Consider the following 44,166-nt stretch of genomic DNA (forward strand, 5'->3'; position numbering starts at 1 on the left):
AGGTGGAGCTCGAAGCTGGATAGATCTTGGACCTATTGATTTCCAGCCTGTTGAAATTGTGAAAATTGGATTTATATTATCCTTTGCGAAATACCTAGAATCGAGACAAAATCAATTAAACTCAATCAAAGACTTAATACCTATAGCAATTTATGGAGGTATTCCTATCTTGTTGCTATTGAAGCAGCCCGATCTTGGGAGTTCCTTAGTATTTATTGTTATCATATTAGGAATGTCATTTGCCTCTGGATTGAGTTATAAAATTCTTGGAATGGGTTTTTTGACGGGTGTTGTTTCATTACCCATTGCCTATAAATTGATGGCACCTCACCAAAGAATCAGAATCGATGCTTTTTTAAAGCCATCTGATATGAGTTTGCCTGGAAATTATCATGTGATGCAGTCTAAAATTGCCATTGGTTCTGGACAAGCCATTGGTAAGGGCTTGTATCAAGGTACACAAAATAATTTTGACTTTCTGCCAGTACAAGAGACGGATTTTATATTCGCAGTGTTGGGCGAAGAGTTCGGTTTTGTTGGAGGTACTGTCGTAATTATCCTTTATTTTATATTTTTATATCGTATGATGAAAATTGCTATGGCGTCTAAAGATATCTATGGGTCTCTAGTTGTAGTTGGAATTACATCGATGTTTGCATTCCAGATATTTGAGAACATTGGAATGACCATGGGTACAATGCCAGTTACAGGGTTGACACTTCCTTTTATTAGTTATGGTGGAAGTTCATTGATTACAAGTATGCTTGCCGTCGGAATTGTATTGAATATAGGAATGAGAAGACAAAAAATTAAATTTTAGCAGGGAGGTTTTACAGTGAATATAGCCCTAATTGCCCATGATAGAAAAAAAGATATTATCATTAATTTTGCAATCGCGTATAAGCATATTCTTGAGGAGCATCGCATTGTTGCAACGGGTACAACTGGTAAGCTGATTCAAGAAGCCACAGGTTTGTCAATCCATAGAGTTCAGTCTGGACCTTTAGGCGGCGATCAGCAGATCGGTGCTGAAATTGCTAACAATAACATGGATCTAGTTATTTTTCTTAGGGACCCCTTAACTGCACAACCCCATGAACCTGATATATTAGCACTCTTAAGACTGTGTGATGTATATAAGATTCCAGTGGCAACCAATATTGCTACGGCTGAAATATTAATACGTGCCATGGAAAAAGGTGAATTTCATTGGCGGGAGATTATTAATAAATAAAAAAATGGAGGAATGATTCCTCCATTTTTTTATTTATTATAGATTTGCTTTTATACTCTTATTTCTAACAAAGTGTCTCCAGTTCTTCATTAACCATGGCATAATGTAATGATCTAAGCCAAAAGCACGGCCTGCTCCACCTAGACATGCGATGGAAGTTACAATGTACCAGTAGTCATATAGACCTGTAGATAGCAGGAAGTTAATATTCATTCCTATAGAAACGATTGCAGCAATAAATGTAAATGTACCTGTTAAGAATGCAATACCAAGACCAAATTCAGTTAAAACAATCATAGTTTGGAAGAACATAGCGTTTGGAACAATAATCGTTTCACAAATCCATGCATACCAAGCCGGTGTATTCTGTCCAATAAGATTCATACCCTGAGCAACAGCACCGGCTGCACCTTCAGCAACCTGTGAAGCACTTGTTGTAACTTCTGCAGCAGCTGTAGAAGCAGCAGCTGTAGCGTCTGCAGCAGTAGCAGCAGCCTTTTGCGCGTAGATAGAAACTTTAGACAACCAGCCATCATTATATTTGTGAATACCTTGCATTAACCACATATATCCTAAATACATACGCATAATAACCATCCAGAAAGTAAATGTTTCAGTGGTTAGATGCTTTTTAATCATGTTATCATCTTTACGTTTATGAACAAATTGATGCTTTAAATAGCGAATAACCTGCTCAAAGCCAGCAACTTCAAATTGATAGTGAATATTTACCAAATGCTTAATAAACATAGCCATTAAGCCAGATGTTTTCATGCCCATGGTTTCAGCAACTGCATATTTACGTCCAATTGAAACCATAGTACCGTGTAGCTTAGGTTTACACGTTTCAAGGGGTTTGTTATGAATAAGGTTGGCTATATTCTTTCCTGCACTTTTACCGGTTTGAATAGCAGATTCTACAAGTAAAGGTAGTGGCTTGCCATCTTCTTCAGTAAAGAAAGAATTATCTCCAATAAGGAATACGTTTGGATAAGCAGTTGATTGAGTATACTCATTTACCGCGATTCTTCCACGGCCTCTTTCTGCAGGAGGAAGTCCAATCTTTTCAACAAAGCTGCTTACCTTAACGCCGCCAGTCCAAATAAGTGTATTAGTAGGAACAATGCGACCATCCTTAATTTCTAATCGATCAGATGTAACTTTCGTAACAGGCGAATTCGTCATAACTTCAACGCCATTTATTTTAAGATAGTTCATAGCCTTATCAATTAAGTCTTGAGGGTAAACCGCAAGAATCTTATCCATAGCTTCTACAACCACAAGGCGTACTTCATTTTTTGAAATGTTGTACTCTTTACATAAAACATCGCGCCATTGAATAAGTTCTCCTACCATTTCAATACCAGTAAATCCGCCACCACCTACAACAAGTGTTAGGTATTCTTTGCGTCTCTCGATATTTTGTTCCTTTGAAGCCAATTGGAACATGGTACGAATATGCTTGTTAATCTTTTTTGCATCTTCAAGAGACCAAAGGGTGAAAGAATTTTCCTGCATGCCTTCGATTCCAAAGAAAGCTGGCTCGCTGCCACAACCAACTACAAGATAATCGTAAGTATAAGTATTATTTTCAGAAGTTAAGGTCTGACCATCAAAATCGATGGACGTAATTTCATCTTGAATGATATTTACTTTAGTGTACTTAAATATCTCATCAAGATAAATTTTTACACTTTCTTCATCAACTCGGTTACCCGCAACTTCATGAAGCTCGGTCAATAATGTGTGTCGGTTATTTTTGTCAATAATTGAAATTGAAACATCATCGTTTTTCAATTTCTTATGCAGTGTAAGTGCCGCATCAACACCTGCGTATCCAGCACCTAATACTACAACACGTTTCATAATGAACCCCCCTTTAATAATAATGTTTGTTTCACAAACATGGTTAAATATTATTTTAACATTGCTGCTAATCGTATTATATCAAAAATGTAAACGGTTGTATAATAAAAAATTAATAGTGAGAAAAATTAAATTATTCATTGCTTAAAATTATTCATCTGAAATTACAAGTATTGAATAAATATAATGATATTATAGATAAATAATTCTCATGAAAAAATTGACAAGCTTTAAATTTAATTATAAAATATTATCTGTAAGCGTTTTCTAAACTATTTATTTGAAGGGGGCAATACCGTGAAAAAAGTTTTATCAATCGTTTTAGTTACAGTTTTAGCATTAGCTTTAGGCGTTGGATGCGCAAAGCCAGCACCACAGCCTGAGCCAGCAGCAGCTCCAGCACCTGCAGAGCAACCAGCAGCACCAGCTGAAGATACGATTAAAGATGGTACCTATACAGCTGCTGATGCAGAGTTTGACCAATATGGCTGGAAGCCTGAAATCAGTATTACATACACAGATGGTAAGATTTCAGAAGTAGTTTTCGAAGAAGTTAATAAAGATGGTGCAAAGAAGAGAGATGACGCAGGTTACAATGAGCCATTTAAAGCTAAATCTGGTGTAACTGTGGGAGAAGTAGCTGATCAATTGGCAGCAGCTTTGGTTGAGAAGCAAGATCCAAATGCAGTAGATGCTGTTGCAGGTGCAACTACATCATCAGACAAGTTTAAAGAGTTAGCAGTTAAAGCAATCGAATCAGCAAAATAGAAACTGGTAAGTCCCAATACATTTGTATTGGGACTTATAATTATAAACCAATTTTGTAATATTTAAATGTTTAGATGGAGGATCAAGATGAAAAACAAAATCCTTAAGTATTCCATACTAGCGGCTATCATAATTCTTACCATTGTACAAGTAGGTTGTACGAAAGAATTACAGATGGTAAGTGATTCTACCTATATGTTGGGTACGTATTTGCAATTAAGTGTTTGGACCACCAATAAGCAAGAAGGAATGGATACGATTAAATCTTCATTTGAAAGAATTAAAGAAATAGAGGACAAGATGAGTGCTAACTTGGATGAAAGTGAAATAGGCCAGATTAATTTAAATGCTGGAAAGACATATGTAGAAGTTAGTGAAGAAACGGTTGATATAATTGAAAGAGCCATTCACTATGCAGAACTGACTAACGGAGCTTTTGATCCTGCTATCGGAAAATTAGTAAAACTTTGGGGAATAGGTACTGAAAATGAACGTATACCTACTCAAGATGAAATTCAAAATGCCTTGCAGCTTGTAGATTATCAAAAAATTGAGTTTCAAGGAGATAATAAAGTTAAGCTCAGTGAAGCGGATATGCGAATAGACCTTGGTGGAATCGCCAAAGGGTACGCCGCCGATGAAGTTACAAAAATAATGAAGAATAAAGGCATAAAACATGCTATAATAAATCTTGGGGGAAATGTAGTAACCCTAGGAAAAAAGGCAGATGGAACATCATGGAAAGTAGGAATTCAAGATCCATTTGAACCTACTGGTACCCATATGGGAGTTATAGAGGTTTATGATCAAACCGTAGTAACATCAGGAAATTACGAAAGATATTTTATGGCAGATGATAAAAGATATCATCATATTATTGATCCAAAAACAGGCTATCCAGCTGAGAATGGTATTATAAGTGCTACGATTATTACAAATAGCTCGACCGATGCTGATGGACTATCAACCAGTATCTATGTACTTGGTGTTGAAAAAGGTATGCAGCTCATAGAAAGCTTAGAAAATGTAGAATGTATCATTATTACTGAAGATAAAAAGGTATATACATCTACCGGATTGACGGAGAGATTTCAGATAATAGATAGTTCATTCCAAATTGAAAATTAAGCCATAGGATGAAGAAGGTGATAAATTGAGTTATTGGAGCAAATATCCCGATATAGAAAAAGAAATGACAAAAGTTGAAGAACTTCTAGATCAGGCAGTGAGATCGAGAAGGAAAATAGCAGAAGATGCATCACTGGATTTGTTAAAAGCAGGTGGAAAGAGAATACGTCCAGCGTTAACAATTATATCTGCCCAGTATGGTAACTATGATAGTGATAAGGCTGTGTCTATGGCGGCCGCACTAGAATTATTCCATATGGCAACTTTGATTCATGATGATATTATTGATAATGCAAAATCAAGAAGAGGTATTGAAACAGCTCAATCAAAGTATGGCAAGGACGTTGCAGTATATACTGGAGATTATCTATTTAGCAAAGCTTTCTTATTGGCTGCAAAAGTTAACAATGGAGAAAAAATTATTCATCTTTCTAAATTCATTAAGGCCATTTGCGAAGGTGAGATAGAGCAGTATGCTTCTAAATATGATCATTCTACTTCTGTAGCTACCTACTTGAAGCGTATTAAGTACAAGACTGCCCTTTTGTTTGCCCTTTGTTGCCAAATCGGTGCTGAGACGGCAGATTGTGATGTGAAAACTGCTAGAAATTTACGTAGATTTGGAATGTCGTTAGGAACTGCATTTCAAATAAAAGATGATTTACTGGATGTGACTTCTGAAGATGCGATTATTGGAAAACCCGCAGGTAATGATATCTTAGAAGGGATATACACTTTACCGTTGCTGTATACAATCAAAAATAATAAACAACATGAAGATATTTTAAAACTATTAAATAAAGATAGTTTTACAAAAAAAGATGTGGCAGAAATTATTTATTTTATTCATAAATCTAATGGTATTGAAGATACGAGGAAAATGGAAGAGCGATATTATCAAAAGGCTTTAGATAGTCTGTCAAGACTATCCAGTCATCGGAATACACAGATTCTAGAAGATCTTGTTACAAACATGAGAGATCGAATTAAATAAAAGACAAAGCATTTCTGTGCTTTGTCTTTTTCTATATATGGGGTAGTTTTAAAGGGGTACACCTCCGCATGACATCTTTAAGAAATGAAACTGTTGAAAGCTGCGTTAAATCTCAGCGCGGCAAATGTTCAACTGGTTTAAGTAGTAGAGCTTTTGAGAATCATATGGGAAAAAGTAATCTTTGATATAGCTTGCAAAACCTTTTAAAAAGAATGAAGGAATAAATGGCTAAATTTATTCATAGATTGTTATCATAAATAGTCGTTATTGGCAGATAAGATTTGCTTGACAAATATTAAACACAATTATATTCTATACGTAAGCGATATTATAAAAACACAACATTTAAAATAATTTGAATAATCTGTTTTAATCAAATCCCATAATGAATATAACTAGGAAGTAGGTCACAATGCTTAAAAATATTGATGCCTACTATTTTTATGTATATGAATAAGGGGGAATATTCATATGACATACGAGGGCAAGCTGTATTATGGTTTGTTTGACATCTATCAAACGATGTTGAATATATTTTGGTTTAAGGGGGAGTGTATGAATGTCTCAAGATGAAAGGAAAGGGTTTCTTGAAAGAGAAACGACGAGACGAGAGTTTTTGAAGCTAGCAGGTAAAGGTATGGCTGGGGCCGCCGTATCTGTCTCTTTTTTGAGTATGCTAGGCTTCACCCATGAGTCAGAGGCAGTGGCTGCATTTGCACTGTCGCAGGGTGTACTGATTGCTGATCGAAATCGGTGCACGGGTTGTCAACGATGTGAGCTTAATTGTACATCTTTGAATGATGGAAAAGTTCAACCGTTTATCTCAAGAGTTAAAGTAAGCAGAAATTACAATTACGGTGTGGATGGACCTAAGCTTTCCTACTGGAAAGAAGATGGACAATACGGAAACCTATTGATGACGCCTGAAACCTGCAAGCAGTGCAAGGATCCAGCTTGTGCAAATGCATGCCCAATGGGAGCCATTATTGCGGATCCAAAGACAGGCGCCCGCATTGTAGTGAAAGAAGATTGTGTAGGTTGTGGTAGTTGTACAAAAGCATGTCCATGGCATCTGCCGACTGTTGATCCTGAAACAAAGAAATCATCCAAGTGTGTACTGTGTGGCATGTGTGCGTCAAATTGTCCAACAAGCGCTTTAAACATCATTCCATGGGAAGATGTAAAAGTGGCGATGATTCGTCGTGGCTACATGTTGGGGTAGATTTTGCAAATTTCAAATTGGAAAAATATAGTTTGGGGGGACAGTAAATGACTAAAGTAGGCGGATGGACAGGTAAGATTTTAAGGGTAAATCTTACAAATGGAAAAATATCAACTGAAGATACAATAAAATATAAAGATTTTATAGGTGGTATGGGGATTGGCTATAAAGTGATGTTTGATGAAGTGCCAGCTGGAACAAAGGCTTTTGATGAAAACAATAAAATTATTTTCGGAGCAGGACCTTTAACTGGATCAGGAGCACCATGTAGTTCTAGAACGAATATTACTTCTTTGCTCCCAAGCAATCCATACAATGCAGTATCTGACAGCCATATGGGTGGAAATTTTGCTGCAATGATGAAATATGCCGGATGGGATGCAATCATTGTTGAAGGTGCTTCTTCCAAACCAGTATGGCTGCGCATAGAAGATGACCAGGTATCGCTGGAGGATGCTTCTGCTGTATGGGGGCAGGGAATATTTAAATCAACTGCTGAAATAGCAAGCATTATCGGAAATGAGGCCTCCATTGCTGCCATTGGGCAAGCCGGTGAAAATATGGTAAATCTTTCTGTGATCATGAATGGTACTTCCCATTCTGCTGGCGGCCACGGGGGCGTATTAGGATCCAAAAAATTAAAGGCCATTGCTATAAAAGGTACTGGTGCAGTACATATAGCTGCTCATAAATATGAGTTGTTGAAATTAAATGAATACATGATGAAAGAGATCATTGGTGCCAACAATCAACACGTAGTACCAAGAACTCCGCAGCCTTGGGCAGAATATCACAACAGCGGCAGTCGATGGCTATCAAGAAAAGGTCTATACTGGGGTGGAGCAGAGACGCCGATCGAAACAGGAGAAAATCCTCCAGGTGATATGAAAAAAGTAGGCTTCAGAACGATGAAAGCAGTAATGGACTTGGGTCCTGTAGCTGAAAAATATACAATTAGGATGGGTGGATGTCAATCTTGTCCGATTAGATGTCATTCACAGTTAAAAGTTCCACATCTTGAAAAATATGGATTGTCACCTTACGTTTCCAATACCTGTGTTGGTTTCAGTGGACCAAATGGCGTTATGATCAAAGGAGTAACTGACCAATTTGAAGAAGGCGATAAGTCAATGATGGGCAAGATTGTTGGGGCGCAACTGACAGATGATTATGGCGTATGGTGTAACTATGGATTGATAGGAAAAGACTTTAAATATGCTTATAATACAGGTATATTAAAGAAAGTATTGCCTAAGGAAGAGTATGAGAGCATTCCATGGGATAAGTTAGAGGCAGGAGATCCAGCATTTTTGTTAGATTTCTATAGAAGAATTGCCTTTAAAGAGGGTGAATTAAGTCATCTTGGAGACGGTACATATTGGATTGCACAACGCTGGAACTATGGAGATGATTTCTGGCATGGTAACGACTATGGTGTATGGTCACCACTAGGATTCCCAAAACACCATGCCAATGAGTCTGGTAGTCAAGTAGGGGCCCTAATATCCTGCATGTTCAACCGAGATGCCCAGTGTCACTCCCATATGAACTTTATTGGGTCTGGATTGCCAATTGCCATTCAAAAAGAAATAGCTGCAGAGGTTTGGGGATCGCCTGATGCTATTGATGAGCCTGCAAATTATACACCTATGAATGAATACAAAGCCAAGTTTGCAAAATGGAGTATCATTCGCAACTGCCTTCATGACTCTTTAACGCTATGTAACTGGATGTGGCCTATGACAGTTTCCCCTGTGATGGCTAGAAACTATAGAGGAGATACAGCTTTAGAGGCCAAATTCCTAAGCTTGATTACAGGAGAACAAATCAGTGAAGAGGATTTAGACTTAGCTGGAGAAAGAATCTTCACATTGCATAGAGCTCTGACAGTAAAACAAATGGGTACGATTGACATGAGAACAAAACATGATGTAATGAATGACTGGGTATATGATGTAGATCCTGACAAGAAGGCATTTACTCCAGGAACTATCAAAATGGATAGAAATGATATGCAGATTGCGCTTACCATGTTCTATAAAGAAATGGGCTGGGATGAAAAAACAGGAGCACCTACAAAAGAAACATTGATTCGATTAGGCTTACAAGATGTTGCCAATGAGCTTGAAAGCTTGAAGCTTTTACCTTAGTAAATGGGATATAGGATAAGGGGATATTATCCCCTTATCCACATATTTATAGAGAATACAAGGGGGAAAGCCAACGTGGAAAAAGACAAAAAAGATAAGCTAATGGTTACTGCTGATTTTGTCAGAAAGGCATCTATGGAGGTACGACTTGTAAAACCAGATGATTTTTTTGCAGAACCTATTTCTATGGATCAAGAGCAATTACTTGATATATTGGAACAAGTGTTCAACAACCCAGATTTCGCTGATATCAAAACAATTCATGGCTCAGAAAGTCAATACTTCTATTCTTCAAATCATATGACTGAAAGCTATGCTAAGATGCTGGTCCGTATAGAGGATAAGGATTTACTAAAAATGGTGGCTGAAACTGTACGCCATGAGTCAAAAATTTATCCTCGGCCTACAGATGGAAAGCTTTTTTCAACATCACCTTTTAGCTTTAATGCTGAGCAGTTAGATGATGTCGTAAGTCAACTAAAGAATCAAGAGAACTATCAAGATATTCAAGAAACCAGGGCTTCCAATGGAGCAATGTATTTATACTCTAATAGGTTTATGACGAGGGAGCATGCGATTGCTTTAACCGAATGGATTGAGGTGCTCCAGCATGAAACATCATAAAATTGGGGGTCAATATCTATGTCTGACAATATAATTAAGAGAAAATCTAACATCTGTGAGGAAGCTCCCGTAGATTTAATATTAAATGGTCAAAAGCTAGTAACCTTTATGTGTACCCCTATGAATCTGAAAGAATTAGCCTTGGGACATTTATATAGCAGAGGTCTTATCAAAAAAACGCAAGATGTGTTAACCTTGGCAGCCTGTGAAGATATGAAAAAAATATATGTTATAACTTCAAATAAAATAATAGATGAAGAGTACTCAATATCCAGTGTGCTAGCAAGCAGCTGTGGCAGCGGTACAATCTTTACGGAAAGACTTGTGAATGGTGGGAAAAACGATTCAGTATATACAATTACCGTAGAAAAATTGAAAGAGCTTTCCATTGAGATGTTTAAAAAAGCTGAATTGTATAAGAAAATGGGCGGTATGCATTGCGCATGTTTAAGTGATGGAAATAAAATAGCGATTCTAAGGGAAGATGTTGGAAGGCATAATGCTGTAGATAAGGTAATAGGAAAGGCTCTGTTCCAAGAAATTGATTTCAGCAAAGCCCTTATATTTACAACGGGACGTATTTCATTGGATATGGTATTGAAAGCCGTTGCCGCAGGATTTCCTATTATTGTTTCTAGGAGTATTCCCACCAACTTGGCGTTAGATTTAGCTGATGAATTAGGAATTACAATTGTGGGCAGGGTTGTTTCGAGTCAGCCTATTGTTTATACCCATAGACAGCGCATAATCTGCGAATTTGAACATAATTTAGTAAATGAATGTATGTAATACTAAGAATTTATATTATATGGAGGTGTATTTATGTTTGGAAGAATAGGTGCTATGGAGCTTATCTTAATCTTAGCGATTGCATTGGTTATATTTGGACCTTCAAAATTGCCTGAGATAGGAAAATCTCTTGGAAAGGCTATTGGAGAATTTAAGGATCATGCCAATAAAATTACAAAAGATATAGAGGTAACGGATGAGACTAAAAAATAGGGGATGAATCAGGCGTGAATGAAAATAAATTTACTTTGACTGAGCATTTGGCTGAGTTGCGCAAACGTCTTTTTATAATTTTAATAGTAATCATTGGTACGAGCAGCATATGCTTCTTATACGTAGATAGGGCGATACAAGACATACTAAAACCAGCAAGTCAGTTGGAATTTGTGTATCTGTCCCCCCCTGAACTGTTCTTGTCCTATGTGAAAATATCACTAGTTGCAGGGCTTATTATCTCATCTCCTATTACCTTTTATCAAATCTGGTTATTTATAAAACCGGGTCTAGAGAAGTCGGAAAAAAGAATTATGTTGATTTCTTTATTTGCTGGGGTCTTCTTCTTTATTGCAGGAACGACCTTTGCATATAAAATCATTTTGCCAATAACAATTGAATTTTTTGCTAATATTAAGGTTGAAGATATCGAACCTATGATTTCTTTTGGAAGCTATATTGGATTTATTAGCTCAATACTACTTTCCTTCGGACTCGTATTCGAAATGCCAATGTTGGTTGCATTACTTACGAGATTCAAGTTAATTTCTGCCCCAACATTGCGCAAGAATAGAAAAATAGTGATTTTATTAGTATTCATTGTTGCTGCAATATTGACACCTCCAGATGTAATATCACAGATGCTTCTTGCTGGACCAATGTTGTTGCTATTTGAGTTTAGTATATTAATTTCATCGATTTTAGGAAAAGAGAAAAAAGAAGAGAATATATTAAAAAGAATTCCCTCTAGCAGCAATTAGCACTGGAGGGAATTCTTTTTAATGTTTTTCAGTGTTTGTACATAAAATAGGCTCCTATTGTAATAAATCATCAAAATAAAAAATATATTATAATAATCATAACATAAGGAGGGTATTTATGAATAAATCATTTGGAAGAATGAAATATGATAGACTGAGGATGAACAATTATCCTAAAAGAATAAATCCGTACTTAACTACAGCTGGAAAAGGTGAAAATTTTTACAGAAAAACATTGAAGAAAATAATAATTTGTATGGGCATCGTATTGCTAGCTATCTTAATGAAGACGATTAACTTACCCTTTACGAACAAAGCAGTTGATATAGTAAAAACGACATTAAACAAGGAAGTAGATTTTAAACAGACGGGCAAACAAATATTGAAATACGCCCAGACGGTTCCGACACTTCCTCATAAAGCTGCAAATGTATTTAACAATATGGGGAAAGAGAAGATTGATGGACTCACACTTCTTGCTCCAACTCAAGGCATGATCATTACGAGACATGGTGAAAGTATCGATCCTGTATTAAACACAAAAACATATCAGCTAGGGATTGAGATTATGCCAGGAACAAACAGGAGTATTGTATCGATTACAGATGGAGAAATCATCGAAGTAGGTGAGAGTAAAAGTTTTGGAAAGTTTATCAAAATCCAGCATGGTGAGAACGTAAGTGCACTCTATGGAAATTGTGAAGAAATTTTTGTGAACAAAGGTGAGAGCGTTAAAAGTGGGCAGGAACTGGGAAAACTGAGTAATTCTAAAACTGAGGATAGCGCGCTGCAGTTTTTGCTTTGGATAAATGATCAAGAGGTGGATCCTGAGGTATATATCAATTTTGATAAAACCAGTCTTTAAGATAGTAGGTGGCCTATGAATGACATTTATTAAAATAGCTGGAATTGAAATAAAAATTAACTATTTGTTATGTTTTACATTCATCATTTTTTTTATTTTTGGATACATAGAGAATGCAATTATTTCGTTTATTATTGTCTTTCTCCATGAATTGAGCCATACAATAGTCGCAAAAATATTGGGGTACCATATTCATGATATTGAGATTTTTCCATTTGGTGGCGTTGCAAGAGTTGAAGAATTGATTAGCATCAATCCAAAAGATGAGATTTTCATAGCTGTTGCAGGACCTATAGCAAACCTTCTTATGGCATTTATTGGTTATTATATGTATTATGGATTGTCCATACAAAATGAACGAATTGTCTTTTTTGTCTTTTCAAATGTGATGATAGGGATTTTTAATTTAATACCCATTCTTCCTTTAGATGGCGGCCGGATCATAAGGGCTTATTTAGCGTATTTCATTGGTTTTAAAAAGGCAACAAAGATAATTGTTAATATATCAAAGCTTTGTAGTGTTGCTATTTTTTTGCTTGGTGGCTACATGATAAGATATAATTATTTAAATATTTTTTTGTCAGGTATAGCTGTTTTCTTATATATTGCTGCCCAAAGAGAGTATAGGATGGCAGCTTTTATCTTTATAAAAGAAATAACACAAAAAAAACAGTCACTTCTTTCGAAGGGTGTTCTAAGTACTAAGCAGCTAGTTGCGGTAAAGGATACACCTGTAAAAGAAATAATGGATCAGTTCTTACCGAAGAAATATCATATCGTTATGGTTATGGATAGGAAATGTAAGCCCATGGGTTATTTAACAGAAACTGAAGTATTCGAAGGAATGATTACACATGGCATAAATGTGCCCCTAGAAAAGTTGTTAATAAATAGGTAAAATGGTACAATAGTAATACTATGCTAATGAAGAAAATTTAGGTATTTATGCAACATAGTATACAAATACTAAAGATAAGATGAAGCGTTGTAGGAGGATAATAAATGACAAAAATTGATTTAGATGAACTACTTTATAAAGTTGAAAAGCCAGCCAGATATATTGGAAATGAGCTAAATAGTGTGAAAAAAGACTTAAATCAAGTTGATATACGTTTTGGATTTGCTTTTCCCGATGTATATGAGGTTGGTATGTCACACTTGGGCATGCATATTCTATATAATCTTTTAAACAATCAAAATGAGATATATTGTGAGAGAATCTTCTCGCCATGGGCAGATATGGAAGGATTATTAAAGGAAAAAGAAATGCCTCTTTTTACCCTTGAAACTCATAGTCCCATTCATGAACTGGATTTTATTGGATTTACATTGCAATATGAACTGAGCTATTCAAATATCTTAAATATTTTGGCATTAGGAAATATCCCTTTACGGAGTAATGAACGAGGTATGGAGGATCCGATCATTATCGCAGGTGGACCGTGTGCCTATAATCCTGAGCCCATTGCTGATATTGTTGATATTTTTGTTCTCGGAGAGGCAGAAGAGGTTATTTTAGAGCTTCTTGACAAATATAAGCTTTGGAAACATTCAGGAAGGAATAAAAAAGATTTTTATCATTCTATTGCAGGCATAAAGGGTGTCTACATACCATCGTTCTATAGGGTAGAGTATCATGAAAATGGAACACTTGACGCCTTTGTTCCATTAAGTGACAATGCGCCTAATAAAATTTCTAAAAGAATTATTAAAAATTTAGACGATGTATATTTTCCTGAAAAGGTTATTGTCCCATTTATTGATGTGGTACATAATCGTGCGATGGTTGAGATTTTTAGAGGTTGTACACGGGGGTGTAGATTTTGCCAAGCGGGCATGATTTATAGACCTGTCCGAGAACGTTCTGTTGACAAGGTAAAAGATTTGGCCCATGAGATCATCAATAATACAGGATACGAAGAATTGTCTCTCTCTTCATTGAGCACCAGTGATTATTCTGGCTTAAATGATTTAATCAGACATTTAATAGATAAATATGGCGAACAAAAGGTAGGTCTTTCATTACCTTCTCTTAGGCTTGATTCTTTCACGCTGCAACTGATTGAAGAAATCCAAAAGATCAGAAAAACAGGACTTACCTTTGCTCCAGAAGCCGGAACCCAGAGATTACGCGATGTGATTAATAAGGGGGTAACAGAAGAAGACCTAATTCAAGCCATGGAAAATGCATTTTCTTTGGGTTGGAATAATGTCAAGCTCTATTTTATGATAGGACTGCCTACAGAAACCTACGAGGACCTAGATGGAATTGTAGATTTAGCCCATAAGGTAGTTGAAACCTATTATAAAGTACCAAAGGAAAAGAGAAACAAAGGATTAAATGTCACGATTAGTACTTCTTCCTTTGTACCAAAGCCGTTTACTCCTTTTCAGTGGGAGGCTCAAGATTCTATTGAAACATTAAGAGAAAAACAAATATACTTAAAAGGAAAATTGCGGCATAAAAACATTAAGTACAGCTACCATCATACCGAAACGAGCTTTCTCGAAGGCGTTTTTGCAAGAGGAGATAGAAAGCTAGGAGAGGTACTTATTAAAGCATGGGAAAATGGTTGTAAGTTTGATGGCTGGCATGATTTCTTTAAATATGATCAATGGATGAAAGCTTTTGAAGATTGTAATATTGATCCTCACTTTTATGCAAGTCGGAAGCGCAGCTATGAAGAGATGTTGCCCTGGGAGCATATAGAAATAGGGATTACGAAACAATATTTGAAAAAAGAAAACGAAAGAGCCCAAGAGGCTGTCTTGACCCACGACTGTCGAACAAGCTGCACAGGTTGTGGTATAAATCAAGGGTTTATAGGTGGTGTATGTTAATGAGTAAATTGCGTGTTAAATTTGTCAAAAATGACCTTATGAAGTTTATATCCCATCTTGATTTGCTAAGATTAATGGAGCGGGCCCTCAGAAGAGCCGATATTAAACTATCTTTTTCTCAAGGCTTTAATCCCCATCCGAAGATTTCCTTTGCGACAGCGGTGCCAATTGGCCTTTCCAGCGAGGGTGAATATATGGACGTAGAGCTAGATGAAGAACTCAAGCCCGATAGTTTTGTCGATCGTGTAAACAGACAGCTGCCAGAAGGAATTAAGATTATATCAGCTAAGAATATTGAAGCAAAAACACCTGCATTAATGGCGATTGTTGATGCTTCAAGTTATATTGTAAGTTGCCCATTAGAGAATGATACCACACAGAATACCATCGAAGTTGCCATTAAAGACTTTATGGATCTTGAGGAAATAATCATTCACAAGGTATCAAAGAAAAATGGCAGAAATGTCACTAAGGAAATTGATATTAAAGGATTTATCTATAAAATGGAGCTTTTAGAGCATAGTGGAAGGTCCATCATATTTAAACTGATGTTGGCAACAGGAAGTAAGGGTAATCTTAAACCAGAAGTTTTAATTGAAAAATTCATACATGATATGGAAGTGCCGATAATACTTGATCAGGTTAGAGTGCATAGACTAGAATTATATACACTCGTTGGAGACACCCTAATAACGCCCTTAGAAATCAACGGCTAAAAATTTATTCTTACAGGGGGATATTGGAATGAATGAGATAATTGTAGACTCTAGTTTAAATCAAACAAGGGTAGCCTTGATGGAAAATAGGGAACTCGTTGAAATATACGTAGAAAGAGAAGACACGAAGAGAATCGTAGGAAATATATATAAAGGAAGAGTTACCAATGTTCTGCCAGGCATGCAGGCTGCATTTGTAGATATTGGGTTAGATAAAAATGCATTTCTATATGTAAAAGATGCTATTCCGCCTTATATGACTGAGAATCATGATATTTCTACAAAGGACATATCTATTCGTGATGTTGTAAAAGGGGGACAAGAAATCATTGTGCAGGTGATAAAAGAACCCATTGGAACAAAGGGAGCACGAATCACAACCCATTTAACTTTACCTGGCAGATACCTGGTCTTGATGCCCCATGTAGATTATGTCGGTATCTCTAGGAGAATAGAGTCTGAGGACGAACGAGAGAGACTAAAGCAAGCTGTAGAAGAAATAAGACCTAAACATATTGGTGTGATTGCAAGGACAGCTGCTGAAGGCAAAGAGCAAAAAGAGCTTAAAGAAGATTTAAAATTTTTGCTTAAGCTCTGGCAAAAAATTGATCGTGAAAGACACTTAGGATTTGCGCCTAGAGTGATACATAAGGATCTGGATCTGCTTCAAAAAACTGTGCGGGATATGTTTAGTAATGATATTGAACGTTTTATCATGAATGATCGAGAAAAGTATAAATCTACACTAGATTTTGTAGAACTAATTTCGCCTCATCTTAAAGATCGTGTAGAGTATTTTCAATCTGAAGTAGATATTTATGAACATTATCAAATTGAAACCATGATTAAGAATGCGCTTTCTAGAAAAATATGGCTAAAAAGTGGTGGATATATTATTATCGATCAGACAGAAGCCCTGACTTCTATTGATATAAATACTGGTAAGTATGTTGGAAGTACAGATCTTGATGATACGGTAGTTAAGATTAATAAGGAAGCTGCAAAGGAAATTGCAAAACAACTACGACTAAGAGATATTGGTGGTATTATAATCGTAGATTTCATAGATATGATAAACAAAGATGCAGAGAAAGAAGTGCTTTATATATTAGAGAAGGCAGTAGCTAAAGATCGAACGAAAACAAATATATTAGGTATGACACAACTTGGACTTTTGGAAATGACAAGAAAAAAGGTGAGGCAGAGAATCGATTCGATCCTTCAGAAAAAATGTCCATATTGTGATGGGACAGGAAAAGTTCTTTCTGAATATACCGTTATCCATAATCTTGAGAAAGAAGTTCGAAGGATTTCCTATCATACAAATGCAGAAGCGGTTTTGTTCGAAATAAACCCGACGGTTTTGTCTGTGCTAACTGAAGATAACAATTATTTTATCAGTGATTTAGAGAAGGAAACCAAATTAAAAATATATCTGAAAGCTTCTGAAAACATACATAATGATGAAATCCATACGAGAAGCATGGGGAAACTCGATAAAATTCAAAGTCTTTTATAGTTTTTTTAGAGAATCATTGACTTTTGAATAGGAGTATGGTATCATTTTTATTTGTAGGAAGCCGCTCAAATCGGGTTTTAAACGTAAGTACCTTGGATTTGGCGAGACTGGTTAGAGGAGGTGTAATAATGTACGCTATTATTGAAACAGGTGGAAAACAATACAGAGTTCAAGAAGGTGACACACTTTTTATTGAAAAGTTAGATGTGACTCAAGGTGATACTGTAGAATTTGATAAGGTATTGGTTTTATCAAAGGATGGTCAGTTAACTGTAGGATCTCCAGCAGTAAATGGCGCGAAAGTTTCTGCAACTGTAGTTGAGAATGGTAAAGCTCCTAAAATTATCGTTTTCAAATATAAGTCTAAAAAAGACTATAGAAAGAAGCAAGGACATCGTCAGCCGTATACAAAAGTAAAAATTGAAAGTATCAATGGATAGGTTGATGATCCATGATTAAGATTATCATTGAAAGAGATATCCATAAGAGAGTTATAGGATATACTGTGGAAGGACATGCCAATGCAGCTGAGTATGGCCAAGATATAGTGTGTGCAAGCATTTCGGTGTTGGCTCAGACTGCAATCTTAGCATTGCATGATCTGTTATCCATTCACGTTATATATGAAATGGAAGACGGATGGATTAGCTGTAAGCTCCCAAACAATCTTTCCGATAAATTGTTGGTTCAGGCCGATCTAATTCTGAGTACGATGCTGATTGGTATGAAAGCTACGCATAATATGTATTCTAAGTATATAGAACTCCATGATAGGGAGGTGTAAGTAATGTTATTTAATATGAATCTTCAGCTTTTTGCGAGTAAAAAAGGGGTAGGTAGCTCCAAAAACGGTCGTGATAGCGAAGCGAAAAGACTAGGTGTTAAAAGAGCTGACGGACAATTTGTCAATGCAGGAAGTATCCTTGTAAGACAAAGAGGTACGAAGATCCACCCTGGAAATAACGTGGGTAGAGGTGGCGACGACACGTTGTTTGCAACAACGGACGGCGTGGTTAAGTTCGAAAGAAAAGGAAAAGATAAGAAACAAGTAAGTGTATACCCAAGAGAAACAGCTGTAGCTGCTGAATAAAAAAACCCCTTATATGGGGTTTTTTTTATGGTCGTGTTCATTTCAATTATTTTTCTTCAGGTTATAAGTGATAAATGTGGGCATAATAAAAATAGTTGACACCATAGAAACAGTTGGTATAATAAGTTTATTAGTAAAAGAAGGAAATGCGCATATTGAAATGAAAATATTGAAGAATGGACTAAGGGTGATATATAATGTTTGTAGATAAAGCAAGGATATTTGTAAAATCCGGAAAGGGTGGCGATGGATCGGTTTCTTTCCGTAAGGAGAAGTATGTTCCAGCAGGAGGCCCTGATGGGGGAGATGGCGGAAGAGGCGGCGATGTTGTTTTTGTTGTTGACGAGGGACTCCGTACATTGATGGATTTTCGCTATAAGAAGAAATACATAGCAGAAGAAGGGGAAAAAGGAAAAGCTAAAAAGATGCACGGCAGAGATGCCCAGGATCTAGTATTAAAGGTTCCACCTGGGACAATTGTTCGAGATGAGCAAACGAATCTAATTATTGCTGATTTAACAAACCATGGAGAGAGGGCCATCATCGCAAAGGGTGGTAAAGGCGGGAAAGGCAATGTTCATTTCACTACGGCTACTAGACAAGCTCCCAATTTTGCAGAAAGTGGCGGTCATGCAGAAGAACGTTTTGTTATATTAGAACTAAAGTTGCTAGCGGATGTTGGGTTAGTAGGCTTTCCGAATGTAGGTAAATCTACGATGCTATCCGTAGTTACCAGTGCTAAACCGAAGATAGCGAATTATCACTTTACAACGATTACACCAAACCTAGGTGTCGTTGAAGTGCATAATAAAAGTTTTGTTTTGGCAGATATTCCGGGGTTAATTGAAGGTGCTCATCAAGGTGTAGGGTTGGGATTAGAATTTCTAAGACACGTTGAACGTACCAAGTTACTTGTTCACGTTGTCGACATTTCTGGTTCAGAGGGCCGAGACCCCATTGAAGATTTTCATAGAATCAATGATGAATTAAGGCATTACGACGAACGTTTGTCAAAAAAATATCAAGTGATAGCAGCGAACAAGGTAGATTTATTAGAATCTCAAGACGTATATAATGATTTTGAAGCAGCGATGAAAGCCCTAGGGTATGAAGTGTTTCCAATATCTGCTGCTACCAATAAAGGTCTTGGAGAATTGTTATCTTTTGTAGCCAACAAACTTGATGAAATTAAGGAAATACCTATATACGATGAAACTGAAATTTTCAAATACTATACACCTGACGAAAACGAAAATCATAAAATTGTTGTTAGAAGAGAAAATGATTACTACGTTGTAGAAGGAAGACCAGTAGAAAAACTTATCAACTCAACCAATTTTCAAGATATGGATTCATTAAGATATTTCCAGAATTTTCTTAGAAAGAGGGGTATTGTGGATGAATTAAAAGCAATGGGTGTTCAAGATGGAGATACTGTTAAAATGTATGATTTTGAGTTCGAATACTATGATTAATTTTGATATGGGGGTACAAGATTTAGTATGAGCTGCTTAAATTGCCAGAATTGTAAACAGGGAACACATGCATATTTCTGTCTAGAAAAAAATGATTTTGTTATTAATGAATGCCATACAAACCAAATGCTCGAAAATAAAGAGAGAAGTGGCTGGAAAAAAGGTAGTAAAAACTATGAAATTCATAGACGCAAGGCTAGAAAAGAGGTTGAAGTTTAAAGGAGGATTATTTTGATTACAGGGAAACAAAGGAGTTATCTTAAGAGTTTAGCGAATACAATAAAGCCGATTACCCAAATCGGTAAGATGGGTATTACTGAAAGCTTCATCAATCAATTAAATGAGGCATTAGAAGCAAGGGAATTAATAAAGATTCATGTCCTTGAAACAAGTCTTTTAAATACAAAGGATGCAGCGAATGAAGTTGCCCAATTAACTGAATCGGAATTTGTCCAAGCAATTGGGAATAAATTTGTGCTATATCGAAAGGCCAAGGAGAATCCAAAGATTCAGCTGCCTAATTAAAATAAAATGACAGTAAAAAGATCGGGGTCACACCCGATTTTTATTTATATATAAATGTATTATTTGTTACTAAAGTCAACCCAAAGTTAAGACAATTGAAATGACACTTCAAATTATGAATAAAATGGTGTATAATTATCAAATTAGAAGATAAACCCAAAGAGGTGTAATCAGATGGATATAGAAACAATCATAAAACAAGCAGAGAAAAAGCAAAATGAAATCTATAAAAAAAGTGAAAAAATGGAGAAAATAGCCGTCATGGGTGGAACCTTTGATCCAATACACCATGGACATCTGGTTATTGCTGAACAGATAAGATGTGAATATAATCTAGATAAGGTGATTTTCATACCTGCTGGTATTCCTCCTCATAAGACTGGCTTACCGGTATCTGATTCAAAGCATAGATATGCTATGGCATTGCTTGCCACAGTAACAAATCCTTACTTTGAAGTATCCAAGATTGAAATAGAAGACGCTAGTATTTCATATACAATTCATACAATTAAGAAGTTAAAGCAGATTTATAAAGATAATACAGAATTATTTTTCATAACAGGTGCAGATGCAATTTGCGATATAGAGACTTGGAAAGATGTAGATGAACTATTGCACATATGCCACTTCATCGCAGCTACCAGGCCTGGTTTAGAATCACCTTTTGTAGATAGAAAAATTAAGGAACTACAAAAAAAATACAAAGCAGATATATATCAAATGGATGTTCCTGCATTGGCAATATCGTCGACGGATATTAGAAGAAGAGTCACTCAGAATCAGTCAATAAAATATCTTGTTCCTGAATCTGTTGAATACTATATTTATAAAAATGGACTATACCGATAAGGGAGTAAAAAGTATGGATATTAAAAAAATTCAGCAAGATTTGAAATCTTTATTAAGTCCCAAGCGATATTTGCACTCCTTAGGTGTGCAGGAAACAGCAATATTTTTAGCAAAAAGATACGGCTGTACCGTAGATAAAGCAAGTGTAGCAGGATTAGTGCATGACTGTGCGAAAGATTTAAATAAGCAACAAATGTTGAATTATGTTGATGAATTTGATATAATCATAGATAGTGTGACAAAAAAGCAAACCGAATTAATGCATGCTGTTGTTGGCAGAGAATTTGCTCGCATAGCGTTTGGTATTCAGGATCAAGGAATTTTAGATGCAATTCGGTATCATACCACGGGAAGAGAGGGTATGACACTATTAGAAAAAATCATCTATTTAGCGGATTACATTGAGCCAAACAGGAATTTTCCAGGCGTTGATGAATTAAGAAAAGTGGCTTTATCTAATTTAGATAAAGCCACTTTAATGGCTACAGATCGAACAATTTCCCACCTTATCTCCCAGGGTAAATTAATACATCATGATACAATCTCGGCTAGAAATTCACTTCTATGTATGAAGGAGATTGGAACAGGAGTGAGTAAATGAAAAAGTTTTTTAAAATTTTAGTGGTTGCCTTTGTATGTTTTGCGTTAATGATGGGTACGGGACTATATATTTTTTTGAATAGCATCAGCAGTGGGGCCGGTTCAGAAAACGAGACAATACCTGAGGATGCACCCCGCGGCAATGAACCTGTAAATGTACTCATTGTAGGGGTAGATGCAAAGGATGCCAAAAATGCGAATGGTGTACGAACTGATACCATCATGGTTGCAAATTTTGACCCCAAAACAAAAGCAGTTAATATCATCTCTATTCCTAGAGATACCAGAGTAATTATCCGAGGACATAAGGGACAAGATAAGATTAATCATGCCCATGCTTACGGCGGAATAGATCTTGCAATGAAAACGGTTAAGGATTTTCTAGGAATAAATGTGGATTATTATGTCAGAATCGATTACAAGGCCCTAGGTCAAATTGTAGATGATCTTGGCGGTGTAGAAGTCGATGTACCAATGAATATGAAGTATACAGATCCATATGCAGATCCACCACTGAAGATTAATCTTCAGAAGGGCTTGCAGGTGTTAGATGGAGATAAAGCAATGCAGTTTGTTCGCTTTAGAAAAGGATATACTGATCAAGATTTAGGAAGAATTGAAGCACAGCATACATTTTTAAAAGCAGTTGCCGACAAGCTTTTGAGTCCTCAAACGATTCTAAAATTACCTAAACTTGCAAAAACTTTTGGCACTTATGTAGACACAAATATGCCTGCCTCAGCCATTGCATCTTATGCAGCCCAGGCCCCAGGTATAAATATGGATAGCATTAATATGTTAACCATTCCGGGAGAACCAAAGTTAATCAGTGGCATATGGTATTTCATTGCTGATAAGGAAAAAATGAATACAATGCTGGAAGGCTTACAATATGAGACAGAGAAAGCATCTAATGGTATAATCGGTAGCATTATTCAGAAGAAAGAAGAACAAGAGGTTACAAGCAAGGCTACTGTAGAAGTACTTAACGGTTCAGGGGTAGCAGGACTTGCGACGAAGGTCGGAAAAAAGTTAAAAGATGAAGGGTATAATGTGGTAAATATTAATAATATTAATGGCATGAAATACAGCCAAACCCATGTTTATGATCGAAAAAACAAAGCAAGCGAAGCGAAAAAGATTGCTAAGCTACTGGATGTTAAAGATATCGAAACAGATCTTAACCCAGATGCTGAGGCTGAAATAACCATAATTGTAGGAAGTGATTGGAAAGAATAGACACTGATATAGTGTCTATTTTTATTTATGTTGCCAGAGGGAATATGTCATCATGTAGCCGTGTATATATTAACATGCATGAAAAAGAAGGAGCTGACTACATGGAAAATATGATGATTTATGTTTTGTTTTTTACTGGATTGTTTATAATAATTAAAGCAGGAGACTTATTTGTTGATGCAGCAGTTTGGATTGCAAAGGTGACCGGAATTCCGAGCGTTTTAATTGGAGCCACCTTAGTAAGTCTTGCAACAACATTGCCAGAACTCTTTGTTTCTATGATTGCAACATTAGATGGTCATATAGATATGTCTATAGGTAATGCGATCGGTTCGACAATATGTAATATTGGCCTTATCTTAGGCATGTGTGCCATTATATCACCAATACCAATCCGTAGAAGATTTTTTAGTATAAAGGGATTTTTAATGCTCGGTGCTGTAGGAACTGTATACATGATGGCTTTTAATCGACAGATTAGCCGAATTGAAGGATTTGTATTGCTTATCCTTTTAATAATATATATAATAATAAATATCTTTGAAGTATATACCCATAAAGAGGATAGATATACTGTTCGATTTCAAGAGAAAAGTTTTAGTACTGCATTATTAAAGAATGCAGCTAAGTTTATTATTGGTGCTGGAGGCATCATTTTAGGGGCCAGATTACTCGTAGATAATGGGGTACGAATTGCTGAAATTTTAAATATACCTGAACAGATCGTAAGTTTGACCCTTATTGCATTGGGTACTTCATTACCAGAACTAACTACTGCCCTCATTGCAATGATCAAAGGGCATGAAGGAATTTCAATAGGCAATATTATTGGAGCCAATATTCTCAACTTAACCATGGTGCTTGGTACTTCATCAATCATTGCGGAAAATGGTTTAATTATTTCGTCAAGAAATTTTGAAGTGTTTGGAAAAAATATTATGGATTTTCCTCAAACACTAGCGTTAGATGTACCTTTTGCAGCTTTATTAATGACAATTCTTGTGATTGGTGGAACAGCTAATCGTAAACTAGGAAGACTGGATGGCGTGTTATTAATGCTATTATACATAGCTTACCTAACAATACTTGCTCTGATCTCTTTCTAAAGGTTGACATATCTTATTTAATTAGGAGGTTATACATGCATAGAGAATCTAGAGAAATGGCGATGAGTATTGTCAAAGCAATTGATGAAAAAAAGGGACGAGATATTGCTTTGCTAAATATTCAACATGTTTCAAGTTTTGCAGATTATTTTGTAATAGCTCATGGTACTTCTACAACCCATGCAAAGGCAATTGCTGATGCTGTTGTAGATAAGCTAGAAGAAATTGGCATTATACTGGATCATAAGGAAGGTTATAACGATGGTACTTGGATTTTATTAGACTACATGTCTGTGGTGGTACATGTATTTATAGAGGATGAAAGATATTTTTATAATTTGGAGAGAGTTTGGAAAGATGCGACCTTTGAGAATGTTGATATTTTATAAATAAGAAAATAAAAAGAGTCGAACAAAGGGGGATTTAGATGAGCACAAGTATTCATCCTATATTGAAGAGTATTATGCCTATTGTCGAAGGCATTGCAAAAACATTTGGTAAAAACTGTGAGGTTGTGCTTCATGATTTCAATAATTTTCAGAGTTCAATTATTGCTATTGAGAATGGGCACGTTACAGGAAGAAGCCTTGGAAGCCCTATGACTGAAGTTGGCCTACAGGCAATTCGTAAAGGGAATACCAATGATAGTATTCTCAACTATACAGGGAAAAGTACCGATGGTCGGGCACTAAAATCAAGTACGATGTTCATTAATGATGATAACGGACAAGTAATTGGATGTCTATGTATCAATTTTGATATGTCTGAATTAATTGTCGCTCAAAATGCAATTCAAGAGCTTACACAGACTGAAAATAAAGAAGACTTGAAGCAGAGTGATTATTTAAGTAACAGTGTGAATGATGTATTAAGCAGTATCGTTACCAATACATTGGAGGAACTCGGAAAACCAGTTGCATATATGAGTAAAGACGAAAAAGTAAATATTGTTAAGCGCTTAGATGAACAGGGGGCTTTTCTAATCAAGGGTGCGATAGATTATGTGGCGAAAGTGCTATGTGTATCAAGATATACAATTTATAATTATCTTGATGAGATCAGAGTAAATAAGCAATAGGAGGTTTTAATTTGGAAAAGAAAATTATTCAAACAGAGCAGGCTCCAGCAGCAATAGGTCCTTATTCTCAAGGAATTCAAGCAGGGAATTTGGTTTTTACTTCAGGACAGTTACCTGTAAATCCAACTACTGGAGAGATGATTATCAATGATATCAAAGCAGAAACTCGCCAATGCTTAGAGAACGTGGAAGCAATTTTAAAATCTTCTGGCACATCATTAAAAAATGCAGTAAAACTAACTGTATTCATCAAGGATATGAGCCAATTTGCACAAATCAATGAAGTATACGGTGAGTACTTCCCAGAAGACAAGCCCGCCCGTTCTTGTGTTGAAGTAGCAAGACTTCCGAAGGATGCGAATATTGAGATTGAAGCAGTGGCAATGATTTTATAGTGTTTTCATTTAAAAGATTATGATATAGAAAAGTGGTCAATAATATTATTGGCCGCTTTTTTATAGCTACAATATGTTTTAGATATGAGCTTGTTAAAAAAAGTATAAATAATAGATATTGAGTCGAATCATTAATAATGGTATTATAGAATGGGCAACTTAGGAAGGATAGGGAGAAAATCTCTCTATTAAATAAATTATACATAGGAGGGTTTAAAATGCATAAAAGATTATTCATTCCTGGACCTGTTGATGTGGCTGAGGATGTTCTACAAAAGCTAGCTACGCCGATGATTGGGCATAGAACAAAAGACGCTTCTGAGCTACAAAAGAGTATTACTGAAAAAATGAGAAAGGTTATGTACACGGAAAACGCTATCCTTTTATCTACGTCTTCTGGTAGTGGTCTTATGGAAGGTGCTGTAAGATCTTGTACAAGAAAAAGAGCGGCTGTCTTTTCAGTAGGTGCTTTTGGTGACAGATGGTATAAGATGGCTACAGCGAATGGTGTACCAGCTGATAAATTCTCATCAGAATTAGGAAAACCTACTACTCCTGAAATGGTAGAAGAAGCACTTTCTACAGGAAAATATGATTTAGTGACAATTACTCATAACGAAACATCAACTGGTATTATGAATCCTGTTGAAGAAATTGCAGAAGTAATTAGAAAATATCCCGATGTGATTTTTTGCTTAGATACAGTAAGTTCCCTAGGGGGTACGAAAATTGAAGTGGATAAGCTAGGTGTGGATATATGTATTACATCTACTCAGAAGTGTTTAGGTTTACCTCCAGGAATGGCCATTTGTTCATTCTCGCCAAAGGCTATTGAAGCAGCAAAGCAAGTTGAAAATAGAGGCTTATATTTTGATCTGTTAGATTTATATAACTACGTTCAAAAGAAAGATCACCAATATCCATCAACACCATCTCTGCCTCACATGTATGCATTGGACTATCAATTAGACAAAATGTTAGCTGAAGGTCTAGATAACCGTTTTGAACGACATCTTGAAATGGCGAAGTATGTTCGCGCTTGGGCAAAAGATAAGTTCGAGATGCTGGCAGAAGATCAATATGCATCAAATACATTAACAACAGTGAAAAACACAAAAAATATCAGTGTTAGTGATTTAAATAAAGAGTTAGGTAAACGAGGGTACATGATTTCTAACGGCTATGGTGATTTAAAGGATGTTACTTTTAGAATTGCCCATATGGCTGAAACTACGATTGAAGACATTAAAACATTATTGTCTATTATCGAAGAAATCTTAGGATTATAGTAGGAGGAATCAAAGTGGCAAAAATTTTAATTACAGATGGAATGGAACAAAGTGGTGTTTTAGCTCTTAAGAACGCAGGGTTTGAAGTTGTTGAAGAGTTTTATGAACCAGATGTATTAATGGAAAAGATTAAAGAATTTGATGCCATCGTCGTTAGATCTGCTACTAAGGTAAGAAAGCCGATTATCGATGCAGCCCTGGAAACGAAGCAGCTTAAGCTGGTTATTCGAGGTGGAGTAGGTGTAGATAATATTGATGTAGAGTACGCTATGGAAAACGGCATAAAAGTGATGAACACACCGTTAGCGAGCAGTGCTTCTGTAGCAGAGTTGGCGATTGGACATATGTTTGCCATAGCCAGACATATTCATATTGCAAACGTTACCATGAGAGACGGTAAATGGAATAAGAAACATTATGAAGGAATAGAGTTAGGCGGGAAAACGCTTGGTTTAATTGGATTCGGAAGAATTGCCAGAGAAACTGCTAAAAGAGCCAAAGCCTTAGGAATGAACGTGATTTATACGAATAGGTCAGGTAAAGTTGAAGGTGCTGATGAATATACATACATGCCTTTTAATGAATTATTAGCTCAGTCTGATTTTATATCACTTCATATTCCTGCAGGTCCAGGGGGGAAGGCTGTTATTGGAAAAGAACAGTTCGAGATGATGAAGAATGGTGTATATGTAATAAATACTGCCCGAGGCGGCGTAGTTTGCGAAAAGGCTCTTCTGGAAGCACTGGATTCTGGAAAAGTAGCTGCTGCAGCTATTGATGTGTTTGAAGAAGAACCAACGAAAAATGAAGCATTATATACCCATGATAAGATATCCTTAACCCCTCATATTGGCGCATCTACTGGAGAGGCCCAAATGAGAATTGGAGAAGAAATCGTTGAGATTATCACAAACTTTTTTAAATAGGAGGATGAAGAATGGCTGTTGTTAGACCGTTTAAAGGAATAAGACCAAAACAAGAGTTAGCGGATAAAGTAGCATGCCTTCCGTATGATGTAATGAATCGGGAAGAGGCAAAGGAAATGGCAAAGGGAAATCCTTATAGTTTTTTACATGTTGGGAGATCGGAAATTGATTTGGATGATTCTGTAGATGCCTACGATCCAAAGGTTTATGAAATGGCTCGACATAACTTAGACAAAATGATTGAAGATAACATATTATTCCAAGATGGCCAACCAATGTTTTACATTTATAGACAAATTATGGATGGTAGAGTACAAACAGGTATCGTGGGTTGTACCTCCATTGATGATTATATGAATGATATTATCAAGAAGCATGAATTTACAAGACCTGAGAAAGAAGTAGACCGGATCAATAATTTCGATTACTGTGATGCTAACACAGAACCAATTTTCTTGACCTATAAGTCTAATAAAGAAGTGAATACGATTGTTAATGACTGGATTAAGTTCCACAAACCAGTTTACAATTTCACTTCAGATGATGGTATTACACATATTTTTTGGGTTCTCGATAATCAAGAGTTAGTAAGTAGAATACACGATATTTTTGCCAGTATAGACTATTTATATATTGCTGATGGACATCATCGTTCAGCGTCATCTGTCAAAGTAGGCTTAAAGAGAAGAGAACAGAACCCAAAATATACTGGAAATGAAGAGTTTAATTTTTTCATGTCAGTAATATTCCCAGATGAAGATTTGTTTATCATGGATTATAACAGAGTAGTAAAGGACTTAAATGGCTTCTCAAGTGAAGAGTTTATAAACAAAGTAAAAGAAAAATTCAATGTAGAAGTTTATAACGGTGAAGGGCAGTACAAGCCTGAGCAAAAGCATACGTTTGGAATGTATCTAGACAATACATGGTATAAGCTTACAGCAATGGAAGGGACATATGATGATACAGATCCAGTAGATCGATTAGATGTATCTATTATGCAAAAGAACTTGCTTCAACCTATATTAGGAATTGAAAATCCGAGAACAGATAAGCGAATTGATTTTGTTGGAGGAATTCGTGGACTAGGTGAACTAGAAAAACGCGTTGCAAAAGATATGGTTGTTGCCTTCTCTATGTATCCAACAACAATTGATGATCTAATATCTATTGCAGATGCAGGTGAAGTAATGCCTCCAAAATCAACTTGGTTTGAACCAAAACTTAGAAGTGGTCTATTTGTCCATAGATTATATTAATAAAAAAAAGCCGTGATTGAACGGCTTTTTTTTTATTAAACATCCTTACATTTTTCTATAATTTGATTTGTTTTTTTTATGGAAAATAGGAGATCGTGCACTGTCTACCATGATAGGCCGCCTTGAGGATTTAAATCTTCTATGGTTAAGACGCCGCCAAGTAATATAGGTTCGCCAAGCAATATAAAGTGACAGTAAGATGATGAAGAACTTCATGATATATTTTCCTGGACTCTGCTCATTAAAAAATATGGTGGTAATACCTTCTCGTTCTTCAATAGTTTTTGCAGCGACAAGATTCACTTTACCTAATTGATTGCCATTAGATGAAAATATAAGTGAGCCGACGACATCACCCCGCTGAATAGGTGCCCGAAGGTTATCAAGAATCTTTATTGATTGACTAACCTGCGGGGATGTTTCATCCTTAGGATAGGCCTTGTATAGTTCTTTCTGGGTAAGTACTTCTAGAGTAGCTTCTTGCCCACCTTCTATAGGTATTGTTTTTATGGGTTGGCCACCTTCAGTCAGCTTAATATAGCTAAAATTATCAAAGCCATAATCAATTAACGTTCTTGTATCAGTATAAATATTCGTGCCCTGAGCCTTTAACACGACAGCTATTAATCGATGTCCATCCTTTTTTGCTGAGGTCACTAAGCACTGCTGCGCTTTAATTGTATATCCTGTCTTTATCCCCTCGACGATATCATATTTTATATTTATCCATTGTCCTTTATAATTGATTTTATTGCTACCACCCACACCCCACAGAAAGCGATTTGAAGATTTCAGGTAGCGAGTCTCAGGTTGTTTGTCTGTAGGTGGGATCTGATAACGAACCGTTTTAACAAGATCAGGAAATGAAGGCAATGTCATAGCATATTTTGCGATCATTGCAAGATCGTATGCTGTTGTAACATGTTCATCATTGGGTAGCCCATTTGGATTTACAAAATGGGTGTTTTTCGCGCCGAGCTCTTTTGCTCTTTTATTCATAAGTCTAGCAAAATCTTCAACGGAGCCAGAAACATGCTTAGCTAAAGCGACAGCAGCATCATTTGCAGATTCAACCATTAGCGCGTAAAGCAGTTGTTCAACCGTGAACGTTTCACCTTCAATGGCATAGATTCTGTTGCCATCGGTAAAGGGTGTTTCTTTATCAATCGTAACGATATCTTGAAGTTGTGTGTTCTCTAGGGTAAGAATAGCAGTCATAATTTTTGTCGTGCTGGCAGGATACATAATGTCAAAAGCATTCTTTTCATATAAAACATCTCCAGTTTCAGCATCAATAAGAATACCACTAGGAGCAGAGATGTCTGGAGGAGACGCTGAAGCTATCATTGGATGCAAAAAGGTGTTTATTAGTATAATGATTACGATAAAAATGCCGATTTTATTTCTCTGCATGGATCCACCTCTCAAACAAGAATTTAAACGTACTATAATAGTATAACAAAAAAAATAGAAAAATTTAAGGAAATTAAAATTAATCCTAATATGTAAAAAAAAGGATATATAAAATTAATGTAGAAATTTTACGTTAAAACAATATGGGGAGATGATATGATGGTGTTCACAAAGCGTGAAAAAATAATATTGGTACTATTTATAATGCTAATTATCACTTATTTTGCAGGAAGCTATTTTATAAGCTCCCTAAATAAACCACAAATAACAATGGAGAATGAAGCGTTAACGCAAGAATCTGAGGAAGCTCCTGAGATTATGATAGAACAAAATGATATTAAGGAAAGAAAGATAGCTATTGATGTAATAGGTGAAGTAATAAAACCTGGTTTGGTCATTTTAGATGATGGAACAAGGGTTATAGATGCCATTGAAGCAGCTGGCGGACTACTTGAGTCAGCAGATCGCAGGAAAATAAATTTAGCAAGATTATTGAAAGATGAAGAACAAATATATGTCCCGAAGATAGGAGAAAATATTGAAATTCAAGATAGTAATAATGCTGTGGGACAAGGCGTAACAAACTTAGGAAAAATAAATATTAATCAGGCCACGGCTGTAGAATTAGAGAAACTAAATGGGATTGGAGAGGCATTAGCGTCTAGAATTATTCAATATCGACTAGAAAAAGGTGAATTTAAGGATATAAAAGATATTATGAAAGTATCAGGTATTGGGGAAAAAAAGTTTGAAGGAATGAAAGACCAAATTACCGTTCGATAAAAGTGAAAATTGCTACTACAGATCATCTATGTTAAACTATGAGGGAGGTGATATGAGCATGTCTAGTAATGAGCAAAAAAGACTTACTGAAATGACTAGTAGCTCTGGCTGAGCTGCGAAAATGGGCCCTGGGACCCTGGCACAGGTTCTGTGTCATTTACCTAAGATTAATGACAGCAAGCTATTGGTAGGATTGGAAACTTCAGATGATGCTGCTGTATATAAATTAAATGATGAAACTGCCCTTATACAGACGTTGGATTTCTTTACGCCTATCGTGGATGATCCATACATGTATGGGCAAATTGCAGCTGCCAACTCATTGAGTGATGTTTACGCCATGGGAGGTCAACCATTGCTGGCTATGAATATCGTTTGTTTTCCAAATTGTTTATCTCAGGAAATACTTACAGCGATTTTAAAAGGCGGAGCTGATAAAATTCAAGAAGCGGGTGCCCTATTGGTAGGCGGCCATACAGTTGAAGATAATGAACCTAAATATGGATTATCTGTTACAGGGATTGTTCATCCAGACAAGGTGATTAGCAATGCCATGGCAAAGCCAGGACATAAGCTGATATTAACCAAACCTCTCGGTATGGGAATACTGAATACTGCACTTAAAGCAGATTTGTTGTCAGCCTCCCAAGTCGAACATGTGATGAACGTTATGGCTGTACTGAATAATATAGCGGCAGAGGGAATGAAAAAATATGGCGCAACCGCTTGTACAGACATTACAGGCTTTGGACTTTTAGGTCATGCCTATGAAATGGCGAAAGCGAGTAATGTGAGTTTGAAGATAGATTATAGGTCTGTACCCATTATGGAAAATACCATTGCATATGGAAAAATGGGTTTAGTACCTGCAGGTGCTTATGCAAATAGAAAGTATATTGCAGAATATATACATCTTGATGATGGCGTCCCTCAACATATTCAGGATATATTATTCGATCCTCAAACTTCTGGAGGGCTCTTGATTTCTGTTCCTCAAGATCAAGTAGATTCTTTGCTAGACTACTACCAGCAGCACTTAACAGTTGAGTTTGCAATGATAGGTGAAGTGATTGAAAAGAGCAATTCTTCAATATATGTCAGCTAACGATGAATGAACTCATTTGTTGAAAGGGACACTTCGATCGAAGTGTTCTTTTATCTGTTTAGAGAGATTGGAATGAATATAATTAAATTAGGTCATTGAATCCCAATATTATGGTATAATTTTATGTGATTACTGACAAAAATGGGTATCATAAAGAAATCTTACGTGAGGTGACGTTTATGCCTGATAAAAAGAGTTTATTCGCACAAATACCTAAAATTGATGATATTTTAAATGAAAAGCAAATTCAAGAATTAATGATGGCGATTCCTAGAGTAGTTGTTTTGGATGTCATTCGTAAAAATATTGAAGACATTCGCAAGGAAATTTCTCAGCTTTCTGAGGTGAATATAGATCAATACCAACTTCCATATCCATCTTTATTAGAAAAGATTATTCACGATGCTTATGAAAAAAATAAGATGAGCTTAAGAAAAGTTGTGAATACTACGGGTGTTATATTACATACAAATTTAGGACGAGCGGTACTAAGTGAAGAAATCAGAGAAGCTGTCTGGAGCGTAGCTTGCAACTATTCTACCCTTGAAATTGATGTAAAGACAGGGAAGAGAGGTTCAAGATATGTTCATATTGAAGAAGTGATTACGAAATTAACAGGGGCAGAGAGTGCACTTGTGGTAAACAATAATGCGGCTGCTGTCCTACTGGTTTTGAGTACAATGGCAAAAAACAAGGAAGTAATTGTTTCAAGAGGGCAGCTTGTCGAAATTGGAGGGTCCTTTAGAGTACCAGAAGTAATGGAGCAGAGTGGTGCATTCCTTAGAGAGGTTGGCAGCACCAATAAAACCCATTTATTTGATTATGAGCGAGCAATTACAGAGGACACAGGAGCTCTTTTAAAGGTCCATACAAGCAATTATAAAATATTGGGATTTACAGAAGAGGTTACGCTAAAAGAACTCGTTGGATTAGGTAGAAAACACAGTATCCCTGTAATCGAAGATATTGGCAGTGGCACTTTCATAGATTTTTCTAAATATGGCCTTGTAAAAGAACCTACTGTACAAGAAAGTGTTGATGCAGGGGCAGACATCATTACCTTTAGTGGGGATAAGCTTTTGGGGGGGCCTCAGGCGGGTATTATTATTGGTAAAAAGAAATATATAGATCTTATGAAAAAGAATCCTCTCACGAGGGCTTTCCGTGTAGATAAAATGACATTGGCTGCATTAGAAGCTACCCTTAAGATCTATTTTGATGAACAGGAAGCCATAAGGAAAATACCGACTTTAGATATGATGACCAGGAAAATTGAAGATATTGAAAGAAAAGCTAAGGACTTTAATAAACTTTTAATGTCCATTGAACTTCCGTGCAATATCTCACTAACTCAGGATTATTCGCAAATAGGGGGAGGCTCAATGCCTTTAGTTGAACTGCCTACATGGGTGATAGGAATCTATCCGAATGACATATCTGTTAATGAGCTTGAAAAAAGATTAAGAGAGTACCAAACGCCTATTATTACAAGAATTCAAGATGAACAACTGATGTTGGATGTAAGAACGATAAAGGATAATGAGTACACCCTCATTTTAGATGCACTGAGAACTGTAATGGGAGTCAAAAAGGGGGAATCACATTGAAAAACATTGTAATAGGAACTTCAGGTCATATTGACCATGGGAAAACGACGCTCATAAAAGCGCTTACAGGAACAGATACAGATCGATTGAAAGAGGAAAAGAAAAGAGGTATTACCATTGAATTAGGGTTTGCCCACTTCGACCTTCCCAGCGGAAGAAGAGCTGGAATTATTGATGTTCCAGGTCATGAGCGATTTATCAAAAATATGTTGGCTGGAGTAGGCGGTATAGATATCGTACTACTTGTGATAGCCGCAGACGAAGGATTCATGCCTCAGACCCAGGAACATTTAAATATACTCTCAATCTTAGAAGTAAAAAGAGGAATTATCGTATTGACCAAAATTGACAAAGTTGATGAAGAATGGTTAGATTTGGTGAAAGAAGAAGTACGACAAAAAACAAAAGGAACATTTTTAGCTTCAGCCCCTATGATTTCGGTTTCATCATCTCAAGGTGTTGGAATAAAGGAATTGGCTCAACTAATAGATGAACTTACAGAGGAAACAGAAGAGAAAGATGTTCGAACGCCATTTAGATTACCCGTTGATAGAGTATTTACGCTGACAGGTTTCGGAACCGTTGTTACAGGGACCCAGATAGAAGGTACTTTGTCAGCGGAATCAGTTATTTCTATATACCCTGATGATATTCAAGCAAAAGTACGTTCTATTCAAGTTCATGGAAAAACTGTAAATGAATCATTTGCTGGGCAAAGAGTTGCTGTGAATTTGGCTGGCGTAAAAGTTGAAGAAATACTCCGGGGCAACGTTTTAGCAGAAAAAAATTCGATGAAAGCAACAACGATGCTTGATATCAAATTGAACCTACTAAAAGACACAAGCAGAGTACTGAAAAATCGGGAGAGGCTTAGGTTTCACCATGGAACCAGTGAAATATTTTGTAGGGTTGTGTTGCTGGACCGTGAAGAGCTTGAACCAGGAGATTCATGCTATGCACAATTAAGGCTTGAGGAATATACAGTGGCAAAGCGAGGTGACCACTTTGTTTTAAGATTTTATTCCCCAATGGAAACTATTGGAGGCGGAATTATCTTAGAACCTACGCCTAAGAAGCATAAACGTTTTAAAGAGGACACCCTGGAGGATTTAAAGGTTAAAGAGGAAGGAAGTCCAGAAGATATTATTGATAAAATCATCAAGCAATATGCAAATAGATTTGAAAGTATAAGTTACTATGCAACCCTGACGGGTATGTCAGAAAGCATGATAGATGAAATGATTAAAAACCTGATAGTTGAGGGCAGCGTAGTAAGATTCTCTAATCATATAACGCATCAAAGGTATCTAGATGCTGTTGAAGAGGAAATAATAAAGATATTAAATGATTACCATAAAAAAAATCCCCTAAAAGCCGGCATGTTAAAAGAAGAATTGAGAAATAAAATCTTTCCACAGACAAAGGGGAAGCTATATGATCATCTTTTAGAGTATTATGAAAAAAGTCAAATTTTGAAGAACAAAGGAAATATAGTATCGATCTATAATTTTGAAATAGATTTTACAGAAGAGCAGGAAAAGATTAAAAATGAAATTGAAAGGATATACTTAAAAGCTGAGTTTAACCCGCCAGCACCAGATGAATATATAAAAGGCAATAAGAATGAAAAACAAAATAGAATGGTCTTTCATGCGCTTATGGATATGAATATTTTGATAAAGATTGATGATGATATTGTGTTTCATAGAGACCATTATCATCGGGCAGTAGAAATTTTGAAAGAATTTGTTTATCAACACAAAGAAATCACCCTATCAGAATTTAGAGACTCTCTAAATACAACAAGAAAATATGCGTTACCTCTGCTGGAACATTTTGACCAAATCAAGGTTACAAAGAGAGTTGGGGACAAAAGAGTCCTATACTAGCTACCAAAAAACGGTAGCTTTTTTCTTGCATTCATACAAAAAAAGAATTATGATAAAAATAGCAAAAATTGTTGATTAATGTAATGGAAAAATACCCTACACTTTGTTGTTAGTAATTGATTACATACTTTTGGAGGTCCAAGGAAAAGATATGCTTAAAAAGTGTAGGACTTTTTAGCCTATAAATATACAGTTCGATTGCAAATAATACAGAGAGGTGATTATGTGACGCATAAATTACTAGTGGTTGATGATGAACCTATATTGCTTAAAGGCTTAAAATACAGCCTAGAGCAAGAGTCTTATGAGATAGATACTGCTGAAGATGGAACTGATGCTCTTGCCATGGCACTACACAATGCTTATGATTTAATCATTCTTGATTTGATGCTTCCTGGCATTGATGGTTTGGAGGTATGTAAACGATTAAGGGAGAAATCAATGGTACCCATCATTATATTAACAGCCAAGGGAGAAGATACGAGTAAGATTTTGGGGTTAGAGTATGGTGCAGATGATTACTTAACAAAACCTTTTAACATCCTCGAACTAAAAGCAAGAATTAAAGCTATACTTAGAAGAGTGCATATAAATGACAATGTCTCTCCTAGTAATGTGATAAAAATCAGCGGCTTTACGATTAATACCCTTGGTCGAAAAGTAAATTTAGGGGACATGGAAATTAATCTTACTGCGAAAGAATTTGATTTGCTGCTTTTACTAGCGACCAACCCAGGTAAAGTATATAGTAGAGAAGAATTGCTTGAAATTATTTGGGGTTATGAATATTTTGGTGATTTGAGGACTGTGGATGTACATGTAAGAAGACTAAGGGAAAAAATTGAAAAAAATTCCAGCCAACCAGAGTTTATTCTTACAAAATGGGGAGTTGGTTATTATTTTAGGACCAAGTAAAAAGTTTATTAGTATTAGGTGGAAATTAGTTTCCACCTATTTGCTATTAGGAATTCTTACTTTGTTATTGATTAATTCTTTTATAAGTGAGGCGATACGACTAAGTTATATTAATCAAAAAAAAGTTCATTTATTTACACAGGGTAATATTATAGCAGGTAGAGTAATAAATGTGATTAATGAAGAAATCGTAGAAAATATTGATATTGAAGACATTACAAAAGAAATGAGCAAAGAGCTTAAGAGTCGTGTATTGGTCATAAATACTAAGGGTATTGTTGTAAGTGACTCATATGACGTCCTAAGGGGTTCTATTATAAAACATCATGAATTAGAAGAGTCATTAAGCGGTAAATCCGTTTCCAAGCAACACAATTTAGAAAAATATGGACGGACTATGTATGTATCAGTTCCTATTATCTCAAATGCCCAGGTGATTGGAGCTGTCTTTATATCTGCTTCTTTAGAAGAAATCTACCAAAGTATTAAAGAAACAATGAGAAGCTTTCTATACTTATCTTTTATAAGCTTATTAATCACAGGATTTATAAGTTTTATATTTGCAAAGCTCATTTCTAGACCTATTGAAGAACTTACAAATAGTATTATAAAAGTACATCAAGGGAATCTAGAAGAAAGGGTAGAAGTAAGAGGAAATGATGAATTGAGCAACCTAGGAAGCTCCTTTAACTTAATGATTACCCGCATTGCCCAGGTAGAGCAGCAGAGAAAAGATTTCGTAGCCAATGTATCCCATGAGCTAAGGACGCCCTTAAGCGCCATCAAACTGTTGTCAGAATCTTTGTTACACCAAGATCATGTTCGAGTAGAAACGTACAGGGAATTTCTTGCCGATATCGATTCAGAGGTTGACAGACTGAATAAGATAATTGAAAACCTGTTGTCGTTGGTAGATATTGATAAGGGAAAGCTTATTCTAGATTATCAGGTTACATATATAAATTACCTTATTGAAAATCTAATACATTCATTAAAACCTTTAGCAGATAATAAAAAGATTGACATGGCATTTTATGAAAAAGAAAAAGTTCATACAAAATTGGATCAGATAAAAATTCAGCAAGCTTTAACAAATATTATTCATAATGCCATTAAATATACACCAAATGGTGGAAAAATTGAAGTGTCTTTATATTTGGAGTATGAAGATATAGTGATTAAGATTGAAGATAATGGAATTGGCATACCAACAGAAAGCTTACCTTATATTTTTGAAAGATTTTACAGAGTTGATAAAGCCCGGGCGAGAAATACGGGGGGGACAGGATTGGGGCTAGCCATTTCTCACCAAATTATTAGTCTGCATCAAGGAAGGATTGAAGTAGTAAGCGAACTGAATAAAGGAACAGCTTTTTATATCCGTTTGCCCAAAGATACTGCTGTGTTAAGCTAATAGAGAGGGGGTGTATTGACCTTGAAAACATTATATCGGCTGTTATTATTATTATTCGTTATGATGATTATGGGTGTGGGTATTTATAATTATAGCAAGGATAATGATATAGGCCAAAATCAACCTCCGATTCCACCTGTACCAGATCAAACAAAATATAGATTGAAATTATATTTCGGAAGCCCTGACAATAACCGCCTGATTAGTGAGGAAAGAGTCATCATAAGTGATGAACTACAAGAAGAAAAGCTTATCATCGAAGAACTTATCAAAGGACCACGAAATAAGACACTTAAGGCATCGATACCTATAGAAACTAAACTACTTTCCATAAAGACTATAGACAACATTTGTTATGTCAATCTATCAAAAAGCTTCCTTAACTCCTATAGATGGGATCTGATGAATGAAGCAATCACTATTTGGTCTGTGGTTAACTCCCTCACAGAAATAGAACGCGTACAAGCCGTACAATTCTTGATCGAAGGTGATCGAGTAGGTGCTATCGAAAAATACTATTCTTTAAAAGAGCCATTCTACAGAAATGAAGAGTTGTTTAGAAAAGAAGTTATTACACCTTTTGACACATTTAATGTTTTTTTGGATTACCTTAGAACGGGTAGTTATGATAATGCATATAAAATGCTATCAAAAACAAGTACGGACAAAGTAGACTTCTTAAAGTTTAAGTTGAATATGGGTACTTATATAAGAGAATTAAGAGATTATGAGATAGCGAGATATCAAACCCAAAAATATAGCAATAAAGTGATATTACTTATCACATATGAGAAAAAACCTACAGCAATTGGAAATCTAGAAAACGAGTTTATGGAAAGCTGGCAAATGATTTATGAAAATGGAGAATGGAAAATTGTTATGCCAATATAAGAAAGGTAGGATCTCATGAAAAGAATAATAACAATTATCTCACTAATCATGCTTGTGATCAGTGGATGTGCCGACAAACAAATTAGTGTAGAAGTGATGGATTTAAAAGTATTCTATGCTGATCGTAATAATGAAAAAATTGTTACTGAAAATAGAAAGCTTAAAATTAATAGTGACGACAATAAGTATATGGTAGCTATGGAGGAATTAATTAAGGGTCCTAAAGATAAAAAGTTAAAGATGAATATTCATCCAAAGACCGTAGTGCTTGGCGTGGAAAAATATAATGATGTGGCAATCGTAAATTTTTCGAAGGAATTTAATGATGTTAATGGTGAAATTCAGCAAATGATTGCAATTATGACAGTAACTAGCACCTTAACTCAATTTGCTGAGATACAAAATGTAAAAATAATGATTGAGGGAAAGGAATATACTCCACCATATGTTATGAAGGATAACATGGTGGGCAAAATCTCAATAGACGATAAAGAACAAATGGAGGAACTATCTCTCTATTTCGCAGGGTCCAATGCAGATCAATTGATAAGAGAAAGAAGGACTGTAAAAGTACCCTCAGATGAAACGATAGAAGAAAGGATTATAAAGGAATTAATTAAGGGTCCAGAAGGAACAGGTATACATAAAACAATACCGGTAAACACACGGCTGATAAATATCACTGTTGATAGTGATATTGCCATCGTGAACTTTTCTGAAAGCTTTATTAAAGATCATTGGGGTGGCAGCACAGGTGAGACGATGACAATTTACTCCATTGTAAATTCGTTAACAGAACGGCCACAAATCAAAAAAGTAAAGTTCTTAATAAATGGTGAGGACAAATTAGCATTTGGTCATTATAGCTTTGATCAAATATTCGAAAGAGATGAAGCACTTATTTTAAAATAATCTAAATATTAAATAGACCCTTGCAATAACACATAATATAATATATAATCAAATTCGTTGATAAATTTAATTTGGGAGTAGATGGGTGCTGGTGTGCCCTCTGGTCTTCAAAACCAGTTTGAGGGGTTAGTAGCTTCTTAGGTGGGTTCGATTCCCACGTACTCCCGCCAATCGAGTGAAAAGAGGTTATGCCTCTTTTTTTATTTTATAGAAATTATGAAGGACGCTTAATAATATAAAAATAGACAAAAAAAAAGACCAATCGGTCTCAAAAAAATAGTGAAAAACATTATAGATGAATTATAGCATGAAGGGAAAAATATGTCAATAAAGAAATAATTGAATCGATTTGTGTCGATAAGCGATGGAAAAAGAACAGAACTATCTTAGGTATAATTCCTCTGAAAATGGTAATAATGGTCAGTTAGATAGACTAGGAGGGATTTTATGTATAGAAGAAAAAAGCACAGAGGAAAGTTTATTGCAGCATGCTTTAGTCTGCTCTTATTAGGGTTTATCTATGGATACATAACGAATGATAATGAACCCCCAATCAAGCCTAACCCTAATAAAGGCACGATTGCAGAAACTCCAAAGAATAGCACGGAGGAAAGTCAAAATCAGAACAACATCGAGAATCCATTAGAAACTACACCGAATCTAGAAGAAGATCCAGACTTGAATGTTGAGGAGACTGTAAATGATAATTTAGTTACAGAAGATACGAAGCTTGTTTTTAAGACTTATTACGAAAAATCTAGGGATACCTTAACCAAAGAAGAAAAGGTACCTATAGTTTTGATTGGAGAACCATTAAAGAACTTACAAGAATATGTTGCGAGTAATTATACTGGATGGAGTATAAGGGGAATAAGCAAAGATTTTATTGAATTATATCGTGTTAGAGAGACCTTATCCCCTAATCATTATATTGTTAAAGAAAAAAATGGGTTTATTGCTATATTTCAAATAGACGAGACAGGTAATTCCATATTGATTGATCAAACAGAGATTCCTATATTTGGACTTGGAGAGATTGATCAAAAGAAATTAAAAGATGGTATTCCAGTTAAAAATCTAGAAAATGTAAATCAAATATTAGAGGATTATAGCAGTTAGAGTGTATTCATTAGAAATACACTCTTTTTTTCTAGTGTCTAGGTTAATTATGAGAAAATCAAGAAGGAATATAGGGTTTCACATCGAATATATGTTTGTATAAATAATAGGGAGATGTTACAATGGTTATACTAGGCATAGATCCAGGAATTGCAATTATGGGGTTTGGAGTTATTGAATACAAAGGAAATCAGTTCAAGACAATTGATTACGGTGCTGTCACTACTGATGCAAAGGAAATCATACCGATACGACTTAAGAAGATTTATGAAGGACTAGAAGATATAATTGCGAAGCATAACCCTTCTGTAATGGCTATAGAGGAACTGTTCTTTAATAAAAATGCAAAAACAGCGCTATTGGTAGGGCATGCCAGAGGGGTAGCTATATTAGCCGCTGCTAATAAAGATATTCCTATTTTTGAATACACACCTTTGCAAGTAAAACAAGGTGTAGTTGGTTACGGCAGAGCTGACAAAAAACAAATTCAAATAATGACAAAAACACTGCTAAACCTAAAGTCAGTACCTAAACCTGACGATGTTGCGGATGCATTGGCTGTAGCAATTTGTCATGCCCATTCCGGAGTTTTTGAAGGATTATTTAAAATGAAATAATTGGAGGAATGAAAGTGTTTGAATATATAAGGGGAATGATAAATTCCTTTGGAGAGGACTATATTGTTGTTGACAACAACGATATAGGATATAAAATCTTTACATCATTAGGGACCATTACTACAGTAAAAGGCAGACAAGATAAAGTTACAGTATATACCCAACAGGTTGTGCGTGAGGATGATATCAGTATTTATGGATTCTACTCAAGGGAAGAACTGAAAATGTTTCAGCTCCTAACTACAGTTACTGGAGTAGGCGCAAAAGTAGCATTAGGCATATTATCCTCTATCTCCATAGGAAATTTAGCAGGTATGATTATATCTGAAGATATAACTGGTTTAACAAAAGCCCAAGGGGTTGGGAAAAAAACTGCCCAAAGAATCATACTCGAATTAAAGGACAAAATTGATCATAAGGTAGCAGTTATAGAACCCACATTGATTCCAACAAAGTTGGTTTTAGGTGATGGAAATGATGAAGTGACCAACGCACTAATGGCTTTGGGATATACTAAGAGCGAAGCCGTATCAGCTGTTCAAGAAGTAGAATATGGAAGCAGTGGTGTTGAAGATATGATTAGAAGGGCTTTAAAGGTTTTAGCCAAGCCGTAGAAAAGAGGGATCACATTGTTTAACCATTTAGAGGATAATAGAATCATAACAAGTTCTATAAAACAAGAGGATTTTGATATTGAGAATACACTTAGACCGAGAAGTCTAAAAGAATATATTGGGCAAAGCAAAGTAAAAGAAAAGCTAGAGATATTCATTGATGCAGCAAAACTAAGAAATGAATCCTTGGATCATGTGCTCTTATATGGCCCTCCTGGATTAGGGAAAACTACCCTTTCAAATATCATTGCCAATGAGATGGGCGTAAATATTCGTATAACCTCAGGTCCTGCCATTGAAAGACCAGGAGATTTAGCTGCCATATTAACCAATCTAGCAGAAAATGATGTGCTTTTTATTGATGAAATACATAGGCTGAATAGAACAGTCGAGGAGATTCTCTATCCAGCCATGGAGGATTATGCTTTAGACATTATTATTGGCAAAGGTCCTAGTGCTCGGTCTATCCGACTAGATCTATCCAAATTTACCCTCATAGGGGCGACTACACGGGCGGGTTTATTAACTGCGCCTCTCCGTGACCGATTTGGTGTTATTTGTAGGTTAGAGTTATATGATAATAGGGATTTGTTTGAAATTGTATATAGGTCAGCAGCTATTTTGGGTATAGAAATTGAAAAGAAAGCAGCTGAAGAAATAGGAAAAAGAGCTAGAGGTACACCACGTATAGCAAATAGACTATTAAAGAGGGTACGGGATTATGCTCAGGTAAAGGGAAATGGGAAGATAACTATTGACTTAGCAACAAAGGCATTGGATATGTTAGAAGTGGATCATTTAGGACTTGACATGGTAGATCGCAATATACTCATTACAATCATCGAAAAGTTTGGCGGTGGACCCGTAGGGCTAGATACCCTGTCAGCATCAACAGGAGAAGAAAGAAACACGATTGAAGATGTATATGAACCTTTTCTATTGCAGCTCGGATTTTTGCAGAGAACACCCAAGGGAAGGATCGTAACGAAGCTAGCGTATGAGCATATGGGTATAAAAAATGTAAGTGAGACGGAGTGAGAAAAATGAATAATCCAGGGAAAATCATGATTTTCTTAGGAATCATCTTGACTGTGTTAGGAATTATTGTGTCATTGGGGTCTAGGTTTGGATTAGGTAAATTGCCTGGAGATATATATTTTAAAAAGGGAAACTTTACATTTTATTCGCCACTGATGACAACTTTTGTTCTAAGCGTTTTACTTACTTTAATTTTAAATTTGTTCTTTAGAAAATAACTGTCAGAGGACCAATGTCATTAAGTTAGTTTAAAAAGAATCAAAACAGTCATAGTTTGATTTCTAGTGAAATTGAACTATGACTGTTTTTGTTTCCAATACACTACATT

At 35.8% G+C, this 44,166-nt stretch carries 46 protein-coding genes and 1 tRNA gene (1 of these 47 cut by a window edge); 45 read left to right on the forward strand and 2 right to left on the reverse strand.

From position 1 onward, the window contains the following. On the forward strand, positions 1 to 820 hold the 3' portion of the coding sequence (gene rodA / locus K0R93_RS09650) for a rod shape-determining protein RodA (protein ID WP_300300534.1). It extends 287 nt beyond the left edge of the window; 820 of the gene's 1,107 nt are visible here — the last part of the coding sequence; its start codon lies beyond the left edge, outside the window; its stop codon occupies positions 818 to 820. A gap of 15 nt (positions 821 to 835) precedes the next feature. Further along, on the forward strand, positions 836 to 1,234 hold the full coding sequence (gene mgsA, locus K0R93_RS09655; RefSeq protein WP_300300536.1) for a methylglyoxal synthase: 399 nt from the start codon (positions 836 to 838) through the stop codon (positions 1,232 to 1,234). Positions 1,235 to 1,270: 36 nt separating this feature from the next. Here the strand turns inward: mgsA and K0R93_RS09660 are convergent, their stop codons facing one another. Continuing rightward, positions 1,271 to 3,100, reverse strand: coding sequence for an NAD(P)/FAD-dependent oxidoreductase (locus K0R93_RS09660; RefSeq protein WP_300300539.1), 1,830 nt, complete (start codon positions 3,098 to 3,100; stop codon positions 1,271 to 1,273). Between the two features lie 297 nt (positions 3,101 to 3,397). Between K0R93_RS09660 and K0R93_RS09665 the strand changes: the two genes are divergently transcribed. From K0R93_RS09665 to K0R93_RS09805, 29 genes are all read left to right on the forward strand, one after another. Next, positions 3,398 to 3,868 carry an FMN-binding protein gene (locus K0R93_RS09665; RefSeq protein ID WP_300300541.1) on the forward strand — a complete coding sequence of 157 codons (471 nt, stop codon included), beginning with the start codon at positions 3,398 to 3,400 and terminating at the stop codon, positions 3,866 to 3,868. 87 nt (positions 3,869 to 3,955) lie between these two features. Further along, a complete protein-coding gene (locus K0R93_RS09670) occupies positions 3,956 to 4,996 on the forward strand; it encodes an FAD:protein FMN transferase (protein WP_300300543.1) in 1,041 nt (346 codons plus the stop codon). 25 nt (positions 4,997 to 5,021) lie between these two features. After that, positions 5,022 to 5,990, forward strand: a complete 969-nt coding sequence (locus tag K0R93_RS09675; protein WP_300300546.1) for a polyprenyl synthetase family protein — start codon at positions 5,022 to 5,024, stop codon at positions 5,988 to 5,990. Between the two features lie 559 nt (positions 5,991 to 6,549). After that, positions 6,550 to 7,212, forward strand: a complete 663-nt coding sequence (locus K0R93_RS09680; RefSeq protein WP_300300548.1) for a ferredoxin-like protein — start codon at positions 6,550 to 6,552, stop codon at positions 7,210 to 7,212. Between the two features lie 47 nt (positions 7,213 to 7,259). Then, a complete protein-coding gene (locus tag K0R93_RS09685; RefSeq protein WP_300300550.1) occupies positions 7,260 to 9,362 on the forward strand; it encodes an aldehyde ferredoxin oxidoreductase in 2,103 nt (700 codons plus the stop codon). Positions 9,363 to 9,437: 75 nt separating this feature from the next. Next, positions 9,438 to 9,986, forward strand: a complete 549-nt coding sequence (locus tag K0R93_RS09690; RefSeq protein WP_300300552.1) for a hypothetical protein — start codon at positions 9,438 to 9,440, stop codon at positions 9,984 to 9,986. 18 nt (positions 9,987 to 10,004) lie between these two features. Further along, positions 10,005 to 10,775: a formate dehydrogenase accessory sulfurtransferase FdhD gene (fdhD, locus tag K0R93_RS09695; RefSeq protein WP_300300554.1), complete on the forward strand. Its 771-nt coding sequence runs from the start codon at positions 10,005 to 10,007 to the stop codon at positions 10,773 to 10,775. Between the two features lie 33 nt (positions 10,776 to 10,808). Beyond that, complete coding sequence (locus K0R93_RS09700) at positions 10,809 to 10,988, forward strand: twin-arginine translocase TatA/TatE family subunit (RefSeq protein WP_300300557.1); 180 nt, start codon at positions 10,809 to 10,811, stop codon at positions 10,986 to 10,988. A gap of 14 nt (positions 10,989 to 11,002) precedes the next feature. Next, positions 11,003 to 11,749: a twin-arginine translocase subunit TatC gene (gene tatC / locus K0R93_RS09705; RefSeq protein ID WP_300300559.1), complete on the forward strand. Its 747-nt coding sequence runs from the start codon at positions 11,003 to 11,005 to the stop codon at positions 11,747 to 11,749. A 118-nt stretch (positions 11,750 to 11,867) separates the two neighbouring features. Continuing rightward, on the forward strand, positions 11,868 to 12,614 hold the full coding sequence (locus K0R93_RS09710; protein ID WP_300300561.1) for a M23 family metallopeptidase: 747 nt from the start codon (positions 11,868 to 11,870) through the stop codon (positions 12,612 to 12,614). A 19-nt stretch (positions 12,615 to 12,633) separates the two neighbouring features. Beyond that, complete coding sequence (locus K0R93_RS09715) at positions 12,634 to 13,512, forward strand: M50 family metallopeptidase (RefSeq protein WP_300300563.1); 879 nt, start codon at positions 12,634 to 12,636, stop codon at positions 13,510 to 13,512. A 104-nt stretch (positions 13,513 to 13,616) separates the two neighbouring features. Then, positions 13,617 to 15,455 carry a TIGR03960 family B12-binding radical SAM protein gene (locus tag K0R93_RS09720; RefSeq protein WP_300300565.1) on the forward strand — a complete coding sequence of 613 codons (1,839 nt, stop codon included), beginning with the start codon at positions 13,617 to 13,619 and terminating at the stop codon, positions 15,453 to 15,455. Continuing rightward, positions 15,455 to 16,171: a TIGR03936 family radical SAM-associated protein gene (locus tag K0R93_RS09725; protein ID WP_300300568.1), complete on the forward strand. Its 717-nt coding sequence runs from the start codon at positions 15,455 to 15,457 to the stop codon at positions 16,169 to 16,171. The genes K0R93_RS09720 and K0R93_RS09725 overlap by 1 nt, the downstream gene beginning before the upstream one ends. A 28-nt stretch (positions 16,172 to 16,199) precedes the next feature. Next, on the forward strand, positions 16,200 to 17,690 hold the full coding sequence (locus tag K0R93_RS09730; protein ID WP_300300571.1) for an Rne/Rng family ribonuclease: 1,491 nt from the start codon (positions 16,200 to 16,202) through the stop codon (positions 17,688 to 17,690). Between the two features lie 128 nt (positions 17,691 to 17,818). Continuing rightward, a complete protein-coding gene (gene rplU / locus K0R93_RS09735; RefSeq protein WP_300300660.1) occupies positions 17,819 to 18,130 on the forward strand; it encodes a 50S ribosomal protein L21 in 312 nt (103 codons plus the stop codon). An 11-nt stretch (positions 18,131 to 18,141) separates the two neighbouring features. Next, entirely contained in the window at positions 18,142 to 18,474 is a 333-nt protein-coding gene (locus K0R93_RS09740; protein WP_300300574.1) for a ribosomal-processing cysteine protease Prp, read from the forward strand. 3 nt (positions 18,475 to 18,477) lie between these two features. Next, complete coding sequence (gene rpmA, locus K0R93_RS09745) at positions 18,478 to 18,780, forward strand: 50S ribosomal protein L27 (protein WP_300300577.1); 303 nt, start codon at positions 18,478 to 18,480, stop codon at positions 18,778 to 18,780. 197 nt (positions 18,781 to 18,977) lie between these two features. Next, positions 18,978 to 20,255, forward strand: coding sequence for a GTPase ObgE (gene obgE / locus K0R93_RS09750; RefSeq protein WP_300300579.1), 1,278 nt, complete (start codon positions 18,978 to 18,980; stop codon positions 20,253 to 20,255). Between the two features lie 231 nt (positions 20,256 to 20,486). Next, complete coding sequence (yhbY, locus tag K0R93_RS09755) at positions 20,487 to 20,780, forward strand: ribosome assembly RNA-binding protein YhbY (RefSeq protein WP_300300581.1); 294 nt, start codon at positions 20,487 to 20,489, stop codon at positions 20,778 to 20,780. 174 nt (positions 20,781 to 20,954) lie between these two features. Beyond that, positions 20,955 to 21,629: a nicotinate-nucleotide adenylyltransferase gene (gene nadD, locus K0R93_RS09760; RefSeq protein ID WP_300300584.1), complete on the forward strand. Its 675-nt coding sequence runs from the start codon at positions 20,955 to 20,957 to the stop codon at positions 21,627 to 21,629. A 13-nt stretch (positions 21,630 to 21,642) separates the two neighbouring features. Further along, the gene (yqeK, locus tag K0R93_RS09765; RefSeq protein WP_300300587.1) at positions 21,643 to 22,230 is read left to right on the forward strand and encodes a bis(5'-nucleosyl)-tetraphosphatase (symmetrical) YqeK; all 588 of its coding nucleotides are present in this window, start codon (positions 21,643 to 21,645) and stop codon (positions 22,228 to 22,230) included. Continuing rightward, on the forward strand, positions 22,227 to 23,468 hold the full coding sequence (locus K0R93_RS09770) for an LCP family protein (protein WP_300300590.1): 1,242 nt from the start codon (positions 22,227 to 22,229) through the stop codon (positions 23,466 to 23,468). The genes yqeK and K0R93_RS09770 overlap by 4 nt, the downstream gene beginning before the upstream one ends. 101 nt (positions 23,469 to 23,569) lie before the next feature. After that, positions 23,570 to 24,574 (forward strand): calcium/sodium antiporter, encoded by a 1,005-nt coding sequence (locus K0R93_RS09775; protein WP_300300593.1) that lies wholly within the window; start codon positions 23,570 to 23,572, stop codon positions 24,572 to 24,574. Between the two features lie 35 nt (positions 24,575 to 24,609). Further along, positions 24,610 to 24,963, forward strand: coding sequence for a ribosome silencing factor (gene rsfS, locus K0R93_RS09780; RefSeq protein WP_300300596.1), 354 nt, complete (start codon positions 24,610 to 24,612; stop codon positions 24,961 to 24,963). 38 nt (positions 24,964 to 25,001) lie between these two features. Beyond that, on the forward strand, positions 25,002 to 25,652 hold the full coding sequence (locus K0R93_RS09785; protein WP_300300599.1) for a helix-turn-helix transcriptional regulator: 651 nt from the start codon (positions 25,002 to 25,004) through the stop codon (positions 25,650 to 25,652). A gap of 11 nt (positions 25,653 to 25,663) precedes the next feature. Further along, positions 25,664 to 26,047, forward strand: a complete 384-nt coding sequence (locus K0R93_RS09790; RefSeq protein WP_300300602.1) for a RidA family protein — start codon at positions 25,664 to 25,666, stop codon at positions 26,045 to 26,047. Between the two features lie 218 nt (positions 26,048 to 26,265). Then, complete coding sequence (locus K0R93_RS09795; RefSeq protein ID WP_300300605.1) at positions 26,266 to 27,336, forward strand: pyridoxal-phosphate-dependent aminotransferase family protein; 1,071 nt, start codon at positions 26,266 to 26,268, stop codon at positions 27,334 to 27,336. A gap of 14 nt (positions 27,337 to 27,350) precedes the next feature. Further along, complete coding sequence (locus K0R93_RS09800; protein WP_300300608.1) at positions 27,351 to 28,262, forward strand: D-2-hydroxyacid dehydrogenase; 912 nt, start codon at positions 27,351 to 27,353, stop codon at positions 28,260 to 28,262. 11 nt (positions 28,263 to 28,273) lie between these two features. Then, entirely contained in the window at positions 28,274 to 29,521 is a 1,248-nt protein-coding gene (locus K0R93_RS09805; protein WP_300300611.1) for a DUF1015 domain-containing protein, read from the forward strand. 45 nt (positions 29,522 to 29,566) lie between these two features. Here the strand turns inward: K0R93_RS09805 and K0R93_RS09810 are convergent, their stop codons facing one another. Next, on the reverse strand, positions 29,567 to 30,934 hold the full coding sequence (locus K0R93_RS09810; protein WP_300300614.1) for a D-alanyl-D-alanine carboxypeptidase family protein: 1,368 nt from the start codon (positions 30,932 to 30,934) through the stop codon (positions 29,567 to 29,569). Between the two features lie 159 nt (positions 30,935 to 31,093). Between K0R93_RS09810 and K0R93_RS09815 the strand changes: the two genes are divergently transcribed. From K0R93_RS09815 to K0R93_RS09880, 14 genes are all read left to right on the forward strand, one after another. Continuing rightward, a complete protein-coding gene (locus K0R93_RS09815) occupies positions 31,094 to 31,717 on the forward strand; it encodes a helix-hairpin-helix domain-containing protein (protein WP_300300617.1) in 624 nt (207 codons plus the stop codon). Positions 31,718 to 31,775: 58 nt separating this feature from the next. Continuing rightward, positions 31,776 to 32,822, forward strand: a complete 1,047-nt coding sequence (selD, locus tag K0R93_RS09820) for a selenide, water dikinase SelD (RefSeq protein ID WP_300300620.1) — start codon at positions 31,776 to 31,778, stop codon at positions 32,820 to 32,822. A gap of 179 nt (positions 32,823 to 33,001) precedes the next feature. Continuing rightward, entirely contained in the window at positions 33,002 to 34,429 is a 1,428-nt protein-coding gene (gene selA / locus K0R93_RS09825) for an L-seryl-tRNA(Sec) selenium transferase (RefSeq protein ID WP_300300623.1), read from the forward strand. Next, entirely contained in the window at positions 34,426 to 36,318 is a 1,893-nt protein-coding gene (selB, locus tag K0R93_RS09830) for a selenocysteine-specific translation elongation factor (RefSeq protein WP_300300626.1), read from the forward strand. Before selA ends, selB begins: the two co-directional genes overlap by 4 nt. Before the next feature lie 225 nt (positions 36,319 to 36,543). Beyond that, a complete protein-coding gene (locus K0R93_RS09835) occupies positions 36,544 to 37,233 on the forward strand; it encodes a response regulator transcription factor (protein ID WP_300300629.1) in 690 nt (229 codons plus the stop codon). Beyond that, on the forward strand, positions 37,160 to 38,647 hold the full coding sequence (locus tag K0R93_RS09840; RefSeq protein ID WP_300300632.1) for a sensor histidine kinase: 1,488 nt from the start codon (positions 37,160 to 37,162) through the stop codon (positions 38,645 to 38,647). Before K0R93_RS09835 ends, K0R93_RS09840 begins: the two co-directional genes overlap by 74 nt. Before the next feature lie 21 nt (positions 38,648 to 38,668). Then, the gene (locus K0R93_RS09845) at positions 38,669 to 39,538 is read left to right on the forward strand and encodes a GerMN domain-containing protein (protein ID WP_300300635.1); all 870 of its coding nucleotides are present in this window, start codon (positions 38,669 to 38,671) and stop codon (positions 39,536 to 39,538) included. A 15-nt stretch (positions 39,539 to 39,553) separates the two neighbouring features. Beyond that, positions 39,554 to 40,450 carry a GerMN domain-containing protein gene (locus K0R93_RS09850; protein WP_300300638.1) on the forward strand — a complete coding sequence of 299 codons (897 nt, stop codon included), beginning with the start codon at positions 39,554 to 39,556 and terminating at the stop codon, positions 40,448 to 40,450. A gap of 73 nt (positions 40,451 to 40,523) precedes the next feature. Beyond that, positions 40,524 to 40,620, forward strand: a tRNA-Sec gene (locus tag K0R93_RS09855). A 277-nt stretch (positions 40,621 to 40,897) separates the two neighbouring features. Continuing rightward, positions 40,898 to 41,569, forward strand: a complete 672-nt coding sequence (locus tag K0R93_RS09860; RefSeq protein ID WP_300300641.1) for a BofC C-terminal domain-containing protein — start codon at positions 40,898 to 40,900, stop codon at positions 41,567 to 41,569. A 122-nt stretch (positions 41,570 to 41,691) separates the two neighbouring features. Then, positions 41,692 to 42,186 (forward strand): crossover junction endodeoxyribonuclease RuvC, encoded by a 495-nt coding sequence (ruvC, locus tag K0R93_RS09865; RefSeq protein WP_300300645.1) that lies wholly within the window; start codon positions 41,692 to 41,694, stop codon positions 42,184 to 42,186. Between the two features lie 14 nt (positions 42,187 to 42,200). Then, positions 42,201 to 42,800: a Holliday junction branch migration protein RuvA gene (gene ruvA, locus K0R93_RS09870; protein ID WP_300300648.1), complete on the forward strand. Its 600-nt coding sequence runs from the start codon at positions 42,201 to 42,203 to the stop codon at positions 42,798 to 42,800. 15 nt (positions 42,801 to 42,815) lie between these two features. Further along, positions 42,816 to 43,838, forward strand: coding sequence for a Holliday junction branch migration DNA helicase RuvB (gene ruvB / locus K0R93_RS09875; RefSeq protein WP_300300651.1), 1,023 nt, complete (start codon positions 42,816 to 42,818; stop codon positions 43,836 to 43,838). Between the two features lie 5 nt (positions 43,839 to 43,843). Continuing rightward, positions 43,844 to 44,056, forward strand: coding sequence for a DUF2905 domain-containing protein (locus tag K0R93_RS09880; RefSeq protein ID WP_300300654.1), 213 nt, complete (start codon positions 43,844 to 43,846; stop codon positions 44,054 to 44,056). Positions 44,057 to 44,166: the final 110 nt, after the last annotated feature.

Source organism: Anaerosolibacter sp. (assembly GCF_029240175.1).
Lineage (GTDB): Bacteria > Bacillota > Clostridia > Peptostreptococcales > Thermotaleaceae > Anaerosolibacter.

Excerpts from the sequence above, each read along its gene's own strand:
- K0R93_RS09660 (WP_300300539.1), bottom strand. The coding sequence starts at position 3,100 with ATGAAACGTGTTGTAGTATTAGGTGCTGGATACGCAGGTGTTGATGCG.
- K0R93_RS09670 (WP_300300543.1), top strand. The coding sequence starts at position 3,956 with ATGAAAAACAAAATCCTTAAGTATTCCATACTAGCGGCTATCATAATT.
- K0R93_RS09680 (WP_300300548.1), top strand. The coding sequence starts at position 6,550 with ATGTCTCAAGATGAAAGGAAAGGGTTTCTTGAAAGAGAAACGACGAGA.
- K0R93_RS09685 (WP_300300550.1), top strand. The coding sequence starts at position 7,260 with ATGACTAAAGTAGGCGGATGGACAGGTAAGATTTTAAGGGTAAATCTT.
- fdhD (WP_300300554.1), top strand. The coding sequence starts at position 10,005 with ATGTCTGACAATATAATTAAGAGAAAATCTAACATCTGTGAGGAAGCT.
- K0R93_RS09700 (WP_300300557.1), top strand. The coding sequence starts at position 10,809 with ATGTTTGGAAGAATAGGTGCTATGGAGCTTATCTTAATCTTAGCGATT.
- K0R93_RS09710 (WP_300300561.1), top strand. The coding sequence starts at position 11,868 with ATGAATAAATCATTTGGAAGAATGAAATATGATAGACTGAGGATGAAC.
- K0R93_RS09715 (WP_300300563.1), top strand. The coding sequence starts at position 12,634 with ATGACATTTATTAAAATAGCTGGAATTGAAATAAAAATTAACTATTTG.
- K0R93_RS09720 (WP_300300565.1), top strand. The coding sequence starts at position 13,617 with ATGACAAAAATTGATTTAGATGAACTACTTTATAAAGTTGAAAAGCCA.
- K0R93_RS09725 (WP_300300568.1), top strand. The coding sequence starts at position 15,455 with ATGAGTAAATTGCGTGTTAAATTTGTCAAAAATGACCTTATGAAGTTT.
- K0R93_RS09730 (WP_300300571.1), top strand. The coding sequence starts at position 16,200 with ATGAATGAGATAATTGTAGACTCTAGTTTAAATCAAACAAGGGTAGCC.
- rplU (WP_300300660.1), top strand. The coding sequence starts at position 17,819 with ATGTACGCTATTATTGAAACAGGTGGAAAACAATACAGAGTTCAAGAA.
- K0R93_RS09740 (WP_300300574.1), top strand. The coding sequence starts at position 18,142 with ATGATTAAGATTATCATTGAAAGAGATATCCATAAGAGAGTTATAGGA.
- rpmA (WP_300300577.1), top strand. The coding sequence starts at position 18,478 with ATGTTATTTAATATGAATCTTCAGCTTTTTGCGAGTAAAAAAGGGGTA.
- obgE (WP_300300579.1), top strand. The coding sequence starts at position 18,978 with ATGTTTGTAGATAAAGCAAGGATATTTGTAAAATCCGGAAAGGGTGGC.
- nadD (WP_300300584.1), top strand. The coding sequence starts at position 20,955 with ATGGATATAGAAACAATCATAAAACAAGCAGAGAAAAAGCAAAATGAA.
- yqeK (WP_300300587.1), top strand. The coding sequence starts at position 21,643 with ATGGATATTAAAAAAATTCAGCAAGATTTGAAATCTTTATTAAGTCCC.
- K0R93_RS09770 (WP_300300590.1), top strand. The coding sequence starts at position 22,227 with ATGAAAAAGTTTTTTAAAATTTTAGTGGTTGCCTTTGTATGTTTTGCG.
- K0R93_RS09775 (WP_300300593.1), top strand. The coding sequence starts at position 23,570 with ATGGAAAATATGATGATTTATGTTTTGTTTTTTACTGGATTGTTTATA.
- rsfS (WP_300300596.1), top strand. The coding sequence starts at position 24,610 with ATGCATAGAGAATCTAGAGAAATGGCGATGAGTATTGTCAAAGCAATT.
- K0R93_RS09785 (WP_300300599.1), top strand. The coding sequence starts at position 25,002 with ATGAGCACAAGTATTCATCCTATATTGAAGAGTATTATGCCTATTGTC.
- K0R93_RS09795 (WP_300300605.1), top strand. The coding sequence starts at position 26,266 with ATGCATAAAAGATTATTCATTCCTGGACCTGTTGATGTGGCTGAGGAT.
- K0R93_RS09805 (WP_300300611.1), top strand. The coding sequence starts at position 28,274 with ATGGCTGTTGTTAGACCGTTTAAAGGAATAAGACCAAAACAAGAGTTA.
- K0R93_RS09810 (WP_300300614.1), bottom strand. The coding sequence starts at position 30,934 with ATGCAGAGAAATAAAATCGGCATTTTTATCGTAATCATTATACTAATA.
- K0R93_RS09815 (WP_300300617.1), top strand. The coding sequence starts at position 31,094 with ATGGTGTTCACAAAGCGTGAAAAAATAATATTGGTACTATTTATAATG.
- selA (WP_300300623.1), top strand. The coding sequence starts at position 33,002 with ATGCCTGATAAAAAGAGTTTATTCGCACAAATACCTAAAATTGATGAT.
- K0R93_RS09850 (WP_300300638.1), top strand. The coding sequence starts at position 39,554 with ATGAAAAGAATAATAACAATTATCTCACTAATCATGCTTGTGATCAGT.
- K0R93_RS09860 (WP_300300641.1), top strand. The coding sequence starts at position 40,898 with ATGTATAGAAGAAAAAAGCACAGAGGAAAGTTTATTGCAGCATGCTTT.
- ruvC (WP_300300645.1), top strand. The coding sequence starts at position 41,692 with ATGGTTATACTAGGCATAGATCCAGGAATTGCAATTATGGGGTTTGGA.
- K0R93_RS09880 (WP_300300654.1), top strand. The coding sequence starts at position 43,844 with ATGAATAATCCAGGGAAAATCATGATTTTCTTAGGAATCATCTTGACT.